Below are 57,671 nucleotides of genomic sequence, written 5' to 3'. Positions count from 1 at the left end.
ACTTAGAACAGACTATCTACTTATCCTGTTAACCATGATTTTAAATTAGGGGCACTCGGAGGAGTCACCGTAGCAGCGGTGGCTCCCGGCCAGAGTTGCATCGTATAGCGACTTTGACGCGATTTAATAGCTAGTAGGCCTAGTATCGCGTCACACGGTCCCCCGCTGGGGTTGCTTCGTTTTCCTCAGAAAGAATAGTAAGGTAATTGATGTACAGTAGAAGGTGATAAAATGAAAGCAACTTCTATCAACATCTTATACTATCTTATTTGGCATGCCGTAGGCATTCTTTTTTCTACAATATTTCGAGTTGAGCAAGCTTCTCTTCAAGCTCCTCTTTTACTTTCAGCAACTCTTCTTTCTTCTGTTTAAAATACTCTTCCCAGTCTCCAGCGCATGTAATTTTACAGTAAGCATCAGACTCTTTGAGGGATATAACTTTGATTTCAAGACTGTTCCGCTTTTCTACCAGTATATTCCGTCGGTGTATTAACTTCTCCTTATGAGTTAACACCTGAGATGAAAAACCATAAATACCATTCCTAATATCGCGATAGAGCTGTTCAATTCTTTGAAGGTCATTGGTTTCGTAAGCTTCTTTTAATTCTATAAATACCAAATGAGCGGCCTCCTTCTGATCATCAGCTACCTTATCTGGATGACATATCTTTGAGGCTTCCCGATACATATCTTTTATGGACTTTTCTTCTTCCTGATTCAGCTTTACAAATATCTTCTTTTTGTTCAGTTCATGTGAATGCTGGTATTGTTGATAATTGCTCTTGGCTTCTTCGGTTTCCTGTTGGTTATTCTCACGCTGTGCGACCTGCTGTTGTAGTAAAAATATCAATAGGATCAAATCTCCTAACTGCTGTGAATGCTGTACTGAAAATTTATATATTGTCTTTTCTAATTCTACATATTCATTTTCAATAGATGCAATCTGCCATTCCAATGATTTAATTTCCAGCTGGAGCGCAGCTATCTCTTCATCACTTCTAACAACGAGTTGCTTCATACGGCCAAGCAAATGACCAAGCAACTCAACAGCTTTGGAATATTCTTTCTTATCGATCTTTCTTAAAATGTCATAAACATCTTTAAGCGATTTTTCTTTTTCTGTAACGGGCAGTATTTTTTTTATTTTCGAAAGTTGGTAACTTATATCCTCTTCATCTTCCAACCGGATCAGATTCAGCAACATTTCAAGCCGAATTACCAACTTACCCCAATCTACCTGGGCGACGTTCTCGCCGGTTTGACTGGCTTTGAGTGACTCAAACTCTTGAAGGAAATCTATAATAAGTAGTTTGTCATCTTCTACAATCGTCAGGCTCTCATGGTTGGTTTGCGCTTTGCGTGTCCAGTTATAGGATCCAAATAGTAATGTTACTTCGTCTATTATACAAAATTTATTATGCATCAGGGGCGCGCGCTCATCAGCATCACCCACAAACCATACAGATCCTCCCAGCCGTACAAATCTATTAAAGTCCAGACCTGACTCTTTATTGAATCTATGGTTCGCCAGAAGTATTTCTATCGCTACCCCTTCTTCAAGTTTACGGCAAAGTATATCAAATAGTTCTGCATCAGTGAACCAGGCTACAACAATCCGTATGGATTGATCAGCCTTACTCAGCTCCTTAACAATTTGTTTCTGTATGTTTTCGAAGTAAGCCTGAGTGGGCATGGATTTATAAAACTATTTATGAAAAATGGAAAACTGAGTAAAGACACCGCATTAGGTATCATTATAGTATAGGCCGGATTTTTGTTTTAATTAATTCTAAATTTTCTTTGTATACTTTATCCTCTGGATCCAGGCTCCATGCTTTTTTATAATAATATAGGGCAGACACTAAATCATCAATCTCTTCATATTGAGTTGCAAGGTTATTAAGAGTAGTATGGTCATTTGGGTAATTGGATAGGTAGCGCGTATAGTAGTCAATTGCACTATGAGGTTGATTCAACTTCAAATAGCATGAAGCAATATTACCAAACATGGATTCAAGTTGGGGATTAAGCTCAACAGACTTTAGGTAATCTTTGATTGCATCAGAATAGTTTTCGATATTGTATTTTGCATCGCCTCTGTTACTATACACGTCAGCATTCTCAGGATCCAGTGCAATAGCCTGATCGTAGTCGGCTATGGCTCCTGTATAGTCTTCAAAATTGTATTTCGAATTACCCCTGCGATAATACGCAAGGGTATATTTTGGATCCAGAGCAATAGCCTGATCGTAGTCGGCTATGGCTCCTGTATAGTCTTCAAGATTGTTTTTCGAATTACCCCTGCTATGATAGGCAAGGGTATATTTTGGATCCAGAGCAATAGCCTGATCGTAGTCGGCTATGGCTCCTGTATAGTCTTCAAGAGCGTTTTTTGCAACGCCTCTGTTAAGATACGCATTAGCATGGATAGGATCCAGAGCAATAGCCTGATCATAGTCAGCTACGGCTCCTGTGTAGTCTTCAAGACTGTACTTTGCAATTCCCCTTCCATAAAATGAGAAAGCATCCTTAGGATCCAGAACAATAGCCTGATCATAGTCGGCTTTGGCTCCTGTGTAGTCTTCTAAGTCCTTCTTTGCAGATCCCTTATTCTGATACGCATAAGAACAAGTAGGATCTAACATAAGGGATTGCTCATATTCGGCAATAGCCCCTAAATAGTCTTCAAGGTCAAATTTTGCATTACCTTTATTACAATACGCATTAACATATTTCGGATTCAAGGCAATGGCCTGGTTAAATTCATCGATTGCGCCTGTAGGATCTAGTAGCTCAAGCTTTGAGAGGCCTCTGAGGTTGTAAATGGAAGGTTGCTTGTTGTCTAGCTCAATTGATTTAGATAGTTGTTCAAGAGCAGCATCATAATTTTTCAACTCATAATAAGCTTCGCCTAGCATAGAGTAAGCATAAGGCCAGATAGGCAGTTCTTTAATACACCTATTTGCTACTATTTTCAGAGCTTCCCATTGCTTTGCTTCATTTAGTTCATCCAAAATTTCCTTCCAGAATAGCTGACGGGAGCTCAACAGCTTATCTACCACTTCAAATTGTTTGCTTACTTGTTGAAGTACCTGTATACTGGATGTGGTAACGATGTCGGACATGAATATATAGCTTATAGGTGCTTCTGGTAAGTCAGGAACTTAAAGCAGGGTTTTCTTATAAAAAAGACAAGGAGCAGTAAATCATACCTTTGTGGTTTCCAGACTACAAAAAGATGACTACTATTCCTTGCCAATGTAAAACTACCACTTTTTTTCAATTGCTTCAAAATACACCCGCCCTTGGTAGGCGTGATAATAGGGGCAAAAAACATGATATGGCATTTGTACTCACAGGTTTAACCTTGCTACCCCTGAATTGCAATCAGAGTTGCTTCGTATAGCATCTGTGACGCGATTTGAAAGCTAGTAGGCCTAGGGTCACGTCGCGTTGAAAACGCTATGTAAGGCACCGTCCCAGCGGGGCACCGTCCCAATTACAAATTGGGGTTAGCTGGAAAATCAAAAACAGGTAAAGTACTACTCCGCCAGCGCCTGCCGGATCTGCTCCAGGTGGTGGGTGTTATGCCAGGCTATCTTCTCAAATTCATCTTTTAGGGTGCGCAGGCCGGTTTCGCTGTGGACGAAGGGTTTTTCGGCAGATGTTTCGTAATGGTACTTAGCCAGGTGGATGACACCCTCCCGCACGGCGGCGTAGATAGCCTTATTAATGGACAAGGGGAAGGTACTGTAGTCTAACTGCTCGTTCCAGCGGTCCTGGTCAAACGCCCAGATGACCTGCCTGGGCTCCGCTATAACCCGCCGTACCCGCTCGTAAAGTACCGTTTCGGCGTCGGCCAGGTGGTTGAGGAGCTGCCGGACGGTCCATTTGCCGGGGGCGTAGGATTTGGCCAGTTCGGTTTCCGGCAGGTCGAAGTACCTTAGCGTTTGTTGCCGGGTCATTTCCAGTTGTTCGGGGAGGTGCATAGGGGCTTGGGTCAGAAGTAGAAAGCTATCCCTAAAACTACGCAAAATTCTGTCGTTATGGCAGTACCTGCGTGGGCTATTCAAGGTAGGAAAGTCCTATGCTTTGTTTGTGTTTCTTTATTTAAAGTACTGTTAATGAATAGTTTATATCGAATAGTGTATAGCAACATGAAGTAAAATTCATGTTCTGGCATTAAACTTTTAATCCCGTACTATGTCCAACTGAGGAAGTGCCCGAAAGGCAGACTTTTGTTTTTAACTAAACACCTGAATCATGAAACGAATAGCAAGTATATATATAGTAGTGCTGGGACTGCTGGCAGTGCCGGTAGCGCAGGCTCAGAATCCCCACGCCGTAAAGGCCGGAGTAGACGCCCTCACGTCGCTAACGCTGACCAACGCGCAGGTAGCGCAGTATTCGCGGCAGGCCGTGCAACAAATGGACGCCCAGAACAAGGTAGCGGGTGCCAATGACCCTTATACCAAGCGCCTGAACCGCATTGTGAGCCGCCACCGTACCGTAAGCGGTATACCTATCAACTATAAAGTGTACCTGGTACCGGAAGTAAACGCTTTTGCCACCGCCGACGGTAGTGTGCGGGTTTTCAAAGGGCTGATGGACATCATGACCGACCAGGAAATCCTGGCCATTATTGGCCATGAGATTGGTCACGTGGTCAATAAAGATTCACATGATGCCATGAAGAGCGCCCTGCGGCGGTCGGCGGTACGTAACGCGGTTGCTTCGCAGGCCGGTACCCTGGGCGACCTTTCCCGTTCGGAAATAGGGGGCGTAGCCGATTACCTGCTGGGCGCTTCGTTCAGCCGGAATCAGGAAACCGAGGCTGACGATTACAGCTACCAGTTCCTGAAGAAAAACGGCTATAGTGTACTGCCACTGGCGTCATCGTTCGAAAAACTATCCAAAGCCGGAGGCGGACGGGTACCTGAGTTCCTTTCTACTCACCCCGACAGTAAAAACCGGGCGGCCCGTATCCGGGCCCGCGCCAAAAGCGAAGGCCGCCGGTAAGTAGCTGTTAGGTTATCAGGAGTTAGCTTTTAGTTTAGATGTAGTGTATAAAAAAGGCAGGTACCCGCGGGTACCTGCCTTTTTTGTCGTTTGTAGTCGACAGTTTTGGGTATGTTTTGACTTTTCTATTCGACAGTCCCGAAGGTGAAAGTACCTGTTTGACCTACGCTTCCTGCTGCGCCAGTAACGCTTCCAGAAACTTCCGGAACGGAGCGGCGAATTCCTTACGCTTGAGAGCAAACTCTACGGTGGTTTTCAGGTAGTCGAGTTTATTGCCAATGTCGTGGCGCTTGCCTTCGATCAGGTGCGAATAAATATTCTCGCGTTTGAGCAGGAGCAGCATGGAGTCAGTGAGCTGAATCTCGTTGTTTTTGCCCTTGGGTGTCTGCTCAATGGCCTGGAATATTTCGGGGGTCAGAATATAGCGTCCGGCAATGGCGAGGTTGGAGGGTGCTGAGGCTACCGCGGGCTTCTCGACCAGGGTGGTCAGTTCCATAATGGTGTCGCTTAGTGAAGTACCTCCCACTATACCATAGCGGTTTACTTTATCCTGAGGTACCTCTTCAACGGCTATCACCGACCCACCGTACTGTTCGAAGGTATCAACGAGTTGCTGCGTAACGGGTATCACCGAGTCCATGATGGTGTCACCCAGTAAGACCGCAAAAGGCTCGTTGCCCACGTGGTGGCGGGCGTAGTAAATGGCGTCACCGAGACCGTTAGCCTCTTTTTGCCGCACAAAATGGATATTGGCCATGTCGGCCAGGCGGCGCATTTCGGTATACCAGGCTTGGTCTTCTTTTTCTTCCAGGCGGGCTTCCAGTTCAAAGTTGCGGTCGAAGTGGTCCTCAATGGCCCGCTTGCCTTTGCCCGAAATAATCAGAATATCTTCAATGCCCGAGTCCACTGCTTCCTGTACTACGTACTGAATGGTGGGTATATCAATAATGGGGAGCATTTCTTTGGGCATAGATTTGGTCGCGGGCAAAAAGCGGGTACCAAGTCCGGCGGCGGGTATAACGGCTTTACGAATCATTTTTTTGGTAGGTAAAAAAGGAGGAAAGCAGGAAGGGAGGAAAGTACAACGTTTAGTACTATTTTACCTTACTCCTCTCTACTTCCATCATTTTAAAATTAGTTAAGATTTTAAACTTCTGAATTAATTAATTATTGACAGGAATTACCAAATTCTCTTCTTTCTATCTGTTTTTCGTTTTTCACTTCTCACTTTTAACTATAAGTTATACTATATACGGTCGGATAACGCGGGCGTTGTATTTTTTTAGCTCCACGAAGAGGCGGTTGAGCATGTCGTCGTCGCGATAAGTACCTATGATGGTTCCCCCCGAGCCGGCAAACTTGGCCGACGCGCCGCAGGCGCGGGCGGCGTTGATGAGTTGCTTGTTGGTGTCCGATACCTTGTATATGGTACAGCGCAGGTCGAAGTTCTGGTTCATCAAAGCATGTAGGTCGTCGGGGCGGCCTTCCTGTAGGGCCGTGCGGGCTTCTTCGGCCAATCCGGCAATCTGACCCATGGTCTGTACTACGTCGGCATCGCCGCGGTCAAAGCGGGCTCTGACGTCACTGTGTACTTTTCCGGATACTTTACTGAGCTGCGTATTGTAAGCCACATACAGTTTGGGAAGCAGGACCGGATCTATCCGCTCGTACTCGCCGTAGCCGCGTTGCCGGAGTAGTTCCTGGTCAAAGTTCATGTACACGCAGCCTTCGTAGCTCTGGATAACGCGGTCCTGAAGGCCGGCCGCAATGCCCAGTTCTTCCGACTCCGACGACAGTACCAGGCAGGGAAGTATTTCGATGGGTATCTCTACCTTGTAAAACTGCATGAGCGCCCGGAACAGCGCAACCAGGATGGCACTGGAACCCGACATACCTACCTGCCGGGGAATAGACGAGCGGTAGCGAACCGTGAAGTTGCGGTTAGGCAGGCGAATACCCTGCTCCTCGCAGTAGTCTCCAAATTTTTTGATTCCCGCTTTAATCAGGGGAATACCGCCGTTGTACCCCAGCATACTTACCGAGTCGCGCAGGTGAAAGATACTTCTAAAGGTACTTCCATCCTGAGGTTCGGGTTCAATGTGAAGCTCGGGTGACTCGTAAAGCGACACCGAGGTGCCAAAGTTACGTACGGAAATGGAAAGTGTTTTTCCAAAAAAACCATCCGAAGGATTGCCCAAAAGACCAGCCCGGGCGTAGGCGCGCGTTTCAATAATCAAGGGAAAGGTATTTTTTATCAATACTACAATTAAAGGACGACAGATGTTTTTATCCCCCTTAGCCAAATCAGCCCGAAATAACGGCAATTTTTTTCACTATACGTTTTAGTAAAATAGATCATAACCTTTTTGCCGCTGGAGGGTTATAGGTAACAGTTTACTATAATTCTATATTTTTGTCTTTCTTGTTACCCTAGTTAACCACCACAAACTACTCCTTAAGTCATTGGTTACTTTTTTTAAAAGAGAAGAAGCTTTAAAGTATTTGCTCCTGTTTGGAATTTTGCTTAGGGTGTTTCTCTATATCACGTTGCCCCCCTTCGGTGTTGATGCCCACGGAGAGATTATAAATTTTATAGTTGAAAGGGGGCGGCTACCCTTAACGAGGGAGGTGTTCTGTGCTATGCATCCCCCCCTGTACTACCTGCTGGCAACGCCCTTTTTTCTGTTTGACCACCTGACCAGCCAAAAGGTTACGCAATTCCTGTCCCTGCTGCTTTCGGCGGGTAATCTGTACATTCTGTACCTATTGGCCAGGAAGTTGTTTTCTGATGTGCTGGTGCGTAATATCAGTTTTTTACTGGCTATTTTTCTCCACTCCTACGTTACCTTTTCGCTCTACGTCTCCAACGATACCCTTACTTTTTTTATAGGTTCTCTGCTATTTCTTTTGCTGCACCGGTATATCTACAAGCCCACCCAGTCCAACGAAGTGGCTCTGGCCGTTGTCATGGGCCTGGGCCTGCTGACCAAAGGTACTTTCCTGGCTTTTGGACCGGTGCTGGGTATGGTAGTATTGCTTTCGCTCTGGAAAAAAGAAACCGCGACCCGTATTATCGTATTCCGGCTGCTGGTTTTTGGCTTTCTGTCGCTCAGCATTGGCTCTTATAAGTACATTGAAAACTACTACGCCGAGGGACGCCCCATTGTGCATAACATAGATTTCTTCCAGTACATGCCGGCCGATACCTACGTGGGTCTTAAAAGTATCTACTATTTTAATCTGAAGAGGCTGGTAAGGAACCCTACCTTTTTTCAGGGCGATCCTTTTCTCGAACATGTATACCCCATTATTTTCTACGCTACGTTCTGGTATAAATTCTCCGAGCCATTCAACGGCTTTGAGCTGGGGTCACGTACGTCGTTTAAGTACATAGGCAGCCTGATTTATCTGGTGGGGCTTGTACCTTCGCTGCTTATTATCCTGGGGTTTTTGAAAAAGAGCGTTTCCTCCGTCCGCTTTTTACGTACTATGAAAGAAAGCAGTGACTCCCTGTTTGCCAAAAAGCTGGAAGAAGGAGCCTGGCTAAGTATTCTTTTGCTGAGTGTCATTCTGGTTATCATTGCGGGCCTGAAGTACAACGTTTGGGTTTGTTTTCAGTCCCGGTTGTTTCTGCAGGCGTTTTTTTCGGTCATGTGGCTGCTGTATGTCGGGTTGAAAGCCGTCCGGAAAACCTCTTCGCTTTTGTTTTATGCCGGAAGCGCTTCCATACTGCTGGTTTCTTTTCTATATCTGGTATACTACCTGACTGAGGGTATTCATCTGCTTAGCTGACCAAGGCTTCCGTATAAAAGCCAGCGTCAGTACAATCAGCGAAGCCGGTAGGGTAACAACAAATTGATATTTTCCATATTTCTGCCTATATGAATCCAATTAAGAAATTGTCCATTATTATTCCCGTTTACAATGAAGGTAAAACCATCACGACGGTTCTGGATAAAGTAAAGGACGTACAACTTATTAACTCCATTACCAAAGAGATTATCATTGTAAATGATTGTTCGCAGGATAATACGGAGGAGCAGATTCTTTCCTACCAGAATCTTCACCGGCAGACTCAGGACATCAAGTACTTCAGGCACGATATAAACAGGGGCAAAGGCGCGGCGCTACGGACAGGCTTTCAGCAGGCAACGGGGGAAGTTTGCATAGTACAGGATGCGGATCTGGAGTATGATCCCAATGAGTTTAATTTGCTGCTAAAACCCATGATCGACGGCGTAGCGGACGTGGTGTACGGCTCACGGTTTATGGGGGGCAGGCCCCACCGTATCCTGTTCTTCTGGCATACCATTGGCAACAAGTTTCTGACGTTTGTGTCCAATATGGCGACCAATCTCAACCTGACGGATATGGAAACCTGCTATAAAATGTTTGATACGCGAATTCTGAAAAGTATTGAACTGGTGGAAAACCGGTTTGGGTTTGAGCCGGAAGTAACGGCCAAAATAGCACGGGTTAAGCGGATACGTATATACGAAATAGGTATTTCCTACTACGGACGTACCTACGATGAAGGCAAAAAAATAAACTGGAAAGATGGCTTCCGGGCTTTGTACTGCATCCTGAAATATGGTTTCCTGAAGCAGTAGTATATAGTAAGAAATAACAAAAGAGCCCATCCGGCCAGCTGATTATGCGCTGCATCAGGATGGGCTCTTTTGTTGTAAAAAATCCTTTACTTCATAGCCACGGGCTCTGTTATGGAGAACTTCTCTATTTTGTGTTTGATAGGCTTGACGGTACGCAGGTAGGCATAAATAGCTTTCAGGTCCTCCTCTTTCATTTTGGAGTACATGAGCCAGGGCATAATAGTCTGAAAATCTTTTTCACCTACCGTTTGTGGTGAATACGAGCTATCGGCATACGCTTTAAAACGAGCCACAAAGGCTTCTTCGGTCCAGTTACCCAGGCCGGTCTCCTTGTCGGGGGTCAGGTTGGCCGTCCGGACTACCCGTCCGTTTCCAACGCCCATTTCCCAGCCACCAGCCAGTTCCATACCCGGAAGCTTGTTTCCCTGGGCGTCGGGTTTGGTGTGGCACTCGGTACAGGCACCAATATTTGCCAGATAGCGGCCGTAGGCAACCTTGTCGCTGGGGTCCGGACGCTTGCCCGGCTGCTCTACGTTGGCCGGTATGGTATTCAGGATAAAATTAAAAGGAAAGGCAGGCTCCGACATTGGAATTTCGCTCTCTACTGCCGGAATGGTTCTCAGGTAGGCAATTACGTCTTTGATGTCCTCCGGGTCGGCCTGAGCGTAGTTTTTATACGGCATAACCGGGAATAACGATTTGCCGTGTTTGTTTACCCCGGTAGTAATGGTTCGGTATATTTCGCCATCGGTCCAGTCCTTGAGGCGGGCGGGGGTAATGTTCCGGGAGTAAAAAGTCCCCGGAAATCCCAGGCTTTCGTCAAACACTTCACCACCGGCACCAAATGTACTGGCTTCAAGGGGACCGGCAAATTTGGTAAAATCTCTTTGGCTGTGACAATCCATACACAGCATAACGTGGTTGGCGAGGTACTCGCCGTGCTGAATACGCTCGGCAGTAAGTTCAACGGTAAGCTCAGGGGCCTCGTCAACATCGGGGAGCACATAGGTGGTGTAGGCCGCAGCACCAAGGGCCGCTACTACTACCAGGCCAAGAAATACAGCCAGAATCTTTAAAAGTGTTTTCATTGCAAACAGGGTTTAGGAAAAAGGAAAAGATGGAATAGGGCAGGGATTGAGGCGTAGCTCGGCTTAAAGGTATGAGCTTCAGGGGACTAAACCAATGGAAAAAGCCAATAAAAAAAGGCACAGGCTGGAAAGCCTGTGCCCGGAAATAAGGCAAAGCAATAGTTGTATACGTTTATTGCTTTGCTACCTGTACATTTATAACCAGTTTTACCTCATCTGCCACTACTACCCCTCCGGCTTCGGTTACGGCGTGCCAGGTCAGGCCGAAGTCTTTCCGGTTTATTTTACCGCTAATTTCAAAACCAGCCTTATGGTTTCCGTAGAAGTCTACCATACTTCCACCGTACTCTGCGGTAAGTACTATGGGTTTGGTAACGCCCTTAATAGTAAAATCACCAGTTACTTTGTAGCTATCTTCTCCGGTTTTTTCGATGCCGGTAGAAACAAAAGTCAGTTTGGGGTACGTTTCAGCATCAAAAAAATCAGCGGACCGCAGGTGCTGGTCACGCTGCTCCTGGTTGGTGTCAAGGCTGGCTATATCGGCCGAAAACCGAATCTGCGCGGTTGAGAAATCTTCACCTTCGGTTTCTACGGTACCTTCAAACTGTTTGAATGATCCCGTAACGGTTGAGATAACCAGGTGCTTTACTTTAAATTGAATTTCTGAATGAGTGGGGTCGATAGCCCAGGTAGTTTTTACTGCGGTTTCCATACTTTTATAGGGGTTTATTTTTAAATGTTAATACATTTAGTGTATATACATACAAAATTCCAAAAAAGTTTGCTTATACGTAAAAAAATCCCGCACCGTATAGGTGCGGGACTGTAACTGGCTGTGAGTGAAAAAGAAAGTTATTCCTTTTCATCCGTGGTATTTTCCTCATCTTCCTCACTACTGTGGTTAATACTGGGGTCCTCCGCCGGGGGAGTAGTAGGGGGGGTATTGGTGGGGTAAGAAGTATAAACCGGGGGCTCAATGAGTTCCTTGGCGGTGCCAGGTATGGCGGGTTCTCCTCTTCTACGTGTCATAGCTGTATCTTTTTAGTTCAACTCATAAAATATATGAGTTGAACTACTGAAACAATCGTTCCATTTCGAAGAAGCGCCTAAAGTACCATCAATTGGGGAATTAGTTCTATTCCTGGGGAGCTGAAGTGCTCCTTCCTGCCAAAAAAAGCCACCGGCGATGAGACCGGTGGCTTTAAGAACGGGCGTTGGATTTAATTTTTGGGCATGGCAAAAATGCTCTCATCCACTACCGGATTAACCTGAACCGATTTTACAACCATAGTCATGGCACCGGGCATAGCAGGCGATTCTATCTCGGCCGAAAAGGGGTAGGTGATGCCATCTACCTGTTTGAAGTTAGACTGGGTCATTTTGGTCTCTACTTCCTGTCCGCTCACGGTTGCTTTCACCAGCGTACGCAGTATATAGTAGGTATCTTTGGAAATATAATTTGTAATAACCATGCCATTAGTATTGGTCACTTTTACCACGTAAACGGGTGCTCCTTCCAGCGTTTCCTCGCCTATCAGCTCAGCTTTATACCCTTTAGCCATGTAGTTATGAAGACCCGTCAGGTCAATTTGTCCCGACATCGCATTGACCATTTCGTCGGGTAAGGGAGTAGGAGCGTTCTGGCCCATCATCGGGTTTATGCTCCAGCCGGTTTTTCCGTCTATGGCCTGGATTATCTTGGTACCCTGAATATCGGTTTCGCTTCGGAAACCGCGCTGTTGTACTATAGTCGTGGTAGTCGGTATTTCCATCCCCATTAGCTGCAAGGAGGCCTCAATCTTCATACTTTTGAGGCTGGAAAGCTTTTCGGCTCCGCCCATGGCTTCCACATGTTTAAAAATAATTTCTTCAACGTTCTGGGCCGAAGCGCTGCTTAGTATCAGTGCAAAAAAGGCCGCCATGACGACCTGAAAAAACCTTTGATTTCGCATAGGAAAAAGATAAAATTGATGAAAATAGTTAGGTAGTGGACCTTTCGGAATAAACGCTTTTTTAAAGATAGCATTTTATAGGCTGCAAATAACTTTCACTATCCGGTATTTAGTTGGTCGGTTCGACGGTGAGGTAACAGGTAAGTACCCGGGATAGTTGGCTCTGAAAAAAAACGGGACAGGCTGTCATAGCCTGTCCCGTTACTACTCTTATCTTCTGTAGGCTACTAGGCCGACAACGCTTCGGCACCCCCCACAATTTCGAGGATTTCTTTTGTGATGGCAGCCTGGCGGGTACGGTTGTATACCAGGCGCAGCTCTTTCAAAAGCTCCTGAGCGTTTTCAGTTGCCTTGTCCATAGCTGTCATACGGGCTCCGTGCTCAGAGGCATTAGATTCCAGTACAGCCCGGTACAGCTGAATTTTCAAAGTTTTAGGTATAAGCTCGTTTACGATTTCCGCTTCCGAAGGTTCAAAAATATAGTTAACCGTCGAAGTCCGGGTAGTAGCTGTTTCCTGGGCCGAAGCAATAGGTAGGTAAGGTTCGGTCCGGATAATCTGGGTAGCTACGTTCTTGAACTCATTGTACACTAGTTCTACCGCGTCGTACCGGCCATCCGCATAGGCGCTCATTACTGCTTCGGCGGCTTCTTTGACAGAAACAAAGCTCAGGCGGGTATACAGGTCCATAAAGCGGGTATCCACTTTAAAACCACGGCGGGCCATACCTTCCCCCCCTTTTTTACCAATCGCCAATATCTCCACGTTACCCCGGCTGGCCGGTCCGGCGTATTGGGTCCGGATGCGGTCTACTACGGCCTTTATAATGTTACTGTTAAAGGCACCGGCTAACCCACGGTCAGAAGTTACCATTATGATCAGTACTCTCTCAACGGGACGTACTCGGGAAAAGGGGCTTTCGGTGGCAGTTTCGGTACCCGCTGATACCGTAGCCAGCATTTCGCCTAATTTTTGCGCGTAGGGGCGCATTTGTAAAATACTATCCTGAGCTCGCCGCAGTTTGGCCGCGGACACCATTTTCATCGCTTTGGTGATCTGCTGCGTAGAGTTAACCGAAACAATCCGGTTGCGTACTTCTTTTAAGCTTGCCATGCGTAGACTAAAAGTGGAAGGCTAAAGCAGAAGAGAGGGAAATGCAGGGGCTGCACGTACCGCTCTCTTCCTGCTGTTGCTTATGTATTAGGTTATTTCAAATCAGGCTTTAAACTTAGCCGAAACGTCTTTCGCAACTTTTTCAAGAACGCCCGTGATGCTGTCGTCCAGCTTTCCGGCGCGCAAAGCCGCCAGCGTATCGCTGTGCTGAGCCGCCAGAACAGCCAGAAAATCCTTTTCAAACTCCCGTACCTGAGTCACGGGTACTTTATCCAGCAAACCTTTGGTAGAGGCGTAAATGATTGCCACTTGCTGCTCAACAGGTACCGGGCTGTACTGAGGTTGTTTCAACACTTCCAGGTTGCTGCGTCCCCGGTCAATCGCCAGCTTGGTAGCGGCATCAAGGTCTGAACCAAACTTGGAGAAAGCTTCCAGTTCACGGAACTGCGCCTGGTCCAGCTTAAGGGTACCGGCTACTTTCTTCATGGACTTAATCTGGGCGTTACCTCCCACGCGGGACACCGAGATACCTACGTTAATGGCCGGACGAATACCCGCGTTGAACAGGTTCGACTCCAGGAATATCTGACCATCGGTGATCGAGATAACGTTGGTAGGAATATAAGCCGACACGTCACCAGCCTGGGTTTCAATGATCGGCAGGGCCGTCAGTGAACCACCTCCTTTTACCTTACCAGCCAGTGAAGGCGGCAGGTCGTTCATGTCTTTGGCAATAGAGTCGTCATTTACAATCTTGGCGGCACGCTCCAGCAGGCGGCTGTGCAGGTAAAATACGTCACCCGGGTACGCCTCGCGTCCGGGAGGACGACGGAGCAGCAGCGACACCTCGCGGTAGGCAACGGCCTGCTTGGAAAGGTCATCGTAGATAACCAGGGCGGGACGTCCGGTATCGCGGAAGTACTCACCAATGGCCGCACCCGTAAACGGAGCGAAGAACTGCATCGGGGAAGGATCAGAAGCCGCCGCCGCCACAATGACCGTATAATCCATAGCGCCGTAGCGACGCAGTGTAGCCTCAATCTGCTTGATGGTAGAGGCTTTCTGGCCGCAGGCTACGTAAATACAGTATACCGGCTCGCCTTTGTCGTAAAATTCTTTCTGGTTAATAATGGCGTCAATCGCAACGGCCGTTTTACCGGTCTGGCGGTCACCGATGATCAATTCGCGCTGGCCACGACCAATGGGGATCATGGCATCTATCGCCTTAATACCCGTCTGGAGGGGCTCGTTTACGGGCTGGCGGAAAATAACCCCCGGCGCTTTACGCTCAACGGGCATTTCGAACAGTTCTCCCTGAATTGGACCTAAACCATCAATAGGCTCGGCCAAGGTATTTACTACACGTCCTACGATTTGATCACCCACTTTAACGGAGGCAATCTCACTGGTACGTTTTACGGTGTCACCTTCTTTGATTTCACTGTAGTCGCCCAACAATACGGCTCCTACGTTATCTTCTTCAAGGTTTAGGGCCAGGGCTTTTAAACCATTTTCAAATACCAGCAGCTCTCCTGCTTGTACTTTTGAAAGGCCATAGATCCGTGCTACCCCGTCACCGATTTGAAGCACAGTACCTACTTCTTCGAGTTCAGCCTCTGATTTGGCGCCAGCAAGCTGCTCACGCAAGATAGCTGAAACTTCGTCTGGTCTTACAGATACCATAATATAATTGACTTATTTTGAGTTTTGTAGAAATATTCTGGAAATATGCCGCAAATTTAGTGGTTTATTTTTTATAACAGATAGTACATTCAAAAAAACATCACCCTTAAAATTAGATTTTTCTAAGTTGAGACCGGGGTCGCCCGATTATCCCGCCTTTAAGCCGTCAATCATTATTTATTCTTACTCCACCAAACTTTTTTAGGTATAAGTTGTGTTTTTTAAGTAATTGATTTCGTTTTTTAGCCAATCAATTGCTAATCCATTTTTTTTCGTCTTAAATATTCCGAATGTACCTCAATTTGAAATCAGTGATTGCTACCGTAGCCTGTGCTACTTTACTGGCCGGGACTGTGATGGCGCAAACTCCCAAAAAAACTACTAAACCCGCATCCGCAGCTACAAAATCAGCCGCCAGACCCGCAGCCAGTGCTACCCCGGCTCTTACTATGACGAGTACCATTGACTCAGTAGCGTACGCGATTGGGGTCAGTGTGGCCGGATCGCTCAAGTCTCAGGGACTATCGGATATCAATACGGCTCTCCTGATGCAAGCGATCAACGAAACGCTGAAAGGAGGAACTACCGCGATGACAGCCGAGCAGGCCAACAAAACCATTGGAGAATATTTTCACAAGCAAACTGCCCTGAAGTCGGGTGAAAACCAGAAAATAGGCCAGCAGTTCCTGGAAGAAAATAAGAAAAGACAGGGAGTGACTACCACAGCCAGTGGCCTTCAGTATGAAGTACTTAAAATGGGAGAGGGACCAAAGCCCGCTGCTACTGACCGCGTCAGGACGCACTACCACGGTACTCTGGTTGATGGAACAGTATTTGATAGTTCAGTAGAGCGAGGCGAGCCGGTGGAGTTTCCGGTTAATGGGGTAATTCAAGGTTGGCAGGAAGCTCTGCAACTGATGCCCGTTGGCTCGAAGTGGAAATTATATGTTCCTTCGGAACTGGGGTACGGTGAGCGTGCTGCCGGCCCCGCGATTGGACCTAATTCTGCTCTCGTATTTGAAGTAGAATTGTTAGAAATCCTTAAATAGTTTTTAGTTATATGAGAAAGTACCTGATCACCCTGATACCTGTGGTGTTGCTGGGATGGCAACAGCGACCTGCGCCCGAGCGCGGCGATAAGCTGTCGTCGTCGTCGAGTACTGCTATAGAGGAGGAGTTGCAACCCACCGCGTCGCAGTTTCGCGCGGAGGCCCTGGTGACCCGCATTTTGAGTAATTATCATTATCGCAAAACAAAATTAACCGACTCGCTTTCGTCTGTAGTTTATGACAAGTACCTGGGTGATATTGACCACAACCGGATGTATTTTCTGGCCTCTGATGTGGCTCAATTTGAAAAATACAGGCATTCTTTCGACGATTTCCTGACTAAGGGTGAGCTTCAGGTACCTTACGATATTTATAACCTTTTCCGGCAGCGGTATAAGGAGCGTAGCGGATACATACAGAAGTTGCTCAGCGAGCCAAAGCCATTCGATTTTTCTAAGGATGAAACCCTGAATACGGATCGTGAAAAAGTGGAATGGGCTAAAAGCAACGAAGAGCTGAATGACATTTGGCGTAAGTACATCAAGAGCGAAGCGTTGGACCTGAAACTTTCGGGTAAGGCTGACTCAGCCGTGGTAACTACCCTGCGTGACCGCTATAAAAACCGCGACCGTGGTCTGGAGCGAATCCGCAGCGAGCAGGTATTCCAGATGTACATGAATGCCTTTGCCGAGTCGCTGGACCCGCACACCAGCTATATGTCACCTACCTCAGCCGATCGGTTCAAGCAGGACATGAGTCTTTCGCTGGAAGGAATTGGGGCGTTGTTGAGAGAAGAGGACAATTATATTAAAATTGTGGATGTTATTCCCGGTGGTCCGGCTTTCAAGGGTAAGCAGCTGAAAAAAGAAGATCGTATTACCGGAGTAGCTCAGGGAGACGATGGAAAAATAGTGGATATCGTGGGTTGGTTTGTGGATGACGCTGTAAAGCTGATCAAAGGACCCAAAGGTACGGTAGTTCGCCTACAGGTAATGCCAGCCAGCGCGCTGCCTAACACCCCGCCCAAAGAAATCCGGCTGGTGCGTGAAAAAGTAAAGCTGGAAGAGCAGGGAGCCAAGAAAGAAGTTGTTTCTATCAAGCAAAACGACAAAGAATATAAAATAGGGGTTATTGATATCCCCGCTTTCTACCGTGACTTCGAAGGAGCCCAGCAGCGGGAGAAGGAGTTTTCAAGTACTACCCGTGATGTGCAGAAACTGATCGAAGAACTGAAAACCGAGAAAGTGGACGGTATCGTGATTGACCTGCGAAATAACGGAGGAGGATCGCTGACGGAGGCTATCTCGCTGACGGGTCTGTTTATCAACAAAGGCCCGGTAGTGCAGGTAAAAGAGTCGATGGGCGAAATTGAAGTACAGGCTGACACCGATCCATCGGTGCTGTACAATGGTCCGTTGGCAGTTATTGTAAACCGTTTCAGTGCTTCGGCTTCTGAGATTTTTGCCGCGGCCATTCAGGACTACAAGCGTGGCCTGATCGTAGGTGAGCAAACTTACGGTAAAGGTACCGTTCAGACCCTGATTGACCTGAACCAGTGGATGCCCAAAGAAAGTGAGCAGCTGGGTCAGGTAAAAATGACCGTTGCGAAGTTCTACCGGATCAACGGTAGCAGTACGCAGCTGCGCGGTGTAATGCCCGACGTAGAGCTACCTACCGCCTTCAAATTGAACGAATACGGTGAAGGTTCACAAACCAGCGCTTTGCCCTGGGATCAGATTGCCTCCACCCGCTTTGAGGTAACGAACAACATCAGCGATAAGCTGGTCGCTAACGTGAGAGAAAAGTACAACCAGCGCCTGCGTAGCGACGATGAGCTGAAAAAGCTGTCGGATGACCTGGCCACGTTCCGGAAAGCGCGGGAGGAAAAAACCGTATCTCTGCAGGAATCGAAGCGTAAAAAAGAACGCGAAGAAGCCGAGAAAAAGCGGGCGGCCCTCAACCAGCTGGGTGAGTCAGAAGTAGACCCCGATGCGGAGGAAAGTACCACCGCTCAGGCCGAAACCAAGAAGAAAGATGTGTATGTCAACGAAACCGGGCGTATTCTGGCCGACTTGATTGCTATTTCCAAGGAACCCAGCCTGGCAGGTACCAAGAAAAAATAGTGTGATTAAATTATAGAACAAAAAGCGACCGCTCCGGACTTATCCCGGAGCGGTCGCTTTTTGTCTTCTGATCCAGCGGCTCACAAGGACACGGTTATGCAGGTTGGTATACTGCTAAAAGATTTTCTGAAATTTCTGCTAAAACCAGGGTACTCGCTCAGGGAGGTACCCCTGCGCCTGCGGGCGGTGGCGGGGCTGTTTCTGGTACTAAGCCTGCTACGACTGGGGACCGTAATAGCCGATGCCTGGCTGATACGGCCCCTGGCTCAGCTCCTGACCCAGCAGGATCTGGCGCGGCAGACGGTTTACTCCACCGAATTTTTGGAAATAATACTTGGTTCCCTGTTCATGGCTCCCCTTATTGAGGAGCTGGCCTACCGCTGGGGCCTGCGGTTTTCGCCGGTTCGTACGGCTGTTTCTCTGGGACTGGTCGTTTTTTATTGGTTGCCTTTCGGTGGTACCTATTCGACCAATATCCTGCAGGTACTTAATCAGCCGGGGTTTTATCTTATGGTAATCATGGCGTCGGTAGCAGGCCTCACGGTTTATGCTTTGCTGAAGGTACCGCTTCTGGCTATTACGTTTCGCCACCGCTGGGAGCAGTACTTTGGTACTATTTTCTACGTTTCTTCCCTGCTTTTCGGATTCATGCACATTTTCAACGTAAAGGAGCTGACAGGGAGCGTTATATTACTGGCTCCTTTTATTACCATACAGCAGGTAGTTTTTGGTTTGTTTAACGGTTATGTGCGGGTTCGGTTTGGCTTTTTACACGCAGTACTTCAGCATGCTCTGTTCAACCTGGTGGCCCTGCTACTGGTTTACTGGTAAGGCAAGAAGGGCCTGTACCGGTCAGGAAGGGGGTTAATGTCCGCTTACCGCTTCGGGCTTGATTTCATCCAGACTAATCCGTTTTAGTTTTTTATAGAATCTAACGGTAAGCAGCAGCGCCGAAGCCGTGAGACCTACCGACAGCCCGATCCAGATGCCCGTTACGTCCATACCCAGCGGGAAAGCCAGCACATAGCTTAGCGGCAGGGCCAGCCCCCAGTAGGCAAAAAGGGTAATAACAGTAGGTACGTTGACATCGGCAATGCCCCTTAAGGTACCTAAACCCACTACCTGAATCCCGTCGGATAGCTGAAAAAAGCCGGCAATAATCACCAGGCCCGCGGCGATGGTAGCTACCTGGGCATTGTCCCGGATGTACAAACTAACCAGCCAGTCGTTGGCCGTCAGGAACAGGAGGCAGCACAATCCCATGAAGGCCGTTACCAGCAGAAAAGCCGCCGTACCCGCCCGCTGAACGGCCGACCTGCTTCGCTGGCCTACCGCCATACCCACCCGGATACTCCCCGCGGCGGCAATGCCCGTGGCCATCATATACGTTGTAGAAGCCATATTAATTGCGATTTGGTGGGCCGCTAACTGGGGTTCGCCCAGCCAGCCAATCATGATTACGGCCAGTGAAAAAGCGGCAATTTCAAAGAAAAACTGAAAGCCCCCCGGCAGGCCCAGCCGGAGTATTTTGGCCCTAAGTACCCGAAGCGGAGCCAGAACTGCTGCGGCAGTCAGGTAGGGTCGAAAAAAAACGTCGCGCTTTATATAAAACCAGATGGCAACGGCCATAAAGAGGCGGGACAGCAAAGTACCTACCGCGGCCCCGTTAAGCCCCATGGCCTTAATCAGCACGTAGTTCAGCAGGGCATTCAGGACCAGCGCCGACATGGTAATGTACATGGCTACGGTGGGCCTTGAGAGTCCGTCACAAAGCTGACGTACCGCAATGAAGAACAGCAGCGGTACGTTGGAAAGAGTCAGAATAACGATAACCGGACGCGCCAGTCTGGTTACGTCGGGCGTTTGTCTGAATATTTCGAATTGCCAGGCGGCCAGTAAGCTAATAACGCCCAGTACCGCACCCAGCAGCCACGCCACCTGAATTCCGGCCCTGAATAGCCGGTTTATTTCTTCTTTCTGTCCCTTTCCGTAGGCCTGGGACACGAGCGCCGATACAATGGAAAGCCCACCCACCCCGATACTCCCAATCAGGAAGGTGACGGAGTTGGCAATACCGGCCGCTCCCAGCGGAACAGCGCCCAGGATTCGCCCAATCATGAGGTTATCAGTTACCCCCATGAGTACTACCCCCAGTTGAGCTACCACAATGGGTATACTCAGCTGGACGGTCTGCTGGATGTCACGTTGATACAGGCGTATGATGGGAAGCATAAAGCGTATAATCTGTAATTTTTTATTTGGGCCTGCAAAAGTAAGAAATCGCCTCCGGACCAGCTGCCTCCGGAGAGTCTGATATTTTTCTCGCAAAAACTTCTTATTTTTGTTTTTTCCTAAAATCTTCACGCTCTTGAAAGAATACGGTAGCAACGTACAAAAACTCGCCGATCACATTACTGCCATGCAGGATCGCGAAAAGCGCACTCTCTACGCGCATATTTTGGTAGAGCTTATGCGCCAGATTCATCCTAATATGAAGGATAATCAGGACTACTACAATAAGCTCTGGGATGACCTGTATATCATATCGGGTTTTGAACTGGACGTTGAAAGTCCCTACCCGCCACCTTCCAAGGAAGTACTGGGCCGGAAGCCCCTGCGCGTTGACTACAATCAGCAGAACCTGACCTACAAGCACTATGGCCGGAACGTGGAGCTTCTTATAGAAAAAGCGATTCAGACCGAAGATAAGGATGACCGCCTGGCTTTTGTGTCTTACCTGTTCCGGCTGATGCGCTCCTTTTACAATAGCTGGAATAAAGATAATCCCGAAGATGCGGTGCTACTGGAGCATCTGGAAGATTTATCCGAAGGCCAGCTTAAGGAGGAGGTAGCCTATATCCGGCAGAATGGCCCCATTGAAGCTTCTCCCAAAGACCGTAACAGCAATCCGGAACGCGGCCGCAGCAGCCAGCCTACCGGGTACCAGGCACAAACCAATACCTACACTCCCGGCAACGACCGATCCTCCTCAAATACTAATACGAATCGAAACCGGCATAACAACAAGTTCTCTAAGAACAATAACAACAACCGGAACCGCAGGAAGTAAGGGGTACCTCGCTGATAAGGCCGCAACTGGGGTGAGAGTCCTTTCCCGACCAGGAAGGCCGCCTATTTATTTCCGGATCTAACCAAGTAGGGGCAGCCATTGCTGCGCCCCATCGTAAAACTATCCGCCGACTGAGTTGGTTGTTTAAAAACTACAACCGGTTCTTCGGCATTTTTAAGACTTTAAAATTATTTATGGCTTCATTCAAAATAGAAGGCGACCGCCGCCTAAAAGGCGAAATCATACCACAAGGAGCAAAAAATGAAGCTCTGCAAATTCTTTGCGCAGTACTGCTTACCAAAGAACCCGTTACCATTCATAACATTCCCAACATTCGTGATGTAAACCAGCTCATTGACCTCCTGGGCGACCTAGGCGTACAACAGACACGGGTAGGGGAGTCTTCGATTCAGTTTGTGGCCAGTGATGTAAACCTGGAGCATCTTGAGTCGGACTCGTTCCGGCAGAAAGGCTCGGCCCTGCGGGGGTCCGTTATGCTGCTGGGGCCCATGCTGGCGCGCTTCCGCAAGGGCCGGATTCCGCGTCCGGGTGGCGACAAAATAGGTCGTCGGCGTATGGATACGCACTTTATCGGCTTTGAGAAACTAGGTGCAAAGTTTTCCTATGCTAAAGATGATGACGGGTTTTACCGGGTAGATGCCACTAATCTGAAAGGTACTTATATTTTGCTGGATGAAGCCTCTGTAACCGGTACGGCCAATGTACTCATGGCGGCGGTTATGGCCGAAGGTACTACCACTATTTATAACGCCGCCTGCGAGCCCTACTTACAGCAGCTTTGCCAAATGCTGAACCGGATGGGGGCCAAAATAGGTGGCGTAGGCTCAAACCTGCTTACCGTTGAAGGAGTAGAAACATTGCACGGTACCGAACATACCATGCTGCCCGATATGATCGAGATTGGTAGTTTTATTGGGCTGGCGGCCATGACCCAGTCGGAAATTACCATCAAGAATTGCCAGATTCCGATGCTGGGTATCATCCCTGACGTGTTCAAACGACTGGGAATTCAGATGGAATTTCGGAACGATGACATATTTATTCCGGCCCAGGAACGCTACCGGATCGAAACTTTCCTGGATGGCTCTACCATGACCGTGGCCGATGCCCCCTGGCCGGGCTTTACCCCTGACCTGCTAAGCATAGTACTGATAACCGCCGTACAGGCCGAGGGCACGGTCCTGATTCACCAGAAAATGTTTGAAAGCCGGTTGTTCTTTGTGGACAAACTTATTGAAATGGGCGCGCAGATTGTCCTTTGTGATCCGCACCGGGCCATGGTAGTGGGCCTGAACCGGGCAACGCAGCTACGGGGTATTCGCATGACCTCGCCCGATATTAGAGCCGGGGTGGCCCTCCTGATTGCCGCCATGTCTGCCAAGGGAGTAAGTATTATTGATAATATCGAACAGATTGACCGGGGCTATCAGAACATTGATACCCGACTGAATGCCATTGGTGCCGAGATAGTACGGTTGTAGCCGGGTAGAGGCACTAACAAAATAGTGGTGAGCAGAAGCCGTTAACCGGCACTGCTCACCACTATTTTATTAAAAAGGTAAACGGTGAAGAATATCGGCCGGGCGGGAGTTCCAGCCGGTGGTCCGGATGCCCAGGTATCCACCCAGTGCCGGAGGGTACAGGTCACCCCGGTCGTAGGCTATCTGTCCGGTCAGGCGGGTGTTGCCCCAGTTAAATATCGGCAACTCGAAACCTAAGAGTGACGATACCTGCTTTACCGATATTTCAAAAGGCCGGTTGTGGGTGCCGAAGTTCCGGCTGTAGGAAACCTTGGCCCGTACAGTGACCAGGTTGGCCACCAGGGCTTCAACTCCAGCGTGGTAGGCAAGTACCCGATTGTTGGGAAAGGATTCTCCGGTTAAGCCAATTTCTTCCCGTATTTCGGCCCGGGGAGCTAACAGGGGAGTACCTAGTGCTTTGCCCAGGTAGGTCCACCCCTCGCGGTATTGGGCATGGTTGAAGTAGTTGTCGTTCCCCATAAAGCGGGAGCCCGAAACAACAAAGGTAGGGGCTGTCTGGTCGGTAGTGTGCAGGAACTCCAGCACAGCCCCCTTCACTAAAACGAAAGGCTTGTAGTCGGGATAAAACTTAGGTTTCCAGCTAAGGCCGGTTAAGCCATCAATTGAGTTTTTAAATACCAGTCCGGAAGCGTCTTCAAACGCATGCTGGTGGTACAGCATCAAGGTGCCATCCGTGAGCCGATAATCTACGGCCAAATCATAGTGCCCAACGTGATTACCCACCCGGTTTTCCCCGTCAAAATTAGTATACCTATCCGTTCGGAAAGCCTTGGGCGTTTTTCCTAACAAGACGCCCCAGAGAAAATCGCGAAAGGAACGCGTAAGCTTACCATTTACAGCCAGTGGATTGTTAGTCAGGTACTCGGCTTCGCCCCCCCAAAGCACATGGTGATTAACACCCAGGTAAAAATGAAAAGGGCCTTCGGGTGAGCCAATGCGTCCGGAAAGACTCTTTTGATGCAAAAGTACTTTCTGGATATAAGGTACATTGTACCAGCCGTGCGAAAAAGATCCTTTTATACCAATAAAATTGTTCAGAAAAGGCAGGGACAGGTAGTCATTGATCCGGAGCTGAATTTTTGGGATAGGCAATGAATTACCGGACCAGGAATAGGAACCCGAGGTAAGGGTAGTATCCATGATACCGAAGACTTCGCGGCGGCGGCCGACCCACAACTCTACGGACCGCCATTGAACTTTAGCGTAGGCTTCGGGTAGCAGCCTTTGCGGGTCAGGACCCGCATTCAGTACGCCTTCGGCGCCTACGCCCCAGCTAAAGGAGGAGCGACCGGCCCAAGTAGTACTGTCAGCAGGTGCAAAGCGGGCATCATAATGGATACCCAAAAGGGCCGTTGAGGCAGGAGTGGAGTTAGGTACCCGTCCCCATTGATTAGCCCTGAGCCAAAAGGGTGTATTAGGCCCCGTAGATACATAGCCTCCCAACTGCGCGTAGCCCTGCAGGCCAACGGGCTGGGCGGTAGCTACAAACCGGGAAAAGAGCAAAAACAGAAGCGGTAGATACCAGCGATGACCCCAACCACGTGGGCAAAAATAAGCATAGGTGATTAGTGACCTTGTCAAAGTAGTAGAAAGTGGGTTAAAGCGTGCGTAGCGATACGCCATGATAGTTTAGGTAACTACTAGAGGAAAAATTGTATCAATTTCCGATTATTGTTTTTCTACTTGAGGAGTGCTTCTTTATAAGCAGCAAAAGTTGGCTTTTGTTTGAAATCAGGTAGTAATTGTCAACCTAGGGTACTTAAACCAACGCCACTTTTCCGTTTGACTTCCAGACCCGCCCCTTTTAGATACTATCAAGAGTTGTGGGCTGTTCTGTTCTCGCCATAGCTCCCGGTGAAATCCAACAATATTACTATAAAATCTTCACGGCGGTATTTCTTTGATTGTGATTTTTTAACAATAATCAGTTGGTAATCAAATCAGCGGACTTTTTTCAATTGTTAGTAAACTTACGTATAGAAGACAAAAGGGGATTACATGACTCCTTTTCAGTGCAGAAGAATAACGGTTGATTTGTAAGGTATATAAATATATTTTACTAAACTTGCTAAGCCTACTTCCGACCAAAGTGTAACAGATGAAAACAAGGCCTACTATTCAGGAACTGCACCAATCGCCCGCTTATGAGCTGGTGGAGTCGTTTTCTATTGATGAAATGTCAAAGTTTATAGCCCGGGAAATCAACATTACGGGCAGGAGCCTGCCTTACGCCCGTACTTTCAGATCGGCCCGACTGGTCCTGATTCTGCTGGCGGCTATTGGGGTAGGTATTCTCATTGGCTGGGTGGCGGGTACTATGCTCAAAACCGGAGCCGGGGAGCTGCTGTTGTCGCCGGTATGGCAGATAGTACTTGCATTAACGGGGTTTTTTATTGTTGTTTTACCCTTGCATGAAGCAATTCACGCGCTGGTGTTTAAACTACTGGGAGCCGATAAGGTAGGGTTTGGGTATTCCCTCAAGAGCATGATGGTGTATGCCTACGCGCAACGTTTCGTGATGACCATCCGCGAAAACGCCCTCGTGGCGGCTATGCCTTTTATCCTGATTACGATGCTTCTGGCAGGGTTGCTCCTGGTGGTACCCGGCTTAAAAATGCTCTGGTTCCTACTGCTCCTACTGCATACGTTGGGCTGTGTGGGTGACTTTGTCCTGATTAAGTATGCCTATCGGAACCGGAGCCGCGAAAGGTACACCTACGATGATCTGGACGAAGGACGTACCTACTTCTTTGAAGCACTTACCTCCGATTTGATGGAAAAAACCTTTACCACCTACCTTACTTCGGACCGGCACACTCTCTAATCAGGCCATCAGCTATTTCCTGCCGGCGTAGGTGCAAAGCGTATTGTCCGCTTTGATGTAGTACGATTTAAAGTTAGTAGCCTTGGGGTCCATGCAGCCCTTGAGGTTCAGCAGCTCAACTTTCCGGAATTCTACCGGGTGGCTTTCACTCTGCAGCGAGATAGAGCCTTCGGCCAGTAATTTGCCATCCGGCTTTTGTGAAGGGTCAAATCCGCTTACCACGCCGCCGCCAATCTGGGGCTTCTGGTATTCAAGTACCTGCTCGCCGTTGATATAATGCCGGATCAGCGAGTCACCCAGCACCAGTACCTCCGCGCGTACCCACTGGTCGCCGTTGTAAGTTTTAGAGGTAGAGTTAATGCAGTGCCGCGTATCCAGCTTGCCTTCGTATACCACGTGGGTACCCGGCGTGCACAGGTTGCAGGTAGAGCGCTCGCCTTTGTTTAGACCACCCAATAGCTGTACTTCAATCGAGATTGGAAAATCCTGATCCTTACCCATGGTAGCGGCAGGCTGGCCGTGTACCATAATGCCGCTGTTACGCTGGGCCCAGCCTTCACCACCCTTGGGTTGTTCGCCCACAAAGCGGTACTCCACCGCCACGCGGTAGTAAGAGAAGTCATTTTTGTAAAAAATATGCCCGTAGCGCTGTTTAAAATCGTCGTACGCATTGTAGCGTACTACCATCTTCCCGTCTTCCACCCGGAACGTATTACCGAAGTTTTCATTCAGGCCGTAGCCCCTGATCTTCACATCCCAGCCGCTCAGGTCTTTACCGTTAAAGAGTTGCTGCCACTCCTCCTTACTGTTTTTGTTTTGGGCCAACGCAAACAGGGAGAAAAGGCTAAGCAGGAGGCTGAATAGTGTCTTCATAGGAAATATCGGCTTATCTTTATTTGATTAAAATTAAATTAGGTATACAGGTAGAGAAGAAAAAGAGGGAAATTTACCCAAATAAAACGCTATTTATTGAACGCGTCAACCTGGGGAGGAAGAGAACGATTTTGTGCTGCCCGGGTTAATAGTAATAGATGCTCATTACCTGAGATAAGACGTTGGTTAAAATATTATATGAAATTTAAATCCTCAAAAACAAAACGAAAAGGACATTCAGAAGATTTTTTCGGCACCTACCGCGACTACTGGTGGAACAAGGGCTTCCTGGATTTGCTGGCGAAGCGTCTGGAATTAAGCCGTCACCATAGCCTGCTGGACGTGGGCTGTGGTCAGTGCCACTGGAGCCGACTGCTGGTTAACTATATGGGTACACCAGCGCAGGTGTCCGGGGTTGATAACGATCGGAAATGGGCGCGGGAAGAAGCGGCTATTAAAGCTTACTTTGAACAGAAAGGGGTAGAGTTTGACTTGCAGAAAGGCGATGCCCACCAACTTCCCTACGAAGACGACTCCTTTGACCTGGTTACCTGCCAGACCCTGCTGATCCACGTGGAAGACCCCGAACTGGTCATTGAAGAAATGCTGCGGGTACTCAAGCCCGGCGGTACTATTCTGTGCGTGGAGCCTAATAACCTGGTCCAAAGCCTTACGAAAAGCTCTATTTCGGTTGATGACCCGATTGATGAAATACTGGACCACGTAAAGTACGCCCTGCTGTTTGAAAAAGGAAAGAAGAAGCTGGGGCAGGGCGACAATTCGGTAGGAGACCTGGTACCCGGCATGCTGGCCGAAGCCGGTGTGGAGAACATTGACGTCCGGTTGTCGGACAAAGCCATTGCCATGTACCCGCCCTACGATACCGACGAGCAGATTGCTACCATGGAGCAGTGGCGAAAGGGTAGCTCGTGGAGTACCGAAGAGTTCAACGACTACGACTACTTCAAGGCCATGGGGCCGGAGGCTTTTGAATTCTACGAAGAGTACCAGCGCAGGTATTCAAATAAAGGCGAACGGATTATGCGCTACATCAACGCCCACAAGTACCACGCGGCGGGGGGCGCACTCATGTACGTAGTGTCCGGTACCAAGCCGGACTAACCCTGAGTACCTGCTATGGCGTCCCAGAGTTTCCTGACCATAGCTGAGGGAGCTGCCGTCAGGTCAACGGGTACCAGGAAGAGAGGCAATTGCGCATCGTAGTAAAAAGGAGCAGGTGCTACTTCGAAGCTGGCCGTTTGGGGGTATAGCAGCACCAGTTTTACTTGCTCCGCCCCGCTCAGGTACCGCTGTCCGTACGCGTAGAGCTGGTACAGATCGCCCTGGTCAATGCTGCGGTGGCGGGTATCTCCGGCGGTTATCAGTTTCCATTTAGTATCCAGCACCCATACCGTTTTTCCCCTCCTCACCACTACATCCGGCTTTAATTTAAACTGAGGCCTGCCCGTGGGGTCACTTAGTAAATGATGCAGCGCTTCCTGCGTTTGCACCATACAGTCAGGGGGCAGATGGCGCTTGAGACAAGCGGCTACGTACATTTCAAACAAACGGGCCATGGGGAAAAGCATACCTGGCAGTGGGCTTCCTCCTTCCGCCGCTCCCGGAGCTTCTCCCCCCAGCAACCAGGGTACCCACGCCCACAGCCACTCGTAGTCGGCAAAAGAGCGGTTAGCCTTCCGGGCCAAAGCCAGGTCAGCCCGCCAGTCCGACGAAGCCGGTACATCATCCATCGCCGACAAGTACTGACGCACGGTACGGGATTGAGCGCCCTGCTGTAGCTGCTGCAGACAGGCTTTCAGTAAACGGTTGGGCGCGTTGCTGCGGGTACGTTCGTCGTATACCACCGGCAGGCGTTCGGGGTGGAGAGCCAACCGGTGCGGTTGCCGGTGGAATTGTAATTTACCCTTTACAAAGGTCAGCTCGCGCTCTACGGAAACATAGTCCGTCTGCAGTCCCCGGTGCAGGAGTTTTTCAGCCTGTTGTAGAAAAAGCAGAGCCAGTACGTCGGGCAAACTGAAAAGGGCCAGCTGGTGAAGACGCGCCTCGGGTAGGAGCCGGAATGGCAACTGGGGTACCACGCGCAGCATTCGCAGTAAAGATACCCGCGCCTGATCCAACTCCGCATCAGTACCGGTTTCAGGCGTTATCTTGGGCAGAATTTCGATGGAGACCGTATTGACCCGAAGCAGCCCCGCCCACGGCCCCACCCGCAGGTACTCCTTGCCGCGCTGCACAAAGTACCGGAGTACGGATTCGCCTTCTTCCCGCAGCGCATAGGCCTTGAGTAGCTCAAAGTCGGCCTCGGCCAGCCTGACTTCGGCGGTATTGACTGGCTCCCTCTGTTTACAAAGCAGGCTATTTTCGGTAATTGAGTAGGTCAATTGGTAACAGCTTATCTTTAAGTCTGGCCGTGTTTAGGATAAAAGTAGGTACTTGCACCCTGAATTTTCTGTTGTTTCCTATGGTTTCCCTCCACAAATTTGTAAAGGTTATATTATAATAGGCCAATTCGTGCTTTCTTTATTATAACAAGGTGGTAATTTCATCTCTACACTGCTTTCTAAAACGTAAACTTCTATGAAAACGCTACAACGCCTGTCCTTACTATGTATTGGAGTGCTTGTCTCGGCTGGTACCCTTTCTGCCCAGGGCTGGAAGGCCGCCGAGCCCCTTAGTGTACCCGAAAAAAGACACGAAAACTCCATGACCGCCGCCAAAGGCAAACTGTATTTGTTGGGAGGAAGAGGTATGAAGTCGGTGGATGAGTACGATCCAAAGAAAGATACCTGGACCAGCAAAAGCCAGACCCCGCTGGAAATGCACCACTTTCAGGCGGTTGCTTTCAACAATGAAATATATGTCATGGGGGCCTTTACCGGCGGCTATCCGCACGAGACGCCCATTTCCAATATTTATATTTACAATCCCGATAAAGACGAATGGCGTAAAGGTCCCGAAATTCCCGAAGCGCGTCGGCGCGGTGCGGCGGGGGCTTTTGTGCATAACAATAAAATTTATCTGGTTGATGGAATTCAGGACGGACACTGGGACGGCCACGTAGCCTGGTTTGATGAATTTGACCCCAAAACCGGCACCTGGCGGCAACTACCCGACGCGCCCCACGCCCGCGACCACGTGTCGGTGGCGGTGCTGGACAATAAACTGTACGTAGCGGGTGGCCGCTTGTCTACTGCCCGCATCAACCAGGTACTTAATCGTACGATTCCGGAGGTAGATGTCTACGATTTCAAAACCAACCAGTGGACCACGCTGGACTCTACCCAAAACCTGCCCACGCTGCGGGCGGGAAATACCACCGTGGCTTTTGGGAACAAAATACTGGTCATGGGGGGAGAAAGTGGCACGCAGGTACCTGCCCACAGCGAAGTTGAGGCCTATAATCCCAAAACCAAACGCTGGGAAAAGCTACCCTCGCTGCACCAGGGGCGCCATGGTACCGGTGCTGTGGTACTTAACGGCAAAGTGTACATTGTAGCCGGCTCGGCCAACCGGGGCGGTGGTCCCGAGCTGAATTCCATGGAGGTATTGGAGAAGTAGTATACCGGTATTTTCTCTATATTGAAAGCGAATCAATTTTGATTCGCTTTCTTCGTTTAAGTACAGTCCGTTTTAGATGAATATCATGCTGAAAAAATATATTCTTTCCATCCTGCTCGTAGTACCCTTACTTGCCTCAGCCCAGCGGCAGTCCCAGTTTACTCGTCAGGATACGCTACGGGGTACCATTACCCCCGAACGAGCCTGGTGGGACCTGACCTACTACCACCTCGACGTGCGTGCCCTGCCCGCCGACAGCAGTCTGCGCGGAAGTACCACCATCCACTACAAAGTACTTAAACCAGGCCAAACCATGCAGGTAGATCTGCAGCCACCCCTGCGGGTGGATAAGGTAGTACAGGGAGGCGAGGAGCTGACCTACCGTCGTGACGGCAATGCCTACTTTATCACTCTCAAGAAAGCCCAGAAGCCGGGTCAGCAGGAGTCGGTGCAAGTATTTTATTCGGGTAAACCGAAGGTAGCTACGCGTCCGCCCTGGGAAGGGGGTGTGCAGTGGGAGCGTGACAGCCAGGGTCAGCCCTTTGTGGCTACGTCCTGCCAGGGGTTGGGCGCCAGCGTGTGGTGGCCCTGCAAAGACCACATGTATGACGAGCCCGACAGTATGTTAATTAGTATTACGACACCAAAGGACTTAATAGATGTATCCAACGGTCGACTGCGCAGGACCGTAGAGAATAGTGATGGTACCCGCACCTTCCATTGGTACGTGGATAACCCCATTAATAACTACGGGGTCAATATGAACATCGGGAACTACGTGAGCTGGAACGAAACCTACCAGGGCGAAAAAGGAAAGCTGGACCTGAGCTACTACGTACTTCCGCAAGACCTCGCCAAAGCCAAAGAGCAGTTTAAGCAGGTACCTCTTATGCTGAAAGCCTTTGAGCACTGGTTTGGTCCGTACCCGTTCTACGAAGACGGCTACAAGCTGGTGCAGGTACCCTACCTGGGTATGGAGCACCAGAGCTCAGTCACCTACGGCAATGGCTTTCAGAACGGCTACCTGGGCAAAGACCTTTCGGGTACGGGCTGGGGCCTGAAATGGGACTTTATCATCATCCACGAAAGCGGCCACGAGTGGTTTGCCAACAACATTACCTACAACGACGTAGCCGATATGTGGGTACACGAAAGCTTTACCAACTACTCCGAAAACCTCTTTACGGAGTACTACTACGGCAAGGAAGCCGGCGCTGACTACGTGATAGGTACCCGTCGCCTGATTCAGAATAAGCAGCCTATTGTAGGAGTGTACGGAGTAAATCAGGAAGGCTCCGGTGATATGTACTATAAGGGCGGCAATATGCTGCACACCATCCGGCAGATTGTAAACGACGATGCCAAGTGGCGCCAGATCCTGCGTGGTATGAACAAGACCTACTACCACCAGACCGTCGACGGCTCCCAGATCGAGAGCTACCTCAGCAAGCAGTCGGGCAAGGACCTAAGTAAAGTCTTTGACCAGTACCTGCGTGATATCCGGATCCCGACGCTGGAATATACCCTGGAAGGCAACCAACTCCGCTACCGCTGGACCAACACCATCGAGGGTTTTGATATGCCGGTGAAGGTGGCGCTGGACGGAGGTACCTATCAGTTTATTCAACCCACTACTTCCTGGAAAACGATGAAGACGAAGGGCGCCAAATCACTGACGGTGGACCGTAATTTCTATGTTGGGGCGAAGGGGGTGTAGGGGGGAGTAGGTTGGGTTTGTTCGTTTATAAAGGTGTTATGCATAAGATCAATTTATGAAGTATTATCTGGGAGCATATTATTTTATTAAACTGCATAAGGCAAATTACGGCTCCATAAAGGACACCAGAATTTACACATGTAGTACCTGCATAAATGACTCCTACTTCGATAGTTGGTCAATAACGTGGAGCGTAGTCAATAATAGCAACAATGTTAAAGAAGCCAAAGAAGAGTTTAACTTGACTAACTTACAAATCACAGATATTCAAAGTTGGGCTGACCAGAAATTTGAAGAAAAGAAAATAGGCTGGATAAATACCTTCTCCGATTATGAAGTACTAAGCGAATACAAGAACAAGTTTTTTAACAACGTTCAGGATTATCTGATTCTTAGTATCAACTTTCCTGAAACAGAAAAGAATGACTTATTAGAAGAGTTTATTATCAAAGAAAAAGGAATAGGAGCCATCGGACTTTGGGAAAATCTAAACAAACATATCCCTGAAGTAACTGACGAATCAGAAGTTGGGATTGGATACGACCTCATTGGGGTAGAACTAAGTGGAGACTTTCATACATTTCATTGCCATGACCTTGCCGATGAATTGATTCAAAAATTCAATATTGAAATCAACCAGTACGGATTGATAGCTAGCGAAGATAATTGGGAACAGATGGTTGAGTATATGAATTTTGAAGAAAATGGATTTGAGCCTGTTCCTTGGTTCTTTGTCAAAGTGAAAATGATTGACGAAAAGAAAAAGCCTTTGCATAACAAGGCTTAAAAAACACCACGCTCACCCCAATTTGTAATCGGGACGGTCCCCCGCTGGGGCGTAGCATCTTCCAGCGTTTGTAACAGGGGCGCGTAGCCGTAACATTTAAGAAGGCTCCACTGTCTCCCCGTTCACTCTCGCTCACCCCGATTTGTGATCGAGCTTGGCATCTTTCCGCTACCGCTGGACCAACGCCATCGAGGGTTTTGATATGCCGGTGAAAGTGGCGCTTAATGGAGGTGAAAGGCAGTTTATTCAACCCACTACTTCCTGGAAAACGATGAAGACGAAGGGCGTCAAATCACTGGCGGTGGACCGGAACTTCTATGTAGGGGCGAAGGGGGTGTAGAATAAGAGGAGGTTAAAGTTTGTTTAAATAGGTATTGTACGTAAGCTGAAAAATGATTCTACAGACTGACTACAGAAAATTAAGGGTTGTTATTTTAATTGGGGTTGCTCTTGGGGTGGCTGCGGTTATAACTTATTTAAAATTAGAAGGAACTGGCAAGGCTATCTGGACTTGGTTCTTTCTTGTGTCAAGTTTGCTTTTCATTTCTATCGGATTGCTGGTAAAGAGCAGATTTAAATTGACAGATACTTACTTAGAAGCAAGTAATATTCTCGGATTAGGTAGGAATAAAATTAACCTGGCCGATGTACGAAGCACTAAAAGTATAGATAAAGAATTTCCTGTAACATCCCATTTGAATAATCCATTATGGTTAATTTTAAGGGACAAGAAGTTTAAAAGAATTAAAAAACTTAGGCTTTTCGGCAGCAAAGGCATACTACTCACGATTGACGGACATTTTCTTGTAGACAGTGATTTTGAACATCTAAAGAAGAAACTAAAAAAGCCTACGTACAACATTATGTAAACGCTAGCTCACCCCAATTTGCAATCGGGCGAGGCATCTTTCCGCTACCGCTGGACCAATGCCATCGGAGGCTTTGACTTGCCGGTGAAAGATAAGAATCACTTATTTTAAAAGATACCTCGCTCACCCCGATTTGCAATCGGGCGTGGCCATCTTATAGCGTTTGTAACTCTCGCTCACCCCGATTTGTGATCGAGCTTGGCATCTTTCCGCTACCGCTGGACCAACACCATCGAGGGTTTTGATATGCCGGTGAAGGTGGCGCTGGACGGAGGTACCTATCAGTTTATTCAACCCACTACTTCCTGGAAAACGATGAAGACGAAGGGCGCCAAGTCATTGACAGTTGATCGTAGCTTCTACGTGGGGGCGAAGGGGGTGTAGAGAAAAGTTTATTCTTTTATACAGAGGTTGCCAAGATTTATGAGAAAGATAATAGCCCTATTATTACTATTAGTGTATACAACTTCCTATTGTCAAATACACAGACAATATGAATTAATGCCGGGAGTAAAAGTGAGGAAGACAAAGGAGTTCAGTGGAACCGGAGGACGTGGATATTGGAACCTAAAGTACTATGATCAAAAGGGTAGAATGATTTTACAAGAAAAATACAGGAAAAGAATTCTTATGAGCAGGAACGCATATGAGTATAATGTTCAGAATGATGAAGTACTTTCTGTTTCGCTATACGATATCAATTATCCCGGTAAAGTCGATACTATATCAGTTGAAACATATGAGTATGATGAATCAGGCCAGGCAATATTGAATAAAAGTACAATAGGGAAAACTGTAATTACAACTAGAAAAACAGCTTCCTCTTTACCAAATATGAGTGAGTATCATGTGATCTCAGAACATTATTGGCAGGAAAAAGATATAATTACTTATGATACAACAACCTTTCATGTAATTCTTAATAACAAAAATTTTATTGAAAAGAAGATAAGGCGTAACAGAGTATCGGGCGAAAAAGAAATTACCGATTTTGAATATTTTGATAACGGTAAACTTAAACGAACGAAAGTTACAAGGATTCCGGTTCCTGAATATCCAGTAGTCTATACTGGTGGACCAAGAGGTGATGATATGAGCTATAAATATAAATACAATAAGAAAGGAAGGGTAAAGAAGCTATATACTATTGTGGAAGGAAAAAAGTACAAGTTAGAAGAATATACGTATAAAGAATGGTAACCCTCCCTCATTAGTATAGAATGTTTTTGTGGTCGCCTCGCTCACCCCGATTTGCAATCGGGCGTGGCCATTCTATAGCGTTTGTAACGCGATATGTGCGACTAATATCATGGTTTATCAATAGGCGCTCCAATAGTAGTATTAAATAGAGATATAATCGGGAAGCTTAGCCACAGGTACTATCAAAAGCTATTAATCAATATGCCCAGCAGTCAGTACTTTATTCGAAATCAGGAGGGCGCTTACTTCCTCACGATGACAGTAGTAGATTGGGTAGATGTGTTTAGTCGCCCCGCCTACCGCTACATCGTAGTTGACTCGCTGCGCTACTGCCAGCAGCACAAGGGACTCCTCCTGTGCGGCTGGTGCCTGATGTCTAACCACCTGCACTTGTTAGCCGCTGCGGCTGATGGGCACAAGCTCTCGGACATCCTGCGGGATATGAAAAAGCATACCTCTAAGCAACTTGTGAAAGCGATTCAGGAAGGGCCGGAAAGTCGTCGCGACTGGATGCTGCAACGCTTTGCCTACGCTGGCAAATACCAGAGAATGTAAAGGAGTATAAGTTCTGGCAGGACGAAAATCAGGCCAAAGAATGTACCTCGCAGAGCTTTCTGCTGGAAAAACTACACTACATTCACCAGAATCCGGTGCGTAATTTGCTTGTGGAGGAGCCCGAGCATTACCTATTTAGCTCGGCTCGGAATTACTCTGGGCTGAAAGGGCTGTTGGATGTAGAGTTGTTGTAGGATAATTCGCGTTACAAACGCTAATAGACCCAACCCCGATTGCAAATCGGTGTTAGCTGGTAAGCAGCCATATATTTATAGTGACTTCAAGTATGACTGACGGCTTCCCATTTCTCTGCTGCTATACTTATATAAAATAGAAACCCTAATCCACTCGTTATTAAACGCATTTACAAAAATAAGCCTACTCTATGCCTACTACTCTACGCTAACTTAACTATTTACCTCCCTAAAGAATGAATGTAAAAGTTGCGAAGCGATGGAGCGTGCTGGGCCTGCTTCTATTTGTATTTTCCTGCGAACAAAAAGATATCGAACCCGCACAGGATTGTCTGGTAAAGGCCACGGCCAGCCACGGGCAAGTCATTGAAGGTACTTATATAATCACGCTCAAACCGGGTACTGCGGCAAGCGGTGCCGCCAACGCCCGGAGAGCGGCGGGCCGGATGGGTGTGGAAGAAAGTAGTATCGATAGCTATATCGACGGCGAGCGGCCCGCTTTGGTCGCTCACCTTACCGACGCCGAAGTGAAAGAATTAAGTACCGAACCGGGCGTTGAACACGTAGAGCCGGACCGGCGTATCTCGCTTTGTTCGTGTATTACTGTAATGGTCCCGCGGCTCACTACCTGGAATATTACGAAAACGGGTTACGGTGGCCTCAACAACGAAACCCGGACGGCCTGGGTAGTAGATACCGGCATTGACCTGGACCACCCCGACCTGAATGTGGACGTGACCCGCGCCCGCTCTTTTGTGGAAGGACAAACCTCCGCCGACGACCTGAACGGACACGGTACCCACGTAGCGGGTATCATTGGTGCCAAAAACAATAATGTAGGTATGCTGGGTGTGGCACCGGGAGCCAAAGTGGTACCTATTAAAATCCTGGATAAGGAAGGCGAAGGTACTCTATCCGGTCTGGTGGCAGCCCTTTCCTACATCAGTCAAAGTGCCAAAGCGGGCGACGTAGTGAATATCAGTCTGGGAGGAGAGTTCACTTCCTACCGCCTGGACCAGGAAATAAGAGCCGCCGCCGATAAGGGCATTCTGTTTGCCATAGCCGCCGGTAACGAAGGAATTAATACGGATGGCTATTCACCCGCCCGCGTTAACCACCAGAACGTCATGACGGTATCGGCCATTGATAGTACCGAAACCTTTGCTTCTTTCTCCAATTTTGGTTTGTCGGTTGACGTTAGTGCCTTCGGGGTGCGAATCCCCTCTACCTACGCCAATGGTCGTTATGCCATCGCGAGTGGTACCTCCATGGCCGCTCCGCACGTAGCGGGACTAATGCTGATCAGAGGCAGAAACATTCCTACCCGTGGCTTTGTAAAAAATGACCCCGACGGGAAGCCGGACCCCATTGCCCGACAGTAGGTAGGTGCCTTGATTTCATCATGGAAAAAGAGTATCTGCTAATTATTCAAGCGAAGCAGATGGAACAATCCAGGGCTTTGTTCTAATTTAGCAGAGAGTACTTTACTCTTATCCACAGGTACCTATGAAAGAAATCAGAAATATCTGGAATGCCTACGAGAAGATAGACTTCACCCGGCAGCAGGCCGCCCTGGCTACCGTGGTGCGGGTAGAAGGCTCGTCGTACCGGCGTACGGGTGCCCGGATGCTCGTCATGGACAACGGCGACTGGATTGGGGGCATCAGCGGAGGCTGCCTGGAAGGCGACGCCCTTAAAAAGGCCCGCCTGACCATGGCGCAGAAAAAAGCTACCATTATTACGTACGATACCACCGACGACGATCCCTATCAGATTGGCGTGGGCCTGGGCTGTAATGGCATTATTGACGTACTGCTAACGCCCCTGGACCCGAACGATAATCAGAACCCGGTGCGGCTACTAAGCCACTACCTCGACCAGCGCCGCCCCGACGTACTGGTAACGGTGGTGGAGGCACCTATCTACTCCGACCTCCTTACCCTGAGCCAGGCCTACCGCTACTTCAATGATGCTTACTTCCGGGCTACCTTTCCCATGGAAGCCGTGGCTGAACACGATATTGTGCAGGATATTGAGGAATGCCTGAAGGAGGAAAAGTCGGCTACAAAGACCTACGTACTGCGGGACGGCGAGCGGGTTAGTTTTTTCTTTGAGGTCATCCTGCCGCCGGTGCATCTGGTGGCGATGGGAGGCAACTACGATTTATACCCCATGGTGCGCCTGGCGAAGGAAACGGGCTGGAAGGTATCCGTGGTGTGTAATATGGCAAAAGTACATCGTTCGCTTTTTGAAATGGCCGACGCGGTCATTCCCAAAGAGGGAGGCGAGATACCCGTAGACCCCTACACAGCCGTTATCCTGATGGCCCACGACTACGAAACGGACTACCGGTACCTGCGCCGGATGTTGGATACCGAAGTACCCTATATAGGAATGCTGGGCCCCCGTAAGCGGACCAATAAAATGCTGACCAGGGCGCTGGAAGAGAATAGTCCGATTACTGACCTGGACATGGAGCGGGTATACAGTCCGGTGGGGCTGGATATCGGGGCCAATACGCCCGAAGAAATTGCTATCTCGGTCATTGCTGAAATCAGAGCGCACTTTGCGGGGCGGAGCGGTTCGTCGCTGCGCTTGCGGGAAAAGCCGATTTACGAGGAGTAAGTACCTGGTCAGGGCCCCGGAGGGGCCACACCTCAGTAGAAGCAGCAGTTAACTAGAAAAAGAGCTCCGTGGGAGCGACACGTCATTCAACCATAAGCTACCTATCTAATCTCTATTCCCTGCCGCATACGCGTTACTACTTCCTGAACATGGGCTATCGCTGCTGCTATATGGTCTTCGCTGGTAAACCGGCCGAGGCTGAAGCGGATGGAGGCATAGGCCAGATCGTCGGGTACGCCCAGGGCTTTGAGTACGTAGGAAGGCTCCACCGAGGCCGAGGTACAGGCCGAACCGCTGGATACGGCAATGCGGTTAAAATTCATGAGCAGCTGCTCACCGTCTACCCCTCCGAACGAAATATTGGTCACCTGTGGGAGGCGGTTCTCCCGGTTGCCGTTGACCTGGGTTTTTTTTATAGTACCTAAGATACTATTTTCCAGCTGGTCGCGCAGATTGGCTAAACGGGCCGCTTCGGCGGGTAGTTCAGCACTAGCCAGTTCACACGCTTTACCCAGCCCTACAATACCCGGTACGTTGAGGGTACCCGAGCGCAGGCCCCGCTCGTGACGCCCGCCGTCTAACTGCGCCGTAAGTTTCACGCCTTTTCGTACATACAGCGCACCCGCTCCTTTGGGTCCGTACAACTTGTGGGCCGACAGACTCAACAGGTCAATGTGGTCTTTATCGACATCAACAAGTACCTTGCCCACGGCTTGCGTAGCATCGGTATGGAATAGGACATCCCGATCCCGGCAGACCTTACCTATTTCGGCAATGGGTTGAATAACCCCAATCTCATTATTAGCGTACATCACCGACACCAGTACCGTATCCGGTCGAAGTACTTCGGCTACCTGCTTCACGGTAATCAGGCCATCGGCGGCCGGTAGCAGGTAAGTTACTTCGGCACCCCAACCTTCCAGGTGCTGAAAAGAATCCAGTACCGCTTTATGCTCGGTGGCTACCGTTACGAAGTGACTGCCCCGGTGGCTATTGGCTTCGTAGGTACCTTTAATAGCGAGGTTATTAGATTCCGTGGCGCCGCTGGTAAAGGCGATTTCTTTCTCACTAGCCCCTATGGTACCTGCTACCTGCCGCCGGGCAAGGGCTACGGCTTCCTCGGCTTCCCAGCCGTAGAGGTGGGTGCGGCTGGCGGCATTGCCAAACTGCTCCGTAAACCACGGCAACATGTACTCCAGTACCCGCGGGTCCACGGGGGTGGTTGCATTGTAGTCGAGGTAGATAGGGCGGGGGGGGGGGGGCATGTTGCGCTGCTAAATGGTGGCTATGGTAGTAACAGGAAAAGCCGACAAAGGATTTCTGATTAGAGCACACTCACTTCCCAATCAGCTGTAATTGCGGCCTGTTTCAGCACGGTATCAATGGCCCTTTGTTGCTTGTCGGGGGGGTACCCATATTTGTTCAGTATTCTTCGCACCACCACCATGATCTTAGCCCGGGCACTTTCGCGGATTGTCCAATCAATGGTAGCGTTGGCTTTAATCTTTTGGGCTACTTCCACGGCAATACTCCGAAGCAGGTCGTCGCCGAGTACTTCCCGGGCGCTGTCATTCTCAGCCAAAGCGTCATAGAAAGCCCATTCGTCGTCAGTAAGTCCATTGCCCCGGTTGCTTAATTCTCTTGTTTTCTTGGCTACTTCATCAATCAGAAATTGTATAATTTCTGCTGTGGTCAGCAGGTTATTCTGGTACCTTCGGATTGATCCTTCCAGCATTTCCAGCAGGGCCTTGCTTTGCACCAAGTTGGTTTTGGAGCGTAATTTGATCTCGTCCATCAGTATCTTTTTCAGAAGTTCCAAGGCCAGGTTTTGCCGCTTCATTCCTTTGATTTCCATCAGGAATTCTTCCGACAAAATTGACAGTTCGGGCTTCTCAATTCCTGCCGCATCGAATATATCAACTACCTCGTCGGATACCAGCGCCTGATCTACAATCTGCCGGATGGTTGTTTCCATTTCCTGGTTGGTTTTGCCGCCGCCTGTTCCTCCGGTAAACTTGTTCAAGCGGGCACTGATAGCCTGATGAAAGGCAACTTCGTCTTTAATAGCCATGGCCTGCTCGTGCGGAACCGACAAGGCAAAGGCCTGACCTAGCAGCGTAACTTCTTTGATGAAGCGATTCTTTCCATCTTCGAGTCCCAGAATATGCTCTTCAGCCTGTAAAATAATGGACAGTTTTTCTTGGGAAGAAGCAGTAAAAAACCGGCGGAAGTTGAATCCTATACCAATATCTGAACCAAAGTAGGCAGTGGGTACTTCCGCCGCAAGACTAAGGTATGCCTTGCTCTGTTCCAGATACAATTGCCGCACTATTTCCAGCTTTTCCAGCATGGCTTCTACGGCTCGCTCTTGTGTATCGGCAGGATCGCCCTTTCCGCCGGCGTCGGAGTAGAAAGCCAGGGCTTTTTTGAGGTCGGTAGCAATGCCCAGGTAGTCTACCACCAGTCCGCCGGGCTTATCGCCAAATACCCGGTTTACCCGCGCAATAGCCTGCATCAGACTATGCCCTCGCATGAGTTTGTCCACGTATAGCGTATGCAGGCAGGGGGCGTCGAAGCCCGTTAACCACATGTCGCGTACTATTACCAGTTGTAGCGGATCATTCGGATCTTTCACGCGCTCCGCCAGGTACTTTCGTTCCGTTTTGGTAGTGTGCAGTTTGGCCATTTCGGGACCATCCGAACTGGCAGCGGTCATAATGACCTTGATGCTGCCCTTACTCAGCTCATCACTATGCCAGTCTGGCCTGAGAGTTATAATTTCATTATAGAGTTCTACAGCGATTCGTCGGCTCATGGCTACGATCATGCCTTTGCCTTTGCTGGCTGTCTGTCGCTTTTCAAAGTGCTCTAACATGTCGCGGGCTACGTTGCCAACCCTTTTCGGATCACCTACGATGGCTTCCAACTGCGTCCAGCGGGCTTTGGCTTTGCGAGCTTCCGATAGTTCCTCGTCTTCTTCCAGCTCCTTATCCAGCGCCTCAATCAGCTGCTTGCCTTCTTCCGAAATATTGACCTTGGCCAGGCGACTTTCGTAATAAATACGTACTGTGGCTCCATCTTCAATGGCCTGTGAGATATCATATATATCTACATACTGTCCAAATACAGCCGGGGTGTTAACATCTGTGCTTTCTACGGGCGTACCCGTAAAGCCAATGTAGGTTGCGTTAGGCAGGGCGTCACGCATGTACTTGGCAAAACCGTAGGCAATGCGGGTACCAATTACTTCCCGTGTTTCCCGGTCGAGTACGTCTTTGGTCTGGGCTTCGAAGCCGTATTGAGTACGGTGGGCCTCGTCGGCAATGACCACTATATTCTGCCGGTCTGAGAGGGTATCGTATACGGTTTTGCCTTCGCCGGGCGAAAACTTCTGGATGGTGGCGAACACAATACCTCCGCTGGCGACGCGCAGCAACTCTTTCAGGTGCTCGCGGCTATCGGCTTGTACGGGCTCCTGCCGAAGCAGTTGCCGACAGCCCGCAAAAGTTTCGAAAAGCTGGTCGTCGAGGTCGTTGCGGTCAGTGATGACCAGTACCGTGGGGTTATGGAGCTGCTGCACGAGCTTACCCGCGTAGAAGGCCATCGACAAAGACTTGCCGCTGCCCTGCGTGTGCCAGATTACCCCGCCCTTGCGGCTGCCGCCTTCGCCCGAGGCCCGCAGGGTACTTTCTACGGCCTTATTGACAGCATAGTACTGGTGGTAGGCTGCCAGCTTTTTTACGGTTTGTACCTGTATCAGCCCGGTGGCAGGGTCTTCTTTCTTTGATTTTTCAAATACGACAAAATTCTGCACCAGATCCAGTAACGTTTCCGGCTTGAGCATGCCCCGCAGCAGGATTTCAAGCTGAGGCTTATACCGCGAAGCTTCGCGCTGGCCGTCGGCCGACTTCCAGGCCATAAAGCGGCTCATACCCGCCGATATACTACCGGCTTTGGCTTCCAGACCGTCCGAAATAACGCAGAGGACGTTATAGGTAAACAGCTCCGGAATCACCGCCTGGTAAGTTTTCAATTGTTGGTAAGCCTTCCCGAGTGTGGCATTGGCGTCGGTGGCGTTTTTTAGTTCTATCACCACCAGCGGAATGCCGTTTACAAACAACAGCACATCGGGGCGTTTGGTGTGGCCGTTGCCGCTGCGCGTTACAATGGAGAATTGATTGACGACCAGAAAATCATTGTCCCGAGGATGCTCAAAGTCCACCAGGGCCACTTCGTAGCTGCGGTCGTAGCCGTTTTCCTGGTAAGGTACCTTTACTTTCTCAACCAGCAGGCGGTGGAAGTATTCATTGTTGGTTAGCAGGTCGGGGGAGGTGATGCGCTGCACTTCGCGCAGCGCCTGCTCGTGGGCAAAGGCGGGTAAGGTAGGGTTGAGCCGCTGAATGGCCGCCCGAAGCCGCCCGACCAGTAGTACCTCAGCGTAGCCGCTGCGCTCGGGCTGCTCCCCCTCCGGACCAATGCGGAGGCCGTCGGCGTAATGGTAGCCCAGCACCTGTAGCTCCTGGATGGTGTAGTACTCAATGTCGGCTTCGTGCATGAGTGGAAATGAATATCTAATTTTTTATCTCGTTCAGGGATTCAGTGGGTTTTTCCGGGGCTACTTTACGTGTAAAGGCAGGCTGTGGGCAAAACTGATAAGCAAGAACTTACAAACAACCGGCCTAAGCTACTATGTCAAAAAAAGAGTAATGATAACTGCTCCTATAACTCTTAACGAGTGGAATCGCTCTACGGTTATTCAATTTTTTCTACGGGTAATTGTAATTTATTTTCACTTTCGTAGAGTAGATCAGTTAACTCTGATTTTAAATAGCTATCATATAATAGTTTAATAAACAAATCCTTGGAGATTTTGGAATGAAATTTAATTTTATCCAATGTATCATTAAACTTAATTTTATTTTTCAAAGCAGGGTGGTTTTCTATAAACTCTCTTAATTTTGAAAATTCAATTCCTAGTACAGGGGTATCTGGTCGAATCTTTACGAACTTCTTTGCGTACTTCTTATCACTGATTAAATCCTCTAACTCATTTATATTTTCAACTATATTCGCTTTTTGTATTATTTCAAATTTTGTCCTTGCAGCTTTAATTAAGATGCCTAGGTAACCCATATCAGTTTCTAAGTATTTTGTATTCATCACGAGTACATGGTTTTCGACTAGCATAAAATCAAATTTTTCGTTTACTTTCAAAATATCGCTTTTGACCTTGACTAGCTCGCTTTTATCGCTTAAAATAGATGTGACTAATGCTATAACAGAACTGTCTCTTTTTATTAAGTTAATGTTGTTATAGTTCTTTTTATATATTGCAATATTTTGTGTTTCGTTTCCGATCAAAAATGCGAAAGCCTCAATGTCTGCAAAACTATTTGCATTGAATTCGAATTCTTGCTGTTCCTCAGCACTTGATACTACATTTAATGGTTGTAAACCAGGAAGTGGATCTGGTAAATCATAGTAACATATAGTATTTTTTGTGTCATTGTATTCAGTTAGGTTGCAATAATGTAAATCGTTAGATTCATTAGTTCTCTCACTTAGATAATTAAGAAATTTTTCTTTTAGATCTCCCCTAGTTTCCTCTTCGAGATTTGCAAACCTTATTTCGCCACTGTTCAATATCATGTACATGGAAAGGCTAATTGCATTGCCAGAATCATACAAAAAGCTGATTTTCTCGCGGAGTTCTTGAATAGTCATGATTAATCTAGTTTAGCAAAATATAGGTTCTGATCTATTTTTCTAATCAATATGTTATTGTTAATATCTAAATTGCTTTTAGTTACTACAATTATTTCAGGAGTCTTTTCGGTATCTATTTTGTAGACATGAAAGCCAAGGATAGATAATGTAGGGTTAGTGTAGAATAAGTTTGTCTTTATATATATCCAACCAATTAAGATTAAGATGAGAATTAGCATTGGGAGACTTCTGTCCTTGTCCATATCAAGGCAAGCTAACGGGATAATATATGTGGCTAGAAAGGATAAGGTTTCAGAGCTTTGATTTTCAATCTTTATAATCTTTTTTGGCAGCAAGGAAGCACCTCTTGTAATATTTCTATTGAAGTCAAAATAAAACATTGCTCCTAGAATCATAAAAGTTAAGGCAAATATGGGTATTGGGTTCCTGATTAAAATATTTTTGATGCCAATAAACTCAAATTCGAAACAAAAACAAATTGGTATATCTACTTTCGAAACAAAAAGTAGTAAAAAAAGAAACCACAATGAAATGATGTATAGTTGTAACTTTCTAAACATACAATTACATCTCCACCCGCACCTCCCCGCTCATGAGTTTCGGCAATAAAGTGTCGCGAAGCTGGGTTAGGGTACGGACTTGTAAATGATTAGATTTCATTTTCTTTAAAGTTGATTCAATATAAGAATTGAATCTTTCAACTACTTCCTTAGGGGGGATAAACATTTCAAAATTAGCTAAACTTGATACGTCAGCTCTTTGACGACCACTGGAACCCACCATTCCACCTATTGCATAGCTCCTGAAATCCTCATTTCGGGCGAGGAGATAACTAAAGTAGGGGTGAATCGGCTCTTTAGCCCTCATTACTATAAATTCGGTTGACCCCCAGCCAACCTGATTTTTATCTAAAAAATCAACGTAAGCAGTTTTTCCATTTTCAAGACAAGGTGTAATCCGTGCAAAAAGAGTATCGCCATTGATAAACTTTGTGCCGGAGGTAAACTCCCTGTCATACCAACTGTGAGGATGGTACACTTCACTGCTTACATTACTCATTTCAAGATATGGGGCTGTGGTCCCCTTACTTAATGTCCTCTTAGGGTTGAAATCAACTAAATCTCCAAGTACTCCAACCTCCCAACTATCCTCCGCCGTATCCACGGAGGCCTCCTCCACGAACCACTGCCTGAACAGTATTTCGGCCAGGGCTTCCAGCGTTTTATTCTGCCGGTGCAGCAGGTCTATCTTTTCATCCAGATTACTAAGTACCGTAGCAATGGCGGTTTGCTCGGGGAGTGGGGGGAGCCTAATAATAAATTCCTTAGCATCAGGTACTCGAATGTGTTCAACAACCGATCCCATAGCGGCGGCCAAAATTTGTTCCTGAAGAAATGAAGTTAAAAAAGAATAATATAAAAATAATGGATTAGAGATACTCTTATTAGCACGATACATCATTGTTCTTTGTCCAAGGAATAGATTATCGTCCGTCCGGATTAATCCAATCTCTCCTACAGGAGCTTCACGAGTAAGTACAATGTCTCCCTTCTGGGGCTTGGCTCTTCTAACCCAGTTTTTATACGTGTCTTCTGTAACATATCTTACATCATAAATGTCAATTTTTCCACTTTTAACGTTAGTGGTTCTAATCATTTTATAAGGGGTTGTATAATCGACCGTCGGTGCTGTTCGATTGACACAGTCTACGATTAAATCACATACATCCTTTAACTTATATTCCTTCCATTCACTCATATTAAGCGGCTTCTTGTAATTTGATAATGTTGTGCTCCTGGTGGCGCTGGCTCCACAGGATGTACTCGGCACCCTGGCTCTGGATGGCATCGAGGAGTTCGCCCTTAATTTCGTGGTCCTGGTCGTTGATGACAGCCAGGCCTACTACCCGTTTTTCGCTCTGCTTTTCGCGTACCTTCCGGATGTCGTCCCAGGTAAAGAGGAAGTGGGGCAGGTTGAGCTTGTTCAGGAAGTTAAAGGATTTGACCACAATTTCTGTCTGACGGTAGGCAATCTGGAAGTCAAAGGTAAACTCCAGCCCGGTGCTCCCTTTGGCTATAAAGTGCGGGGTATAGATGATATCCTGCTCCTCGAGGTACTCCCGCACGTCCTCGCGGAAGACGGAGGCCACAGTATGCTTCGCCAGGTAGTACAGGTCGTTGGTTTCGGAAATGGCGGCGAGCAGGTTCAGCTTTTTCTGCGGGAAGTTCTGCTCCGTGGCTTCGGTACAAAGCTCATTGTTTTGCACCCTCACGCCGTAGTTCAGTAATATCTGATCCAGGAGCTCACGGCGGCGGGCTGACCGCGAAAGCTGTACCCCGTTCAGCTCCAGGTTGCGGAGCGTCTCGCCGTCGTCCGACAGCAGCACGTGCCCGTTCTGTTTTTTTGCGTAAATCTCAATGGCATCGTTAAAAGCCCCCAGGAAGGGGGTACTTATGGCTACCCACCCGCTGTGCGGGTCCTCACGGAGGACGGTCTTCTCGCGCAGGAAGTGGTAGTAGTTGTCTATATATTCATTTATCCAGCTCATACAAACAGGTGGGATTGCGTAATGACGGTAATTTCTGTACGTACTGCAACTACCATACAAAACGCCTGAAATGCTGCTGTAATATCGGTAAAATCTCTGATATTTTTGGTAGGAAAGGGGTCCAATTCCAGCGGAACAGCCCAGGCCAGCGGCGGGTAGCCATCAACCACGTAATGAATGTGGCCGGGAGAGTCGTCAAGCCAGCATCCGGCGTAGGGCCTAAATAGTTCAGGTACATCTGCGTTGGCTATTTCCGGGTTTTTATGCCTGCCGTTGAAGTCAACGCGCAGGAGCCCGTAGTGAGTGGAATTTTCCTGAAAATGGAGAGTAAACTTTATGCCCTGTTTGGCACTTTGCCAGACATCCAGGAAGAAGGAGAAGCCTTCCTCCTCGTCGGAAAGGGGGTACCTTGCTACGAAAGGAAAGGAAGGTGATAGTACCTTGTGGTCCAGAAGTTCGTTGTTTTCTACTAGTTTTTTGGGCAGCTGTATTAGGTACCTGGCTTGATCTTCAGAAATCATACGTGTGCGTTGTAGAATAACAGATAGAGAATAGGGGGTATAGGTAAGCTACTGGAAAGGCTACGCAGCGCGTAGCCTTTCCAAAGGCGGTCAGAGACTCAGGCTTTCGGCGGCCTCGGGTAGCTGAATTGTCGCGAGGCTGGCTTCGATGCGCCGGTTGAGTTCGGCTTCCGCCCGTAGCTGCGCTTCCAGCTCCTGCCGGAGCGTGGTAAAGCGTTCGGCAAAGTTGAAGTCGTCTTCCTCGTCGGCTAGCCCCACGTAGCGGCCGGGCGTAAGTACGTAGTTGAGGTCAGCTACCTCCTGAATAGAGGCCGATTTGCAGAAGCCCTGCACGTCGGCGTAGTCGCCCTCGCCAGTGCGCCAGTTGTGGTAGACGCGGGCTATCTTCTGGATGTCGTCCGGGCTCAGTTCGCGGTTTTTACGACTAACCAGGTGGCCTTCGTGGCGGGCGTCGATGAACAGTATTTCGCCCCGGCGGTGGGTTTTGTGCCGCCGCACAAACCACAGGCAAGCGGGAATCTGCGTATTGAGGAACAGTTTGGTAGGCAGGTTAACGATGCAGTCAATAAGGTCGGCTTCGATGAGCGCCCTGCGTATATCGCCCTCGCCGGAGGTATTGGTGGTGAGGGAGCCTTTGGACAGCACAAAACCCGCCCGGCCGGTGGGGGCCAGGTGGTACAGGAAGTGCTGAATCCAGGCGTAGTTGGCGTTGCCGGGCGGGGGCACCAGTTTCTGGCCCAGTATGCTCCAGCGGGCGTCGTCGCGGAGGAGCTCGCCGCTCCAGTCGGAGTCGTTGAAGGGCGGGTTAGCGATGATGTAGTCGGCTTTAAGGTCTTTGTGGGCGTCGTTGAGGAAGGAACCCTCGTTGTTCCAGCGTACGTTGCTGCTGTCAATGCCCCGGATGGCAGGTTCATCTTGGCCAGCCGCCAGGTGGTTTGGTTGCTTTCCTGCCCGTAGATGGATATACGATCGGCGGGGTTGAGCGATAGCCCGCCGGAGTTCTGGCGGTAGTGGTCCTGGTGGGCGTTGATGAACTTGGTACTCTGCACAAACATACCCCCGCTGCCGCAGCAAGGGTCAAACACGCGGCCTTCGTAGGGTTCGAGCATTTCGACGAGGAGTTGCACCACGCTGGCGGGCGTGTAAAACTGGCCGCCTTTTTTGCCTTCAGCCAGAGCAAACTCGCCCAGGAAGTACTCGAACACCCGGCCAAGCAAGTCTTTGCTCTGGGCTTCACGGGTACCCAGGGTAGCGGTTCCAACGAGGTCCACGAGGCCGCCGAGGCTTTGCTTGTCCAGTTTTTCCTGAGCGTAGGCCTTAGGAAGTACGCCGCGCAGAGAGGGGTTATCTTTCTCGATGGCATCCATGGCATCGTCCAGGTCCTTACCAATGGTGGGTAGCTTGGCGCGCCCCTGTAGCCATGTCCATCGGGCCGAGGGCGGAACGTAAAAGACCTTTTCGGCCAGGTACTCATTGCGGTCTTCGGGGTCAGCTCCTTCAAATTCGCCTTTGCCCGCGGCTAGTTGTTTGTAAAGCTCCTCGAAGGCATCCGAAATGTACTTGAGGAAAATCAGGCCCAGTACCACGTGCTTGTACTCGGCGGCATCCATGTTTTTGCGCAGCTTATCGGCGGCTTTCCATAACTTCTTTTCAAGCGCTTCTTCCTGTTCTTCCTTTTTCGCTTTGGCCATGGTGGATAGTTGAGGGGTAGTATACGAATCAGTAATCAGGAGGTCAAGGTAGCATTTTTTAAGAAATGTAGCTACGCCCCTAACCTAAATCTACCCCAGCAGTACCGAAAAAACCTCCCGGGCATAAGCAAGGCTTTGACGGGAGGCTTCTACGGCCTGCATGGTGTTAGGGGAAGGCTTCTCGATGCACTGTTCCAGTACCAGGTGCGGCCGCACGCCCATCGCTTTCAACTCCCGGGCGAGGCGGCGGTAATCAATGTCGCCTTCGCCCATCGCCTCCGACCACACGCCCCCGACCGATTGCCGGAGGTGCAGCTCCGTAATGCGCTTGCCGTAGAGTTTTAGTACATCGAATACGGCGATTTGCGAATCTCCGGAACCACGGTACACCCAATGTACATCCATACAGAATGTAACGTTGCGTGGGTCGGTAGCCAGCAGCATGTGGTGAAACTCCCGCGCCCCGGCCCGCAGCTCCACGTCGTGGGTGTGGTAGGCGAGGGTAACGCCCCGCTTGCGTAGTTCGGCTCCCAGGCGGTCCAGGTTTTTAGCCTGTTCGGCGAGTTCCTGATCATTTTTGTTTTCCGCGCTTCCCCATTTGATGGGACTGGGGTTGGTGACCAGAATTTTAGTACCTAGTGGTCGGGTGGCTTCGGCAATTGCAAGTACTGAATCAATGGAGCTTTGAGCTTCATCGGCCTTGTGTAGCACACTGTTCACGTAGGCGGAAGGTACCTGCAGGCCGTGCTTTTTCACCAGGGGGACCAGCTTCTTTACCTCTTCGGCATTGTTAAAGCTGGGCTCATAGGCAGCAAAACCTGATTTTATAAAGTCGGCCAGGGAGGCATCCAGGTCGGCGGCCCAGCTGCGGCCTTCGCGGTTGTAAAACGTAAACCAGGTATACTGGTTGCAGGAAATGGGTAGGGCCTCGCCACGCCGGGCGGCTGAGGTACCCTGGGCTGATAGTAGCTGCGGGGCCAGCAGGGTAGCGCCGGTAAGGGTACTTAGGAAGTGGCGGCGGTCAGTAGTCATGATCAAAAACAGTCGGTTCTAAGTCAGTAAGATACAATTGCTATCATTTCTACTGACTTTCCGGCAGCAGGTCCGCACCAAAATACTGACCGGCTTTCGTTAGCTTTGTCCGGCCGCTGGCTTTTATTCCTTGAACCACTACTACTACCGACTACCTATGCGTCAAAGACTTTTTATTGTACTCTCTCTCTCGTTGCTGATTCCCCTTTTGGGAATCAGCCAGGACAACAACCTCATAAAAAACGGAGCTACTCTGCAAAAGCTGGCGGGTGGCTTTGCCTTCACCGAAGGCCCCACCTCCGATAAACAGGGTAATGTATACTTCACCGACCAGCCCAACAACCGTATCCTGAAATGGAGTACCGACGGCCAGCTTAGTACCTATATGGAGCCCTCGGGCCGGGCCAACGGTTTATTTATTGATAGCAAGGGTACCCTATGGGCCTGCGCCGACGAAAAAACGGAACTCTGGAAAATTGATAAGAACAAAAAAGTAACGGTCGTCCTGAAAGACCACGCGGGCAAGCAGTTTAACGGTCCCAATGACCTGTGGGTGACCCGCAACGGCAGCGTGTACTTTACCGACCCTTTCTACGCCCGTCCGTGGTGGGAACACAAAACTGCCCCACAGGATGTGCAGGCGGTATACTACCTGAGTAAAAATGGAAAAGAGCCAAAGCGGGTAGCCGACGACCTACAGCAACCCAACGGAATTATTGGTACCCCCGATGGCAAGATGCTCTACGTAGCGGATATTCGCGCCAGCAAAACCTATTCTTACCAGATCCAAAAGGATGGGTCGCTGAGTAACAAGAAGCTTTTCTGCGATATGGGCTCCGACGGCATGACCATCGACAGTCAGGGCAACGTGTACCTGACCAACCGGGCGGGCGTTACGGCTTTTAGTCCGCAGGGCGAGAAGCTGCTGAATATTCCCGTAGAAGAGGGCTGGACGGCTAACGTGTGCTTTGGCGGCAAAGACCACCAGACGCTGTTCATTACCGCCAGCAAGGGACTGTATGCGATTGATATGAATGTGAAGGGAGTGAAGCCGTAGGACCTCACCGCAGCGGCCGCCCATCCCCAAACTTTCTCCTTAAAGGAGAGCAAAAGTTCCCCCTCTCCTGTCAGGAGAGGGGCCAGGGGTGAGGTTAATACCCCAGCGTTACAAAGGCCGGATGTACTGATTTGGTACGGGCGGCGTTGAGCAATTGTTCCATCTGCCGCAGGCGTTCGGGCTGTGTAGACGCCAGGTCTTTTTGTTCGCTCTGGTCATTTTTAAGGTTGTATAGCTCCGTCTTTACACTGCCATCCTTTTTCTTCAGTCGTATGATCTTCCAGTCGCCTTTGCGGAGAGCCTGCGAAAAGCCACCCTCGTGGAACTCCCAGTAAAGGGAACGTTCGCCTACATTAGGGGCTTTGTTTTGGGTAAAGAGCGAAGCCATGGATACGCCGTCCGTCTCGAGTTTGGTGGTACTTCCGGCCAGGTCCAGCAGAGTAGGCAGCCAGTCCCAGCTGGCGGCGTAGAAGTCGGTAGTCTGGCCGGGCTTGATTTTCCCTTTCCAGTACGCGATGCCCGGTACCCTTATTCCTCCTTCGTACATGTCGCGCTTTACGCCCCGCAGCGGTCCGCTGCTCTTAAAAAATTCTACGTCTTTGGCCGTACGTCCGCCTTCTACGTGGGTACCATTATCACTGGTGAAAAAGATGAGCGTATTCTCTTCCAGGCCCAGCTCCCGCAGTTTGGCCCGTACGTTTCCTACGTAGTCATCCACCCGGCTCACCATAGCGGCGTAGGCCGCGCGGGGCTGGCGCTGACCACCGTAGTGCAGGCCCGGGTAAGGTACTTCGGGACCGAATACACTGTTGCCGTCAGGGTCCTGGTATCGGCTTAGAATCTTGTCGGGCATGACCAGTTCGGCGTGCGGGATAGTCAGGGAGAGGTACAGGAAAAATGGTTTCGTTTTATTTTCTTCAATAAAATTGACTGCTTTTTCGGCAATAAAATCATTGGCGAAGCCCTGGTGGGCGGTACCTATGCGCTCCCTTACCGGAGTACTTCCCTGCTTGAAATGCCACAGGATACCCGGTAGTTGAAAGTGCGCCTCCACGTGGTGCAGAAAGCCAATAAACTGGCTCCAGCCTTTCAGGTCGGGCATACCGGTGGTGTTCATGTCGCCCAGGCCCCACTTGCCAAACATCCCCGTGGTATAGCCTTCCTTTTGCAGGTACTCGGGCAGGATGGTATCTTCGGGGCGGAGCGGTACTTCGCCGTTGCCCCGGATGTAATTATGCCCCGTGTGCTTACCCGTCATGAGGGCGCAGCGGGAGGGAGCACACACGGTACTTCCGGCGTAAAATTGGTTAAACTTCAAGCCGTCGGCCGCCAGCTGGTCCAGGTGGGGCGTTTTAATTTTTTCCTGTCCGTAGGGGCCAATGTCTCCGTAGCCGAGGTCATCGGCCATGATGTAGATTATATTGGGCTTAGTGGCTAAGGGCGCTTTCCGGGGCGACAGGGCTAAGAGGGTAAGTCCTCCGCCAACCAGCAGCAGGGCAAAGAGGAATAAGGGGGTCGGTTTCATCAGGGCGGGGGAATAGGAGATTGAATTTACAGGATTGATACCCACATATAGCAGAGTAAAGCCAAATAAAAATGAACATACCCTTTCTATTTGAGTTTTTCTTTGAAGAATTATTTTTACTTATTTACATAGACGAAAAACACTACCCATGACCCGTATTGCCTTAATTACCGGAGCTTCGTCCGGTATCGGAAAAGCCACCGCCGAAGCCTTTGCCACCGCCGGCTATGACCTGATCCTGTGCGGACGACGCGAAGACCGCCTGGAACAACTGGTTACTTCGTTGTCTTCCCGGGTACGTTCCATTGCCCTGTCTTTTGACATTCGCAGCCGTAAGGCCATGGCTCACGCCCTGGACTCTTTACCCGCCAACTGGAGAAACATTGATATTCTGGTTAACAATGCCGGCAATGCCCACGGCTATGATCCCGTCAATGCCGGTGATCCGGACGACTGGGACGCTATGATGGACAGCAACGTAAAGGGACTGCTGTACATAACCAGAGCCCTGACGCCCGGCATGATAGAACGGGGAAAGGGGCATATAGTCAACATCAGCTCCATTGCGGGTAAGGAAACCTACGCCAACGGAACAGTATACTGCGCTTCCAAAGCGGCGGTGGAAGCCCTGAGCGAAGGTATGCGCCTGGACCTTACCCAACACGGCATTAAGGTTACCAATATTGCGCCGGGAGCCGTGGAAACGGAGTTTTCGGTGGTACGCTTCAAAGGTGATGAGGACCGCGCGGGGAAAGTATACGAGGGATTTGAGCCGTTACGGGCCGAGGACATTGCCAGAACAATCCTGTTTGCTGTCAGTGCCCCCGACCACGTGACCATTGCGGACATTACGATTCTGGCCGCGGCTCAGGCCTCCGCGACTTCGATTCACCGGAAATAAAATGCGTTTTCAGTACGTGCTCATTAATAGCGTGGCCTCCCTGATAAGGTATAATCTTCATCTGGGGGGCCTCTTCAGCCAGCTTATCCAGGTAGGTACTTAGGTCAATCTTGGATAAAAACTGGTCCTGGGCGCCGTATACAAAATAACACGACGATGGCATCCGATCCGGGTTGAGCAGATCCCTGAGGCCGTTGGCGAGGTGTCCTGCCCACAGAATTAGGCGATCGCAACGAATCATGCCCCGGTTTGCCCAGCGGCAGGCGGTAGCAGTACCCTGCGAAAAGCCCAGCAAATTGATTTCCATATCCTCGACTTTGGCTTCCTGCATAACGCGCTGGTAAACCTGGTCGAGGTACGATACGTAGTCATCAATCTCCAGTTCACGCTCTTCGCGGGTCATCCAGGAAGCGCCTATTTTCTCAAAACTACCTTCCAGATAAAAGCGTGATAAGGCTTCGGGGGCTACAATCAGAGTCTGCCCATCGTCAAGGCTTTCAAATTTTTTAATAAAAGGCTGCGCCAGCTGGCCGTAACCGTGCAGTACAAACCACACACGTTTGGTGTTAGCGTTTAATTCTCCCAGGGTATAGTAAGTAGCCGTGCGGGCAACGGGTATATGGTGTTTGGTAGCATCCATAGCAGGAATCCGGTATCTGGTTAGAGTGATGATAGGTATTACCTACCTAAAAAACTATACCTACTCCTCGCTCATGGTAGCCAGTACTCCTTCTTTCAACGAATAAGTTGACACGCGGATGTCATGGATGCCGTAGGTACGCAGCAGGTAATCAATCAGGCAAACCGCCACTACGATCATGTCTACCCGCAGCTCAATCATACCCGGTAGTGCCATCCGTTCCGGGTGGCTCCGGGTAACCAGGAGTTCGTAACTCCGGTAAAATTCTTCCCGCGGCAATTCGTAGCTTTTTTTGTGCCGGGGAGGCCACTGCCCGGTTCGGTGGTGGTAGTCCATATCCACCAGGGTGTCAAAAGAACCGGACGAACCGACCAATACCGTCGGAGCGTACTGGTGGACGGCATTGGCCAGCGGAATGAGCTGTTCGTCGAAGTAGTTGTACAGCCGTTTCCGGTCGCTTTCGGCCAGTGGGTCCGTTCGCATAAACCGCTCCATAAGCCGCTGCCCGCCTATTTCAAAGCTCCTCTTCCAGAATATCTGCTGCTTGTTACAAATAATGAATTCGACGCTTCCTCCGCCAATATCAATGATCAGGGAAGTCCGGGAGCCCAAATCAAGCGCGGACCTCACCCCGTGGTAGATGTACCGGGCTTCCTCGTCCCCGTTGATAACCGTAATCTTAATGCCCGTTTCCCGAAGTATGATAGCACAGAACTCGGCGCAGTTATCAGCGTTTCGAATGGCACTGGTGCCAAAGGCAAAGGTATGGTCGAGGGGTACCTGGTATTCGTCCAGTTTTTCGCGGAAGGAGCGGAGTACCCCCAGCGCCCGCTGGATGGCCTCGGCCGTAATGACCCGCTGGTTTATGCCCCCCTTACCGATGCGGGCGGGGCGGCTGGTCTGGTACAGCGGAGTAGCTCCGTCGCCGGATTTTTCGACGATTAGCAGGTGGAAGGTATTGGTACCTAAGTCAATAATACCCAAACGGGAGGCCATACAGCAGAAATTTAGTCAGAGCCCCAAAAATAACCTAAAATAAGATAGGTTACTCCTTGATTTTCTGCCGAATCTGTATTTTCTTTGCAATCCGATTTTCTGAAACTGAACAAAAACATCTATAATTTTCAGGTATGCTCATTATTAACGTAAAAGACAACGAATCCATTGACCGCGCGCTGAAGCGTTACAAGAAGAAATTTGAGAGAACTGGTACGATGCGTCAGCTTCGTTCACGTACGGCTTTCGAAAAGCCATCGGTAAAGCGTCGTTTTGAGGTTCTGCGTGCCGTTTACAAAGAGAGAATGTACGGTAACCACCACGAAAACTAGCATACTCTTTCTGCTCTGAGTGAAAGTTCAGCAGGATTACTGTATCCATATTAAAGAGGGCCGTTTTGTCAAAGACGGCCTTTTTTTGTAGGTTGGCGGTATGATAGAATCTTTTTTGGATCACCTGCGCTATGAGAAACGCGCCAGCGGACATACGCTGACGGCCTACGGTCATGACCTTGACCAGTTTGCCAAGTACCTGCTGTTTCAGTACGAGCTTTCTACCCCCGAGCTGGCCACGCCTCCCATGTTGCGCTCCTGGGTAGTGAGTCTGGTGGAGGAGGGGTTGAATCCAACCTCCGTGAACCGGAAAATGGCTACCATCCGCTCTTATTACAAATTTCTGCGCCGGAAAAATCTTATTCTGAAGGACCCCACTACCAACCTGAATTCGCTGAAAACCCGGAAAAAGCTGCCTGCCTTCGTGGAGGAAAAAGCTATGGACCGGCTGTTTGACCATGTGGAGTTTCCGGAAGGTTTTGAAGGACTACGCGACCGCATCCTGCTGGAATTACTGTATGGTACCGGCATGCGCCTTTCGGAGTTGATTGCCCTGGAAGTGGAGCAGGTAGATACCGAAAACCGAATTGTGCGGGTATACGGAAAGCGTTCCAAGGAGCGGCTGATACCTATTACGACCAGTCTGGCGCAGTTGCTCGTGGACTATATGGGCCAGCGGGCCCCCGCCGAAGCTACCCGGCAACTCTTGCTTACGGATACGGGCAAGCCGGCCTACCCGGTTTTTGTGCAGCGGGTAGTAAAAAAGTACCTCTCGGCCGTTACGACCCTGCCGCAAAAAAGCCCCCACGTGCTGCGCCACACCTACGCCACCCACCTGCTCAACCGCGGCGCCGACCTCAACGCCATTAAGGAATTACTGGGCCACGCCAACCTGGCCGCGACCCAGATTTACACCCACAACTCCATCGAGAAACTCAAAAAAACGCATCAGCAAGCTCATCCTAAGGCCTGAAACCGATTTTTTAGGATATATTTGCCCTGCAAAAGAGTATCCCATACATAATTTCGTCCCTTTCCCATGAGCCACGTATTTCAGGACGCCGTCGTTACCAAGTACACTATTTTTAACAGCCTTTTTCTGAGTCTGCCCTATCCGGGTATCTTTCAGACGGGGTCGCTGCTGCCGTTACTTACCCAACAGAGTGAGGAGGGGTTTCAGCAGGGTAAATCGCCGCGTCAGATTATTGAAGGCTTTTTCAGTGAACTCCTGGAAGACGCTACGCCTAAGGAAAGGGTAGACTTGCTCTTTGCTTTTATCCAGTACATTGAGCGGCAGGTAGTTTTGTTTGATTCGGTGGAAGACGCTGCCTTTGACCAGACCCACGACCTGAGCGGTAAGGGTTCAGTACCTTTCCTGATTGAGCGGCTGGATACCCCGGAACTGCGCCAGAAAATGCTCGATAAGCTGCAGGATTTTTGCGTCCGGATTGTCCTGACGGCCCATCCTACGCAGTTTTATCCGGGTAAGGTTCTTGGGATTATTCACGATCTGGAAGACGCCATCCGGGTCAATGATTTTTCGGAGGTGAACCGCCTGCTGCTGCAATTAGGCAAAACGGGCTTTACCAACGAAAATAAACCTACCCCCTATGACGAAGCAGTAAGCCTGTGCTGGTTTCTGGAAAACGTATACTACGAGGCCATTCCGTCCATTCTGCTCAAGCTGATCGACACCCTGAATATGTCGGTTCACGAATGGCCTTACCCGCAGATATTCCGGCTGGGCTTCTGGCCCGGCGGTGACCGCGACGGTAACCCCTTCGTTAGCGCCGAAACTACCCTACAGGTAGCGGATCGTTTGCGCGAAACCCTGCTTAGGGCCTACTACCGGGACATCCGTAACCTGAAGCGCCGCCTTACTTTCCGGGGCGTGGAGGATACCATAGCTCAGGCTGAGCGTAAAATGAACAGTACTATTTTTGGTCCCGAAGAAGAAGGCTACTCCAGTGCCGGAGAATTGATCGGTGAGCTGCTGGGAGCCCGGGAAGTACTTGTAGACAAACACCAGGGCCTGTTCGTGGAAATGCTGGATGAATTCATTCTGAAACTAAGGCTCTTTGGTTTCTTCTTTGCGAGCCTGGATGTACGTCAGGACAGCCGTAAGCATACCAAAGCCTGGAAAGATATCCTGACGCGTCTGGAAAGAAAGATTCCCCTGCTCAAATACAGCGACTACACCAGTTGGGACG

At 49.2% G+C, this 57,671-nt stretch carries 51 protein-coding genes and 1 pseudogene (1 of these 52 cut by a window edge); 25 read left to right on the top strand and 27 right to left on the bottom strand.

Annotated elements, in window-relative coordinates; all coding sequences use genetic code 11:
* Positions 1 to 295: 295 nt before the first annotated feature.
* From VGN67_RS08640 to VGN67_RS08630, 3 genes are all read right to left on the bottom strand, one after another.
* On the bottom strand, positions 296 to 1,693 hold the full coding sequence (locus VGN67_RS08640; RefSeq protein WP_327486404.1) for a phospholipase D-like domain-containing protein: 1,398 nt from the start codon (positions 1,691 to 1,693) through the stop codon (positions 296 to 298).
* A gap of 61 nt (positions 1,694 to 1,754) precedes the next feature.
* Complete coding sequence (locus VGN67_RS08635) at positions 1,755 to 3,125, bottom strand: tetratricopeptide repeat protein (RefSeq protein WP_327486403.1); 1,371 nt, start codon at positions 3,123 to 3,125, stop codon at positions 1,755 to 1,757.
* A 417-nt stretch (positions 3,126 to 3,542) separates the two neighbouring features.
* Positions 3,543 to 3,989, bottom strand: coding sequence for a DinB family protein (locus tag VGN67_RS08630; RefSeq protein WP_327486402.1), 447 nt, complete (start codon positions 3,987 to 3,989; stop codon positions 3,543 to 3,545).
* A 274-nt stretch (positions 3,990 to 4,263) separates the two neighbouring features.
* Here VGN67_RS08630 and VGN67_RS08625 point away from each other — a divergent pair, with 274 nt between their 5' ends.
* Positions 4,264 to 5,019: a M48 family metallopeptidase gene (locus tag VGN67_RS08625; RefSeq protein ID WP_327486401.1), complete on the top strand. Its 756-nt coding sequence runs from the start codon at positions 4,264 to 4,266 to the stop codon at positions 5,017 to 5,019.
* 163 nt (positions 5,020 to 5,182) lie between these two features.
* On the opposite strand, the gene galU is transcribed toward VGN67_RS08625, so the two are convergent.
* Together galU and VGN67_RS08615 are read right to left on the bottom strand one after the other, a co-directional pair.
* Positions 5,183 to 6,055: a UTP--glucose-1-phosphate uridylyltransferase GalU gene (gene galU / locus VGN67_RS08620; RefSeq protein ID WP_327486400.1), complete on the bottom strand. Its 873-nt coding sequence runs from the start codon at positions 6,053 to 6,055 to the stop codon at positions 5,183 to 5,185.
* Positions 6,056 to 6,260: 205 nt separating this feature from the next.
* A complete protein-coding gene (locus VGN67_RS08615) occupies positions 6,261 to 7,256 on the bottom strand; it encodes a GHMP kinase (RefSeq protein WP_327486399.1) in 996 nt (331 codons plus the stop codon).
* Positions 7,257 to 7,659: 403 nt separating this feature from the next.
* Between VGN67_RS08615 and VGN67_RS08610 the strand changes: the two genes are divergently transcribed.
* The gene (locus VGN67_RS08610) at positions 7,660 to 8,811 is read left to right on the top strand and encodes an ArnT family glycosyltransferase (RefSeq protein ID WP_327486398.1); all 1,152 of its coding nucleotides are present in this window, start codon (positions 7,660 to 7,662) and stop codon (positions 8,809 to 8,811) included.
* A gap of 89 nt (positions 8,812 to 8,900) precedes the next feature.
* A complete protein-coding gene (locus VGN67_RS08605; RefSeq protein WP_327486397.1) occupies positions 8,901 to 9,629 on the top strand; it encodes a glycosyltransferase family 2 protein in 729 nt (242 codons plus the stop codon).
* A gap of 86 nt (positions 9,630 to 9,715) precedes the next feature.
* Here the strand turns inward: VGN67_RS08605 and VGN67_RS08600 are convergent, their stop codons facing one another.
* The 6 genes from VGN67_RS08600 to atpA form a co-directional block, all read right to left on the bottom strand.
* Complete coding sequence (locus VGN67_RS08600) at positions 9,716 to 10,717, bottom strand: cytochrome C (protein ID WP_327486396.1); 1,002 nt, start codon at positions 10,715 to 10,717, stop codon at positions 9,716 to 9,718.
* A 172-nt stretch (positions 10,718 to 10,889) separates the two neighbouring features.
* Complete coding sequence (locus VGN67_RS08595; protein ID WP_327486395.1) at positions 10,890 to 11,429, bottom strand: YceI family protein; 540 nt, start codon at positions 11,427 to 11,429, stop codon at positions 10,890 to 10,892.
* Positions 11,430 to 11,569: 140 nt separating this feature from the next.
* Positions 11,570 to 11,746 carry a hypothetical protein gene (locus VGN67_RS08590; RefSeq protein ID WP_327486394.1) on the bottom strand — a complete coding sequence of 59 codons (177 nt, stop codon included), beginning with the start codon at positions 11,744 to 11,746 and terminating at the stop codon, positions 11,570 to 11,572.
* A gap of 191 nt (positions 11,747 to 11,937) precedes the next feature.
* Positions 11,938 to 12,669, bottom strand: coding sequence for an outer membrane lipoprotein-sorting protein (locus VGN67_RS08585; protein ID WP_327486393.1), 732 nt, complete (start codon positions 12,667 to 12,669; stop codon positions 11,938 to 11,940).
* Positions 12,670 to 12,896: 227 nt separating this feature from the next.
* A complete protein-coding gene (gene atpG / locus VGN67_RS08580; RefSeq protein ID WP_327486392.1) occupies positions 12,897 to 13,781 on the bottom strand; it encodes an ATP synthase F1 subunit gamma in 885 nt (294 codons plus the stop codon).
* Positions 13,782 to 13,883: 102 nt separating this feature from the next.
* The gene (atpA, locus tag VGN67_RS08575; RefSeq protein ID WP_327486391.1) at positions 13,884 to 15,464 is read right to left on the bottom strand and encodes a F0F1 ATP synthase subunit alpha; all 1,581 of its coding nucleotides are present in this window, start codon (positions 15,462 to 15,464) and stop codon (positions 13,884 to 13,886) included.
* A gap of 290 nt (positions 15,465 to 15,754) precedes the next feature.
* Between atpA and VGN67_RS08570 the strand changes: the two genes are divergently transcribed.
* The 3 genes from VGN67_RS08570 to VGN67_RS08560 are packed head-to-tail and all read left to right on the top strand — an operon-like array spanning position 15,755 to position 19,467.
* Complete coding sequence (locus tag VGN67_RS08570; RefSeq protein WP_327486390.1) at positions 15,755 to 16,513, top strand: FKBP-type peptidyl-prolyl cis-trans isomerase; 759 nt, start codon at positions 15,755 to 15,757, stop codon at positions 16,511 to 16,513.
* A gap of 11 nt (positions 16,514 to 16,524) precedes the next feature.
* Positions 16,525 to 18,636 carry a carboxy terminal-processing peptidase gene (locus VGN67_RS08565; protein WP_327486389.1) on the top strand — a complete coding sequence of 704 codons (2,112 nt, stop codon included), beginning with the start codon at positions 16,525 to 16,527 and terminating at the stop codon, positions 18,634 to 18,636.
* Positions 18,637 to 18,696: 60 nt separating this feature from the next.
* Positions 18,697 to 19,467: a hypothetical protein gene (locus VGN67_RS08560; RefSeq protein WP_327486388.1), complete on the top strand. Its 771-nt coding sequence runs from the start codon at positions 18,697 to 18,699 to the stop codon at positions 19,465 to 19,467.
* A 33-nt stretch (positions 19,468 to 19,500) separates the two neighbouring features.
* Here the strand turns inward: VGN67_RS08560 and VGN67_RS08555 are convergent, their stop codons facing one another.
* Positions 19,501 to 20,868 carry an MATE family efflux transporter gene (locus VGN67_RS08555; protein WP_327486387.1) on the bottom strand — a complete coding sequence of 456 codons (1,368 nt, stop codon included), beginning with the start codon at positions 20,866 to 20,868 and terminating at the stop codon, positions 19,501 to 19,503.
* A 136-nt stretch (positions 20,869 to 21,004) separates the two neighbouring features.
* On the opposite strand from VGN67_RS08555, the gene VGN67_RS08550 reads away from it, so the two are divergent.
* Together VGN67_RS08550 and murA are read left to right on the top strand one after the other, a co-directional pair.
* Positions 21,005 to 21,706: a DUF4290 domain-containing protein gene (locus VGN67_RS08550; protein ID WP_327486386.1), complete on the top strand. Its 702-nt coding sequence runs from the start codon at positions 21,005 to 21,007 to the stop codon at positions 21,704 to 21,706.
* A 194-nt stretch (positions 21,707 to 21,900) separates the two neighbouring features.
* Positions 21,901 to 23,208 carry a UDP-N-acetylglucosamine 1-carboxyvinyltransferase gene (gene murA, locus VGN67_RS08545; RefSeq protein WP_327486385.1) on the top strand — a complete coding sequence of 436 codons (1,308 nt, stop codon included), beginning with the start codon at positions 21,901 to 21,903 and terminating at the stop codon, positions 23,206 to 23,208.
* Positions 23,209 to 23,277: 69 nt separating this feature from the next.
* Here the strand turns inward: murA and VGN67_RS08540 are convergent, their stop codons facing one another.
* Positions 23,278 to 24,771: a capsule assembly Wzi family protein gene (locus VGN67_RS08540; protein ID WP_327486384.1), complete on the bottom strand. Its 1,494-nt coding sequence runs from the start codon at positions 24,769 to 24,771 to the stop codon at positions 23,278 to 23,280.
* A 595-nt stretch (positions 24,772 to 25,366) separates the two neighbouring features.
* Between VGN67_RS08540 and VGN67_RS08535 the strand changes: the two genes are divergently transcribed.
* Positions 25,367 to 26,092: a DUF3267 domain-containing protein gene (locus VGN67_RS08535; RefSeq protein ID WP_327486383.1), complete on the top strand. Its 726-nt coding sequence runs from the start codon at positions 25,367 to 25,369 to the stop codon at positions 26,090 to 26,092.
* 12 nt (positions 26,093 to 26,104) lie between these two features.
* Here VGN67_RS08535 and VGN67_RS08530 read toward each other — a convergent pair whose 3' ends face one another.
* Complete coding sequence (locus tag VGN67_RS08530) at positions 26,105 to 26,965, bottom strand: DUF1080 domain-containing protein (RefSeq protein ID WP_327486382.1); 861 nt, start codon at positions 26,963 to 26,965, stop codon at positions 26,105 to 26,107.
* Between the two features lie 198 nt (positions 26,966 to 27,163).
* Here VGN67_RS08530 and VGN67_RS08525 point away from each other — a divergent pair, with 198 nt between their 5' ends.
* Positions 27,164 to 28,087 carry a class I SAM-dependent methyltransferase gene (locus tag VGN67_RS08525; protein ID WP_327486381.1) on the top strand — a complete coding sequence of 308 codons (924 nt, stop codon included), beginning with the start codon at positions 27,164 to 27,166 and terminating at the stop codon, positions 28,085 to 28,087.
* Here the strand turns inward: VGN67_RS08525 and VGN67_RS08520 are convergent.
* Positions 28,084 to 29,367 carry an McrC family protein gene (locus VGN67_RS08520; protein ID WP_327486380.1) on the bottom strand — a complete coding sequence of 428 codons (1,284 nt, stop codon included), beginning with the start codon at positions 29,365 to 29,367 and terminating at the stop codon, positions 28,084 to 28,086. The genes VGN67_RS08525 and VGN67_RS08520 overlap by 4 nt on opposite strands.
* Before the next feature lie 196 nt (positions 29,368 to 29,563).
* Between VGN67_RS08520 and VGN67_RS08515 the strand changes: the two genes are divergently transcribed.
* From VGN67_RS08515 to VGN67_RS08470, 10 genes are all read left to right on the top strand, one after another.
* Positions 29,564 to 30,544, top strand: a complete 981-nt coding sequence (locus VGN67_RS08515) for a Kelch repeat-containing protein (RefSeq protein ID WP_327486379.1) — start codon at positions 29,564 to 29,566, stop codon at positions 30,542 to 30,544.
* Between the two features lie 85 nt (positions 30,545 to 30,629).
* Complete coding sequence (locus tag VGN67_RS08510) at positions 30,630 to 32,261, top strand: M1 family metallopeptidase (RefSeq protein WP_327486378.1); 1,632 nt, start codon at positions 30,630 to 30,632, stop codon at positions 32,259 to 32,261.
* A 55-nt stretch (positions 32,262 to 32,316) separates the two neighbouring features.
* The gene (locus VGN67_RS08505; protein ID WP_327486377.1) at positions 32,317 to 33,048 is read left to right on the top strand and encodes a hypothetical protein; all 732 of its coding nucleotides are present in this window, start codon (positions 32,317 to 32,319) and stop codon (positions 33,046 to 33,048) included.
* 154 nt (positions 33,049 to 33,202) lie between these two features.
* On the top strand, positions 33,203 to 33,388 hold the full coding sequence (locus tag VGN67_RS08500) for a hypothetical protein (protein ID WP_327486376.1): 186 nt from the start codon (positions 33,203 to 33,205) through the stop codon (positions 33,386 to 33,388).
* A 52-nt stretch (positions 33,389 to 33,440) separates the two neighbouring features.
* Entirely contained in the window at positions 33,441 to 33,917 is a 477-nt protein-coding gene (locus tag VGN67_RS08495) for a hypothetical protein (protein WP_327486375.1), read from the top strand.
* 198 nt (positions 33,918 to 34,115) lie between these two features.
* The gene (locus VGN67_RS08490; RefSeq protein ID WP_327486374.1) at positions 34,116 to 34,301 is read left to right on the top strand and encodes a hypothetical protein; all 186 of its coding nucleotides are present in this window, start codon (positions 34,116 to 34,118) and stop codon (positions 34,299 to 34,301) included.
* A 39-nt stretch (positions 34,302 to 34,340) separates the two neighbouring features.
* On the top strand, positions 34,341 to 35,117 hold the full coding sequence (locus VGN67_RS08485; RefSeq protein ID WP_327486373.1) for a hypothetical protein: 777 nt from the start codon (positions 34,341 to 34,343) through the stop codon (positions 35,115 to 35,117).
* A gap of 201 nt (positions 35,118 to 35,318) precedes the next feature.
* Complete coding sequence (locus VGN67_RS08480) at positions 35,319 to 35,672, top strand: transposase (RefSeq protein ID WP_327486372.1); 354 nt, start codon at positions 35,319 to 35,321, stop codon at positions 35,670 to 35,672.
* Positions 35,673 to 36,102: 430 nt separating this feature from the next.
* Entirely contained in the window at positions 36,103 to 37,248 is a 1,146-nt protein-coding gene (locus VGN67_RS08475) for a S8 family serine peptidase (protein WP_327486371.1), read from the top strand.
* Positions 37,249 to 37,372: 124 nt separating this feature from the next.
* Positions 37,373 to 38,491, top strand: a complete 1,119-nt coding sequence (locus VGN67_RS08470; protein ID WP_327486370.1) for an XdhC family protein — start codon at positions 37,373 to 37,375, stop codon at positions 38,489 to 38,491.
* 101 nt (positions 38,492 to 38,592) lie between these two features.
* Here VGN67_RS08470 and VGN67_RS08465 read toward each other — a convergent pair whose 3' ends face one another.
* The 9 genes and pseudogenes from VGN67_RS08465 to VGN67_RS08430 form a co-directional block, all read right to left on the bottom strand.
* Complete coding sequence (locus VGN67_RS08465) at positions 38,593 to 39,756, bottom strand: cysteine desulfurase family protein (protein WP_327486369.1); 1,164 nt, start codon at positions 39,754 to 39,756, stop codon at positions 38,593 to 38,595.
* A gap of 59 nt (positions 39,757 to 39,815) precedes the next feature.
* Positions 39,816 to 43,046, bottom strand: coding sequence for a type I restriction endonuclease subunit R (locus VGN67_RS08460; RefSeq protein WP_327486368.1), 3,231 nt, complete (start codon positions 43,044 to 43,046; stop codon positions 39,816 to 39,818).
* Positions 43,047 to 43,243: 197 nt separating this feature from the next.
* Complete coding sequence (kwaB, locus tag VGN67_RS08455) at positions 43,244 to 44,215, bottom strand: anti-phage protein KwaB (protein WP_327486367.1); 972 nt, start codon at positions 44,213 to 44,215, stop codon at positions 43,244 to 43,246.
* 2 nt (positions 44,216 to 44,217) lie between these two features.
* Positions 44,218 to 44,778, bottom strand: a complete 561-nt coding sequence (kwaA, locus tag VGN67_RS24515; RefSeq protein WP_414717299.1) for an anti-phage protein KwaA — start codon at positions 44,776 to 44,778, stop codon at positions 44,218 to 44,220.
* A 4-nt stretch (positions 44,779 to 44,782) separates the two neighbouring features.
* Complete coding sequence (locus tag VGN67_RS08450; RefSeq protein ID WP_327486366.1) at positions 44,783 to 45,976, bottom strand: restriction endonuclease subunit S; 1,194 nt, start codon at positions 45,974 to 45,976, stop codon at positions 44,783 to 44,785.
* A 1-nt stretch (position 45,977) separates the two neighbouring features.
* Positions 45,978 to 46,766 (bottom strand): DUF1828 domain-containing protein, encoded by a 789-nt coding sequence (locus VGN67_RS08445; RefSeq protein WP_327486365.1) that lies wholly within the window; start codon positions 46,764 to 46,766, stop codon positions 45,978 to 45,980.
* On the bottom strand, positions 46,763 to 47,287 hold the full coding sequence (locus VGN67_RS08440) for a DUF6978 family protein (RefSeq protein ID WP_327486364.1): 525 nt from the start codon (positions 47,285 to 47,287) through the stop codon (positions 46,763 to 46,765). Before VGN67_RS08440 ends, VGN67_RS08445 begins: the two co-directional genes overlap by 4 nt.
* 90 nt (positions 47,288 to 47,377) lie before the next feature.
* Positions 47,378 to 48,897: pseudogene (locus tag VGN67_RS08435) on the bottom strand (type I restriction-modification system subunit M).
* A 171-nt stretch (positions 48,898 to 49,068) separates the two neighbouring features.
* Positions 49,069 to 50,010 (bottom strand): sugar phosphate isomerase/epimerase, encoded by a 942-nt coding sequence (locus VGN67_RS08430; RefSeq protein WP_327486363.1) that lies wholly within the window; start codon positions 50,008 to 50,010, stop codon positions 49,069 to 49,071.
* Positions 50,011 to 50,167: 157 nt separating this feature from the next.
* Here VGN67_RS08430 and VGN67_RS08425 point away from each other — a divergent pair, with 157 nt between their 5' ends.
* Positions 50,168 to 51,067: an SMP-30/gluconolactonase/LRE family protein gene (locus VGN67_RS08425; protein WP_327486362.1), complete on the top strand. Its 900-nt coding sequence runs from the start codon at positions 50,168 to 50,170 to the stop codon at positions 51,065 to 51,067.
* A gap of 94 nt (positions 51,068 to 51,161) precedes the next feature.
* On the opposite strand, the gene VGN67_RS08420 is transcribed toward VGN67_RS08425, so the two are convergent.
* Complete coding sequence (locus tag VGN67_RS08420) at positions 51,162 to 52,592, bottom strand: arylsulfatase (RefSeq protein ID WP_327486361.1); 1,431 nt, start codon at positions 52,590 to 52,592, stop codon at positions 51,162 to 51,164.
* A 148-nt stretch (positions 52,593 to 52,740) separates the two neighbouring features.
* Here VGN67_RS08420 and VGN67_RS08415 point away from each other — a divergent pair, with 148 nt between their 5' ends.
* Positions 52,741 to 53,493, top strand: coding sequence for an SDR family NAD(P)-dependent oxidoreductase (locus VGN67_RS08415; protein ID WP_327486360.1), 753 nt, complete (start codon positions 52,741 to 52,743; stop codon positions 53,491 to 53,493).
* Here VGN67_RS08415 and VGN67_RS08410 read toward each other — a convergent pair.
* On the bottom strand, positions 53,441 to 54,133 hold the full coding sequence (locus tag VGN67_RS08410; protein ID WP_327486359.1) for a phospholipase: 693 nt from the start codon (positions 54,131 to 54,133) through the stop codon (positions 53,441 to 53,443). The two genes, VGN67_RS08415 and VGN67_RS08410, sit on opposite strands and share 53 nt — an antisense overlap.
* 60 nt (positions 54,134 to 54,193) lie before the next feature.
* Positions 54,194 to 55,129: a phosphatase gene (locus tag VGN67_RS08405; protein ID WP_327486358.1), complete on the bottom strand. Its 936-nt coding sequence runs from the start codon at positions 55,127 to 55,129 to the stop codon at positions 54,194 to 54,196.
* Between the two features lie 134 nt (positions 55,130 to 55,263).
* Here VGN67_RS08405 and rpsU point away from each other — a divergent pair, with 134 nt between their 5' ends.
* The 3 genes from rpsU to VGN67_RS08390 form a co-directional block, all read left to right on the top strand.
* A complete protein-coding gene (rpsU, locus tag VGN67_RS08400; protein WP_327486357.1) occupies positions 55,264 to 55,461 on the top strand; it encodes a 30S ribosomal protein S21 in 198 nt (65 codons plus the stop codon).
* Between the two features lie 100 nt (positions 55,462 to 55,561).
* A complete protein-coding gene (locus VGN67_RS08395) occupies positions 55,562 to 56,434 on the top strand; it encodes a tyrosine-type recombinase/integrase (RefSeq protein ID WP_327486356.1) in 873 nt (290 codons plus the stop codon).
* Between the two features lie 66 nt (positions 56,435 to 56,500).
* Positions 56,501 to 57,671, top strand: partial view of a phosphoenolpyruvate carboxylase gene (locus tag VGN67_RS08390; protein WP_327486355.1) — the start only. The gene runs 1,415 nt beyond the window's last position; only the first 1,171 of its 2,586 coding nucleotides appear in the window; it begins with the start codon at positions 56,501 to 56,503; its stop codon lies off the right edge, out of view.

The sequence above is a fragment of the Telluribacter sp. genome (assembly GCF_035998675.1).
GTDB lineage: Bacteria > Bacteroidota > Bacteroidia > Cytophagales > Spirosomataceae > Telluribacter.
The sequence above is the reverse complement of the archived record's forward strand: the minus strand, read 5'-3'. Positions and strand labels throughout refer to the sequence as shown.

Bases quoted from the DNA above. Each gene is read 5' to 3' on its own strand.
- rpsU (WP_327486357.1), top strand. From the start codon at position 55,264: ATGCTCATTATTAACGTAAAAGACAACGAATCCATTGACCGCGCGCTG.
- VGN67_RS08450 (WP_327486366.1), bottom strand. From the start codon at position 45,976: ATGAGTGAATGGAAGGAATATAAGTTAAAGGATGTATGTGATTTAATC.
- VGN67_RS08430 (WP_327486363.1), bottom strand. From the start codon at position 50,010: ATGACTACTGACCGCCGCCACTTCCTAAGTACCCTTACCGGCGCTACC.
- VGN67_RS08610 (WP_327486398.1), top strand. From the start codon at position 7,660: ATGCATCCCCCCCTGTACTACCTGCTGGCAACGCCCTTTTTTCTGTTT.
- VGN67_RS08625 (WP_327486401.1), top strand. From the start codon at position 4,264: ATGAAACGAATAGCAAGTATATATATAGTAGTGCTGGGACTGCTGGCA.
- galU (WP_327486400.1), bottom strand. From the start codon at position 6,055: ATGATTCGTAAAGCCGTTATACCCGCCGCCGGACTTGGTACCCGCTTT.
- VGN67_RS08395 (WP_327486356.1), top strand. From the start codon at position 55,562: ATGATAGAATCTTTTTTGGATCACCTGCGCTATGAGAAACGCGCCAGC.
- VGN67_RS08585 (WP_327486393.1), bottom strand. From the start codon at position 12,669: ATGCGAAATCAAAGGTTTTTTCAGGTCGTCATGGCGGCCTTTTTTGCA.
- VGN67_RS08485 (WP_327486373.1), top strand. From the start codon at position 34,341: ATGAGAAAGATAATAGCCCTATTATTACTATTAGTGTATACAACTTCC.
- atpG (WP_327486392.1), bottom strand. From the start codon at position 13,781: ATGGCAAGCTTAAAAGAAGTACGCAACCGGATTGTTTCGGTTAACTCT.
- VGN67_RS08415 (WP_327486360.1), top strand. From the start codon at position 52,741: ATGACCCGTATTGCCTTAATTACCGGAGCTTCGTCCGGTATCGGAAAA.
- VGN67_RS08470 (WP_327486370.1), top strand. From the start codon at position 37,373: ATGAAAGAAATCAGAAATATCTGGAATGCCTACGAGAAGATAGACTTC.
- VGN67_RS08525 (WP_327486381.1), top strand. From the start codon at position 27,164: ATGAAATTTAAATCCTCAAAAACAAAACGAAAAGGACATTCAGAAGAT.
- VGN67_RS08565 (WP_327486389.1), top strand. From the start codon at position 16,525: ATGAGAAAGTACCTGATCACCCTGATACCTGTGGTGTTGCTGGGATGG.
- VGN67_RS08495 (WP_327486375.1), top strand. From the start codon at position 33,441: ATGATTCTACAGACTGACTACAGAAAATTAAGGGTTGTTATTTTAATT.
- VGN67_RS08555 (WP_327486387.1), bottom strand. From the start codon at position 20,868: ATGCTTCCCATCATACGCCTGTATCAACGTGACATCCAGCAGACCGTC.
- VGN67_RS08425 (WP_327486362.1), top strand. From the start codon at position 50,168: ATGCGTCAAAGACTTTTTATTGTACTCTCTCTCTCGTTGCTGATTCCC.
- VGN67_RS08410 (WP_327486359.1), bottom strand. From the start codon at position 54,133: ATGGATGCTACCAAACACCATATACCCGTTGCCCGCACGGCTACTTAC.
- kwaA (WP_414717299.1), bottom strand. From the start codon at position 44,778: ATGTTTAGAAAGTTACAACTATACATCATTTCATTGTGGTTTCTTTTT.
- VGN67_RS08635 (WP_327486403.1), bottom strand. From the start codon at position 3,125: ATGTCCGACATCGTTACCACATCCAGTATACAGGTACTTCAACAAGTA.
- VGN67_RS08570 (WP_327486390.1), top strand. From the start codon at position 15,755: ATGTACCTCAATTTGAAATCAGTGATTGCTACCGTAGCCTGTGCTACT.
- VGN67_RS08630 (WP_327486402.1), bottom strand. From the start codon at position 3,989: ATGCACCTCCCCGAACAACTGGAAATGACCCGGCAACAAACGCTAAGG.
- VGN67_RS08465 (WP_327486369.1), bottom strand. From the start codon at position 39,756: ATGCCCCCCCCCCCCCGCCCTATCTACCTCGACTACAATGCAACCACC.
- VGN67_RS08535 (WP_327486383.1), top strand. From the start codon at position 25,367: ATGAAAACAAGGCCTACTATTCAGGAACTGCACCAATCGCCCGCTTAT.
- VGN67_RS08590 (WP_327486394.1), bottom strand. From the start codon at position 11,746: ATGACACGTAGAAGAGGAGAACCCGCCATACCTGGCACCGCCAAGGAA.
- VGN67_RS08600 (WP_327486396.1), bottom strand. From the start codon at position 10,717: ATGAAAACACTTTTAAAGATTCTGGCTGTATTTCTTGGCCTGGTAGTA.
- kwaB (WP_327486367.1), bottom strand. From the start codon at position 44,215: ATGACTATTCAAGAACTCCGCGAGAAAATCAGCTTTTTGTATGATTCT.
- VGN67_RS08530 (WP_327486382.1), bottom strand. From the start codon at position 26,965: ATGAAGACACTATTCAGCCTCCTGCTTAGCCTTTTCTCCCTGTTTGCG.
- VGN67_RS08420 (WP_327486361.1), bottom strand. From the start codon at position 52,592: ATGAAACCGACCCCCTTATTCCTCTTTGCCCTGCTGCTGGTTGGCGGA.
- VGN67_RS08605 (WP_327486397.1), top strand. From the start codon at position 8,901: ATGAATCCAATTAAGAAATTGTCCATTATTATTCCCGTTTACAATGAA.
- VGN67_RS08640 (WP_327486404.1), bottom strand. From the start codon at position 1,693: ATGCCCACTCAGGCTTACTTCGAAAACATACAGAAACAAATTGTTAAG.
- murA (WP_327486385.1), top strand. From the start codon at position 21,901: ATGGCTTCATTCAAAATAGAAGGCGACCGCCGCCTAAAAGGCGAAATC.
- VGN67_RS08510 (WP_327486378.1), top strand. From the start codon at position 30,630: ATGCTGAAAAAATATATTCTTTCCATCCTGCTCGTAGTACCCTTACTT.
- VGN67_RS08445 (WP_327486365.1), bottom strand. From the start codon at position 46,766: ATGAGCTGGATAAATGAATATATAGACAACTACTACCACTTCCTGCGC.
- VGN67_RS08405 (WP_327486358.1), bottom strand. From the start codon at position 55,129: ATGGCCTCCCGTTTGGGTATTATTGACTTAGGTACCAATACCTTCCAC.
- VGN67_RS08515 (WP_327486379.1), top strand. From the start codon at position 29,564: ATGAAAACGCTACAACGCCTGTCCTTACTATGTATTGGAGTGCTTGTC.
- VGN67_RS08505 (WP_327486377.1), top strand. From the start codon at position 32,317: ATGAAGTATTATCTGGGAGCATATTATTTTATTAAACTGCATAAGGCA.
- VGN67_RS08460 (WP_327486368.1), bottom strand. From the start codon at position 43,046: ATGCACGAAGCCGACATTGAGTACTACACCATCCAGGAGCTACAGGTG.
- VGN67_RS08440 (WP_327486364.1), bottom strand. From the start codon at position 47,287: ATGATTTCTGAAGATCAAGCCAGGTACCTAATACAGCTGCCCAAAAAA.
- VGN67_RS08475 (WP_327486371.1), top strand. From the start codon at position 36,103: ATGAATGTAAAAGTTGCGAAGCGATGGAGCGTGCTGGGCCTGCTTCTA.
- VGN67_RS08595 (WP_327486395.1), bottom strand. From the start codon at position 11,429: ATGGAAACCGCAGTAAAAACTACCTGGGCTATCGACCCCACTCATTCA.
- atpA (WP_327486391.1), bottom strand. From the start codon at position 15,464: ATGGTATCTGTAAGACCAGACGAAGTTTCAGCTATCTTGCGTGAGCAG.
- VGN67_RS08480 (WP_327486372.1), top strand. From the start codon at position 35,319: ATGCCCAGCAGTCAGTACTTTATTCGAAATCAGGAGGGCGCTTACTTC.